The following is a 54,456-nucleotide window of genomic DNA, read 5'->3' as shown; positions in this document are numbered from 1 at the left end:
AGTATCTTCAGATGAACTATCCGTAGTATCTTCAGATGAACTATCCGTAGTATCTTCAGATGAACTATCCGTAGTATCTTCAGATGAACTATCCGTATCACTTGAAGGAACGTATCGTGATTCAAGTATTTGTGATTTTGAAGACGTTTTTTTCAGAGGGGCATATGCTTTAACTTCAAAAGTTTTATACTCCTCATTATTTTTAAAAAAGCTGTTTAATTCTAAGAATAGATTTTGGTTGTTATCAAATAAATTATGGTAATTTTCGTTAAAATTTTGGTAAGTTAGGTTTGAAAAAGTTTGTTCACATCCATCGAAGCTAGAATTTGCACAGGTAGCTGTCAATAAGGATAGTGTAATTATCGTTAATGTAAAAACTTTAAACGGCCAATCCATTGTTCAGTCTCCATTATGTATTTTTAAATATTGGGGGATTACCCATTATTTAGTATACTGGATCTATTTATATTGTTTTCTATAATTTTGACTTAATATCGGCCGATTTTAGCGTAATAAAATAAAAATATTTTTAGGATATGATTTTTGATCCCAGATTTCCGAGATACAATCAACGTATTTATTTAAAATTATGGAAGCCATGTTTTTTGATCTTCAATTTTTGCTGGCAAGTATTCCTCAACAACATATTTCAAACCGTATTTTGCCAAAGACTGCTGTTCTGCCCTTACCTTACCATCAGCCATCTGATTTAGTGCTTTTTGCCATTCAGGGAATGATCTAACGAAATCATCGTTTTTAAGACCATCTTTTAACCTTTTAACGTCATGATCTTTTAATGGGTGAGTTGGAAGTTCATAATCAACAATATCTTGAGGAGTTACACCGATAAGTCTAGCCTCAGGAACTGCCAATTTGTCTGCTAAGTGAACTGCTTTACCACTTCCTACCTTTAAAGTCCTGTAGATGTTTAAATATCCGTAAGGGTCACCATCCGTAAATACTAAAATTGGTAATTTGTGTTCTTCATTTAATCTTTTGATAAATCTTCTAGTCGCCCTTGCAGGAACCCCTTTTAAAGAGATTAATATACAGTTGTGTTTAGACCAAAATTCTTCAGCATTTAACCTTGCAAACATACCTGCGGTCTCTATTGCTAAAATGAAATCTGCTTTTGTATTAAATTCTAATTTTGTAACATCGTTTGGAATGTTGTATGCACCGCTTCCAAGTTTTGTACAGTCAATTTTAATTTCTGAACCATCTGCAGCTCTATCAACGATTTGTAACGGCCCGATAACCGCTGCACCATCTTCTTCAGGGATAAATCCTAAATCTTCCCTTAAATATTCTGAAGCAGCTTCGATATCTTCAATAACTCCGTTTGATGGTTGCTGGTCATCAAATCTTGCTTCACCCCAGTTTTTGGAGACATAATAAGCTTCTCTTAGAGTTGAGAAATCGTTTGTATCGAGTAGTTCTTTTGAAAATTCCATCATTTTGATAGTCTGGGCAAATATTTTTGCCTGATTTACTGTTAACATCCTATCTTTTTCTTTTCCAAGTATCGCAAAAGTTCCTTTTTCAGCATCAAATTTTGCATTTGCGAGACTTCTTATTGGGAAGGTGATTTTAGGTCTTTTTCCTCGTATGATGTCTTCATACATATCGTTAGCAAGTTTCAGTAATTTTTTGGCCGCTAAATTTCTCTCTTCTGAGGTTATCACAGTTTCACCGCATTTTAATAGAAAATAATATAAATATGAATCAGATAAATGAAAGCTATAATCGGCTTTATATTCCGAATATTAGTAATTTTATTTATAACTATATTTTTGGTATTGGTCCTAATCAAAAGATATAAATCTTGTAACTTATATATTTCCAATGATTATTTAAAACCCACACAATCAGGGCTTTGAGGGCATGCACCATTTTAATGAGGAGGTAATAATCTTGAAATTCTTAAAAAACATAGCACAAACAGATTTTTTGGAACCTGCTCCAGAACAGCTTTCCGAAGTAGATAGAGAATTGCTTGAATTGATAGAACAGTCAAAAGCAAGAATTACGGTTGTAGGTTGCGGTGGCGCAGGAAACAATGCAATAAATAGATTGATCGCAGAAAGCATCGAAGGTGCAAGAATCATTGCAGTAAACACAGATGCACAGCAGCTCGTAAAAACTCACGCAGATCAGAAAGTTTTGATTGGTAAAAACCTCACAAAAGGACTAGGTGCTGGTGGAAACCCTGTTAAAGGTGAAGAATCTGCAAAAGAAAATTCAGAAGAAGTTAAAAAAGCAATTCAGGATTCAGACCTCGTATTTGTAACTTGTGGACTTGGTGGAGGAACTGGAACAGGTTCAGCCCCGGTAGTTGCAGAAATTTCCAAAAAAATTGGTGCTTTAACAGTTGCAGTTGTTACATTACCATTCTCAATGGAAGGAAAAGTTAGAATGTCAAATGCAATTGCAGGTCTTAATAAATTAAAAGAAGTTGCAGATACTATTGTTATCATTCCTAACGATAAATTGTTAGAAATTGTTCAAAATGTTCCATTAAGAACTGCTTTCAAAGTTGCAGACGAAGTTTTAATGAACTCAGTTAGGGGAATGGTTGAACTCGTAAACAACGCAGGAGACATTCACGTGGACTTTGCTGACGTTAGGGCAGTAATGAACAACGGCGGAATTGCAATGATGGGTATTGGTGAGAGTGACTCTGAGAAGAGAGCAAGAGAAGCAATACAAATCGCATTAAACAGCCCGCTCCTCTGTGTTGATGTTGATGGCGCAACCGGTGCATTAATCCACATAACGGGTCCTGAAGACATGAGCCTTGAAGAAGCAAAGGAAATCGTTTCAACTGTTTCAGACAGACTAGATGAAAAAGCAACGATTATTTGGGGAACTACAATCGATGAAACACTCGAAAACTCATTAAGGGTATTACTTATCGTTACAGGTACAAAATCAACTGGTGACTACACCATCGATGTAACGAAAAAGAGATACTTAATAGATATCCCAAAAATCTAAATTTAATTTTTAACACTTGGCGGGGGATATTATGGCAAAAGAAAAAACTACAAATTCTGAAATGCCCAACTCAAAGTTACATGCGACATTAAATAATTTAAAAGACTTTTTACATCAATGCAGAAGAGTATTAATGATTTCAAGAAAGCCAACAAGACAGGAATACTTAACCATTTCTAAAGTGACGGGTCTTGGAATATGCCTTCTTGGTTTTGTCGGGTTTATAATACATGTACCAATCACGTATTTGAAAGGATTAATAAAGCCATAAACACGAAATATACTTTTATATTTTTCAATTTATGAATAGATATATATAGTATAAATTGATAATAATTTTCAATTATTTTGAGATCTATTTTTAAAATTATTTATTTTCAAATTTTATTCCATTTTGGTGATATTATGATTTTTGCAGTAAGGACCACTACGGGTCAGGAAAAAAACGTTGCAGAATCTCTTGCTTCAAAAGCTGAAAAAGAGAACTTGGAAGTATTTTCAATTTTAGCAACTGAGGATTTAAAAGGATACATCCTGATCGAAGCTGCTAACAAAGGGGCATTAGATGACCTCGTTAGAAAAAGTTTCAAGGTAAAAGGAATTGTTCCTGGAGAAACCAGCGTAAGCGAACTCGATCACTTGTTAACACCAACAAAAATTATCGAACATATCGACAAAGGAGATATCGTTGAATTGGTTGGAGGTCCGTTCAAAGGTGAAAGGGCAAGAGTTACAAGAGTGGACAAACACAAAGAAGAAGTTACGCTTGAATTAATTGATGCAGCAGTACCTATTCCGATAACTGTTGGCGTTGAACAGGTTAAAATTGTATCCAAACAGGATTAATTTGTATTTGATAAAGTCATGGTAAATTTTAAATAGGATACACATAAATAAGAATAAGGAACTTATGATAGTATTATTGCGATACTAAACACGATTCATTTAGAGGTGAATATATGGCAGAACAAGTAGTAGAGATACTCGTATCTGGTGGAAAAGCAACAGCAGGTCCTCCTTTAGGTCCAGCAATCGGTCCTTTGGGCGTAAACATCATGCAAGTTGTTCAAAAAATCAACGAAATGACAAAAGACTATGACGGAATGAGTGTTCCAGTTAAAGTTATTGTTAATACTGATAAAAGAACATTCGAAGTTGAAGTTGGTATTCCTCCAGCATCCGCGTTAGTTAAAAAAGAACTAGGAATTACAACAGGATCACAAGAACCAAAACACCAAGTTGCAGGAAACTTGACAATGGAACAAGTTGTTAAAATTGCAAAAATGAAACAAGATGCAATGTTAGCATACAACTTGAAAAACGCTTCAAAAGAAGTTATTGGAACCTGTGTATCAGTTGGAGTAAACGTTGAAGGAATGACTCCAAAAGAAGCACAAAAAGCAGTCGATGCAGGACAATTTGACAGCTACTTTAACTAAATGAATTTCACTTTCTTTTTTTCTGGAAATTCGTATTTATTAATTCAAATATTTATTGGATATGAACTCCTCCGAGTATGCTTGAGGATTTGAATGGAGGTTCTGTAAATGACATGTACCATAGTAGTTGGTGGCCAATGGGGCGACGAAGGAAAGGGAAAAATAATAAGTTACCTCTGTAAAAAAGACAATCCGTCAATTATTGCAAGAGGCGGTGTAGGCCCTAATGCAGGACACACAGTTGAAGTGGACGGAGAAAAATACGGAATAAGAATGGTTCCAACTGGTTTTCCAAATGTTAACGCAAAACTCGCCGTTGGTGCTGGAGTTTTAACTGATCCTGAAGTTTTACTCAAAGAGATCCAAATGCTCGAAAAGTTCAATGTTGGAGAAAGAATGATAATTGATTTCAGGTGTGGTATCATTGAAGAAATCCACAAGGAACTTGATAAATCAAACGAACACCTTTCAAAAGAAATTGGATCAACAGGAACAGGATGTGGTCCTGCAAATGTTGACCGGGCAATGAGGACATTGAAACAAGGAAAAGACGTAGAATCAATTTCCAAATATCTTGGAGATGTTTCAGAAGCAGTGAATGAAGCATTGGAAGCTGGATACAATGTATTGATTGAAGGTACCCAAGGATCCCTCTTATCATTATTCTACGGAAGCTACCCTTACGTTACTTCAAAAGATACAAATGCAGCATCTTTTGCAGCAGATGTTGGTGTAGGCCCTACAAAAATTGACGAAGTCGTTGCAGTATTCAAATCATATCCTACTAGAGTTGGTGAAGGGCCTTTCCCAACAGAAATGTCCGTGGAAGAAGCTGAAAGTCTCGGAGTTGTTGAATACGGAACCGTTACTGGAAGGAGAAGAAGAGTTGGTTACTTCGATCATGAACTTGCTAAAAAAGTATGCAGATTAAACGGAGCAACCCAAATAGCAATAACATGTCTTGACAAATACGACAATGAATGTTACGGCATAACAGAATACGAGAAATTATCTGAAAAAGGAAAGGCATTCATAAAAGAAGTTGAAGAAAAAGTTGGTGTTAAGGTAACTCTTATTTCAACAGGTCCAGAACTTACTCAGACAATTGATGTTAGAAATAAATAATTATAAAAATTTTAATTAACTACTTTTTTATGGTTGTAATTAGTATTCATTTTTTATTTTAGATTGGTAGGGATATGATGACGTTTGATGAAAATATTAGTAGAATTTTAGTAACAGATAAGGAATATGATATGCCCTTTTCAAAGGGTCTTTTAGCGAGATCCCTATCCGCTGCGGGAATGAAACCTAGTGAGTCCTATACTTTAGCACGTGAGATTGAGCGAGATTTAACTGAACAAAATGTATTAAAGATTTCTAAAGATGAATTAAGACGAAGAGTATACTACACACTTATTAATCGAGATTACGAAGGAATTGGCGAAAAATATTTATTATGGCGAAGAGTTTTAAAGAAACATTCAATAATTATTCTTGTAGGTGGATCTAGTGGGGTCGGAACATCTACAATTGCATTTGAGCTTGCATCAAGGCTAGGTATTCCAAGTGTTATTGGAACCGATTCAATAAGGGAAGTAATGAGACGAAGTATCTCAAAAGATCTGGTCCCAATGCTTTATGAATCCTCATATACTGCATGGACTGCACTTAGGCGCTCCCAATGGGAAGAACAGGATACAAAAGGAATGCACTTACTCGGATTTGAAAGACACGTCGAACCTGTTCTTTTGGGTATTGAAAGTATTATAGATAGGAGTTTAACTGAAGGAACGAGTGTTATAATTGAAGGAACCCACATAGTTCCGGGGCTTATGGGTGAAAAATATCAGTCAATGCCAAACGTGATATTTTTGAATTTAACACTTAGTTCAGAAGAAATCCATAAAAAACGATTTACTGCAAGGGCCAAAGTAAGTGACAGGCCACTTGAGCGATATTTAGAGAATTTTGAAATAATAAAAGAGATTAATCAATATATTGTTGAAAAATCAAAAGAAAACAACGTTCCAGTCATTGAAAATGTTTCAATCAGTGAAACCGTTCAAAAATGCTTGGAAATTGTTACTGAACGGTTTAGCAACCTGACTGATGAACCAATCGATTCAGATTTCTACTAATTCTTTTAATTTTGGGGTATTATGAAAATTTTCAAAAAAAGCGATATTTCCGGGATATTACATGAATTGGGGATATTGATATCGACAATTGGTCTCATAATGATGGTACCTTCTTTTATCGGAATTTATTTTCATGAACCATTTTTTTACTTTTTATACCCGTCACTTTTTTTCATGATAATTGGACTTTTGATAAATAAGCTTACTAAACCAGTTTCAGTAAAATTAAAGCATGCAATGGTTATTTCAGCATTAGCATGGCTCATGGCATCATTAATTGGGGCGATCCCCTTTTATTTTGGAATTGAATATTTTGGATATCTTGATGGTGTTTTTGAAAGCATGTCTGCATGGACTACAACAGGATTTAGTATTGTTAGAGATGTAGAATCCCTCCCAAGAACCCTTCAATTCTGGAGAAGTTTTGAACAGTGGATTGGTGGAGTTGGCGTGCTTGCAATGGTTATTTCGATTTTATCAAAAGCAGGAGCATCAGCATACTACCGTGCAGAAGCAAGAGAAGAAAAAATTATGCCAAGTACGATTGGAACAATTAAAAAAATTTGGCATATCTATTTGTTATACACAACGATTGGGATATGTTTACTTTATTTAAGTGGTTTAAATTTGTGGGGTGCATTAAATATCTGTATGTGTGGTATTTCAACAGGGGGTATGAGTATAAGTAATCAAAGTTTTCCATTTAATAATTTCGCAAAGATTATAATGACTTTAATTATGTATATTGGCGGTGTTGTATCATTCTCAGTACACCACAATGTATTAACTGGAAGGCGAGTTGATGATATCCAAACAAAAACTTCGATTCCAATACTTTTCTTTGCAGCATTTGTAATTACGTTAACTTCGGGAATAGATCCGCTTGATTCGATATTTACAGTAGTTTCTGCAATGACAAGCACGGGATTTTCAAGTGTAAAGATATCTGCTTTAACAAACATTTCAATTGCAGTTTTAATATTTGTAATGGCAATTGGCGGGGCTACTGGAACGACAACTGGCGGTATTAAACTTATACGGCTTGTAATAATGTCAAAAGGGTTTTATTATAGGTTAAAAGAAGTAGTATCCCCTGGAAATGCGATAATAAATAAAAAAATAGGTAAAAATCCACTATCTGATTTTTTAATTCTTGATGCATTTATAATTACATTTGCATACATCATTCACTACCTCTTTGGAACTTTTGTTTTAATAAGCCTCGGATATGATCCCTTTTTATCTATATTTGAATCAGTGTCTCTTGTTGCGAATATGGGTCTTTCAGTTGATATTGTAAACCACTCATTACATCCTGCAGCAAAACTTATGGGGATATTTTCAATGTGGGTTGGAAGGCTTGAAATTCTTCCGATATACGTTTTAATAATCCTCCCGCTTTACTTAAAACTAAAAGATGTGGGCAAAAACAAAATAGTTAAAAAAATCGAAAGTTATAAATAGTAATTTAACCTCTTTAAGTTGAATTATGAAGATATTTTCCTTTTATAACCGAATTATAAGGTGGGATTTATGGTCGAATTTTGTCCAAAATGTAATAATATCATGCTCCCAAAAGCAGGAGTTTTAAAATGTGTAGTTTGCAAACACGAAGAAGAACTTGGTGATGCAAACCAGGAATACGCTTTAAAAGAAAAAATAGAATCTAAAAAACAAGATGTTACAGTCATTGAAAATGTAGACACCCTTCCAACAACAAGAATCGAGTGCCCTGCTTGTGGAAACATGGAGGCATTCTGGTGGTTACAGCAAACAAGATGTGCCGATGAGCCTGAAACTAGATTTTACAAATGTAAAAAATGCAGTCATACGTGGAGAGAATACGACTAATTTAAGATTTTAAAATCAAAAATTCAAAAAAAAAACTTTTTTTAATTTTAATTAAATCAAAATTCCGTAGTTTATAACAGCTTCAATGATTATAATTGATACGGTTAATCCTAAAACTTTTTCTGGAGATATTTTTATTTTTGAAACATCTTCATCCATATATCTTACAAGTCCTGCACTTGTACTGAGTCCTGCATCCTGATTTTTAGCCATTTTATCACCTTATTTAAAAATCATATGTTTTTGAAAGTTTATAAAACTTTCCTTATAATTTTATTTAATTGGTAAGTGACTGTATTGGTGCAGGTATCCTTCCGCCCCGTTCGATAAATTCTTCGGAAGAAAATTCGCTAACAGGCATAATTGGTGCAGTTCCAAGGAGTCCACCATATTCTACTGAGTCACCAACATCTTTTCCAGGAACTGGGATAATTCTAACTGCCGTAGTTTTTTTGTTTATCATTCCAATTGCCATTTCATCAGCCATAATTGCAGATAATGTTGAAGCAGGTGTTTTTCCAGGTACTGCAATCATATCAAGACCAACTGAACAAACACAAGTCATTGCTTCAAGTTTTTCTAATCTCAAAGCCCCAACTTCAACTGCTTCAATCATTCCTGCATCTTCGCTTACTGGAATGAACGCACCACTAAGTCCACCAACATTGCTTGAAGCCATTGCTCCTCCTTTTTTAACTGCATCGTTTAACATTGCAAGTGCTGCAGTAGTTCCATGGGTTCCGCATCTTTCAAGACCGACAGCTTCCAAAATGTTTGCGATACTGTCTCCAATTGCAGGGGTTGGTGCTAAGGATAAATCAACAATACCGAAGTCTATACCTAATTCGCTTGCAACTTCTTTTCCAACGAGTTCTCCCATTCTGGTGATTTTAAACGCAGTCTTTTTAATTTCGTCACTTACAGTTCCGATATCTTTTCCTTTCAACTGTTCAACAACAGCTCTAACAACACCAGGTCCAGAAACTCCTGCATTGATTACAGCATCTCCTTCACCAGGTCCGTGGAATGCACCTGCCATGAATGGGTTATCTTCTGGAGCATTACAGAATACAACAATTTTTGCACATCCAATTGCATCTTTTGTGATTTCTGCAGTTTCTTTAACTATTTCTCCCATTTTTTTAACTGCATACATGTTAATGCCTGCTTTCGTTGTAGCAACATTAACTGATGCACATACCCTGTCAGTTTTAGTCATTAATTTCGGGATCGATCGAATAAGCATTTTTTCTTCAGGAGTCGCTCTTTTTTGAACTAATGCAGAATATCCTCCAATAAAATCTACTCCAACTTCTTTTGCAATGTTATCGAGTGTAATTCCAACTTCAACGCATGCATCGATTGCTTCTTCATTACTTAATCCTTTCAAAGTACTTCCCATAATAAGTCCGATTGGGGTTACCGAAATTCTCTTATTTACTATTGGAATACCATACTTTTGGGAAACTTTGTTTGCAGTTTCAACTAAATTTCCGCCAAATGACGTTATTTTGTTGTAAATATTTTCTTTTAACAAGTCTAAATCCTTATCAGCACAGTCTTTTAGGTTGACACCGAGTGTTGTTGTTCTAATATCCAAATTTTGGTATTCAATCATTTTTATTGTTTCAATAATTTCCTCTGGTACATACATGTTTTATTCCTCCTCATCGATTTCAAAGTCTTTTTTAATAAGTGAAGCCATTACTGATTTCTGTCCGGCGTATTTTGAGTATTTCCTGTCAGAATAACCTACATCTGCAGGCGAAAGTGATTTACTAAATATCAGCTGCCCAACTCTCTGGTTTTTATAAAGTATTACGGGTTTATCGTATGCTACAATTTCTAAAGTTATTTTTCCTCTAAATCCTGAATCAATCCAGCCCGCAGTCTGGTGTGTCTGTAAAAATACTCTTCCAAAACTGCTTCTACCCTGATATTGCGCACAAACGTCATTTGGAAGTTCCACGTATTCATTGGTGGTCCCTAAAAGCCCGCCACTCACAATGCAGTCGACATTATATTTTTCTTTATAATTTTCAATTATTGTTTCATCCAAGTGATGATTCAAAGGACATACCATAATCGAGTTTTCAATTTCAAATTTGTTGTGACTTAAACTTTTTTTAAGGTCGTAAACATCTTCCTTGTACTTTATAAATTCGCTTCCAAGTGTGACATCGTATGAACAAGGCCCAACGAATTTCGAATTAAAGGGCTCAATTAGAACTCTTTTTGAATTAACATAGTCAAAAATGTCTTTATCACTTAATATCATCCTATTTCACCAGGGAGAGTTAGATTAGTCCTTTTCAACGAAAACACACTTTTCAGATTTTGAAGGAGTTACTTTTATTTTGGCATCGTCATATTCCGAATAAAGAGTTTTTCCTTCGGTAAGCCGGTCTAAAAATATTGCAAGTGCTGCAACTTCAGAATGTGGCTGGTTTCCAACTGAGAGATTATAATCTGCAAGATCATATGCTTCTCTAGGAACCTTTTCAGCACCAATTATCAAAAGCAAGTTTTTGTTCGTTTTTGATATATCTTCTCTAATCTCTGTCATAATTTTATTAATATTTTCCCCATACATTGTAAGGTGGACTACTATGCCGTTATCCTTAAATCTTCTTGTATAGGTTCTCCAGGATTTTACAACTTCAAATTTAAATTCTCCACCCCAGCTTTCAACGATTCTTTCAACGCTTTCTTTAACGTGTTTATCATCTTCAGTAAATATTATTTTTTCAGCTCCAAGGGCCCTTGAAGTCAATGCAACGTGGGTAGATATTCGTTTGTCTCTCTCGCCTCGATGGCCCAACCTCAATATCTCAATAGCCATAAAATCACCAGATTAATCAAATAAAATTTGAGTTAATTTAAAAGTTTTCAAAAAATATTAAAAAAGTTAATATTTAAAATTAATTGAAATAATCAAAAAATTAAATTTCTCAAAATTAATTGAGATAGCCTGTTCCGTAATTTACGCTGTAAACTTTAAATCCTGGCTGTAATCCTGATGAAGTTGGGTCTACAGATTCTTTTTCAAGGCTGATTTTTTCAAGCCCATATCCATCTAGGAAGTGTAATTTTGTGTATACGCTATTTTCAAGGTTTTTACTTGAAATCCATGCATATACTTGATAAGTGCCATCAGATAATTTTTCGAGCCTTATGATTTCTGAATAATCCCCATTTGCATTTATTTCTTCTTCGTAAACATTTTCATCGATTTTTAAAATCAATTTATGGAAATTTGGAGTTTGCATTTCAGCCTGACCGTCACTGTCGATCACTGCATTTGCCATTCTTATTTCAGAATCTATTTCGATAATATTTACAATACTGTATGTGTCGGTGCTTTGTAATGGGATGTATATTACGGTAGTACCATTGATCTCTTGTGCACTACCACTCAATTGTTGGTAATATCCCATTTCTCTATCACTATTTTCAGTACTTGCGGGTAAACTAAAGTTCCAGTTTCCAAACATACTCCAAACAGATGCAATACTTGTCATTCTGTTGTAAGTAATTAAATAATCAGGATTTGTATCTTCAGGATGCGTTGAATCAAGTATTTCTTCCGATTCTGCATCTGTTAATCCATATTCATTTACCAGTATAGTTTTAGCTTCAGTTCGGGTTAACGGAAGTATTTTATTTAAAATATCCACAGTTTCCTTTATGGATTCTGTTTTTTCAATTAAAATACTGTCATCAGAATAAGCATTATCTCCACTGGTTGCAAGCATTCTCAAAATTCCAACGGATAAATCTTCATCAGATGTTGAAAATGCGCGTCCAACCCAGTAAGCTCTAGGGGTGTTTTGTGAACCTCCGTCAAATGTTACCATTTTTCTTGTAGCCCATGTGTAGATGTGTCCATTATCCCACCAGCATGTAACAACGGAATTTTCGGGAGTTTCTGTTTTTATCCAGTTTAAGCTATTCATCCAGCCGTCATTCATTGTAGGTGCAGTATAAAATGGAACTGCTGCGGCCATTGATGGAAGTACCATCATAACTGCAAGAAGTATTCCAAAACACTTTTTAACAGCATTTCCCTTTTCTGAAATTATGTCTACTATTTTGTATACTGCTAAGCAAATTAATGCAATTACTGATAGATAAAGTGCAATTGGAACGTAAGTGGTTGGAATTAATATGTTTAAGATTTCTCCACCGTATTTATACAAACTAATTAGTGAAAGAATTCCAATTACTGGGTATAATATATATTCCACTTTTTTTTCGTATCTTTTGATGATATTTTCAATCTGACCTGTAAATATTCCAATACCAATCGCAAGTGCAGGGGCCATCAATGCAACGAATCTTATACCTTTTGTTGCAGCATAAACTGTAGCTATAAGCCAGAGTGTTAAGTAAAGTGCATATTTTATGTCAATTTCACGTTTTTCATGTCTAAACGACACAAATGAAAGTAGTATTCCAGAAATTCCAGCAATTAATAACCAAATGCTTCCAACTGAATTTTCAATTATTTCATCCATCGTTGGAATTGCGAGTTCCGATACTGTTGTATATACATTTGGCCAACCGGTTATTCTTGTAGCTTCATTAATTACCGTAAATCCTACTGGGGATAATATTCCACTAATAAATCCGCTTAACCCCGTTGAAATTGAAACAAGGACTGCCCCACCAAATAATGTAATTAATGAAGTTTTAATCACATTTTTTAAATTTTTTGACTTTGTAATGTATTCATATATTGAATATAAAACTAAAAATCCGGCCGTAATGTCAAATGCATACCACCAACCACTCCACATCATCGGGTATAATCCAATCAAAATGGCCGCAATTCCACCAAATATTCCAGATTTTTTGGCATTATCTTGTGCATGTATCGCTTCCATTATCATCCACACGATGAACAATAACGGCAATATTTCAAATATCGGTGTATCTGCAAATCCTGCGGATGTTTTATAAATTAAACTTGGACTCGAAATCAAAATCAACGATCCAACAAGCCCGCCAATATTTGAAGACGTATTTCTTCTTATGATGAAAAACACTGGAATTCCAAGTAATGTACTCATAATTGCGGGAACCCAGAATGCTGCATTTAATATTGTAACTGTTGAATCAAATGAGTTCCAAATTGAATATACTAAAACTGTTACAATGGATAGCGCAGAAACTGATCCTGCTTCACGTCCTGGAGGCGCATATTGTATCGTATCGTAAGGTACATTTTCCCCATCTATTTCAACAGTAGTTTCTCCAACATTGGAATAACCACTATTTACATAATTTTCAGTCATTCTAAGGTAGTAGTAAGGGTCAAGTGCAGTTAAATACATTCTACCGTTTTCATCTGAAAACATTTCTTGTAGGTATGAATTATCTGTAAACGCCATATCCGCAGTTTGGGCCCGGATTTGAAAGCTCATCATTCCTATAAACAATATTATTAGAATAATTTTTATTTTTTCGTTTTTTCTGAAAAAATCTGAGACTTTATTTAGTAACTCTCCCATAATCCTCCTCCAAAAACTTTTATCAAAAATAATCGATAATGTATATATAAATAGTTTATTAATTGAATTATGTTTTAAATATTATAAATGGTGATGCTATGGATTTATATTTTGTTTTATCTGCTTTATTTTCTTTTGTAATTTCTTTGATATTTACAAAGTTTATAATTAAAAAAATGGCCAACAACAAGTATGGTTATGATTTACACAAGGAAAATAAAATCAAAGTAGCTGAAATGGGCGGGATTTCTCCCGTAATTATAACGTCCATAACAATGCTTTTTTTTAATCCTGCACTTTCACTTAGTATATTCCTGTCAGGATTTGTTGGGATAATTGATGATATTTCACGATTAAATTCGAAAGAAAAAATAGTTTTAACGTTTTTAATTGGGATTCCAGTTGCACTTCTTTTAAAACTGGATGTTTTACTTTCCGTTCTATTAATCCTTGGAATTTTTGTTTCATCAAACCTTACAAACATGCTTGCAGGGTTCAATGGTCTTGAAATTGGAATGGGAATACTTCTTTGCTTATTTATGGCACTAGTATGTTTGATAAATGGAGATATCTTTGGATTTAATGTTTTGATTTTATTCTCCGCAGCATACTTTGGACTTTTATGCTACAACAAATATCCTGCAAAAGTGTTCCCGGGAGATACCGGAACCCTCCCAATCGGCGCATTTTTGGCAACTGTTGCAGTTTGGAGGGGTTATATTCCTGAATTTTTTATACTTATGATTCCATATATACTTGATGCACTTTTAAAGCAGTTTACAGCAGGAGTTACAAAAAAGGACAGTGTATTTACACCAACAAAATTAAAAAATGGAAAATTGTATGTCGAAGGGGGGTATCTGTCATTACCAAGAATGATTTTAATGAAAAAATCAATGGAAGAATACAAAATAGTACTTGTAGTATGGTCTATTGAATCCTTTTTTGGAATTTTGAGTATTTTATATACAAAATACATCGGATTTAATATTTTTTAAAAAAGTAAAAAATTTTTATTTTTAGTTATTTTATTTTCTGATGAATTTCGCAATTGATGGGTGAAGTTCGGAAAGCTGTTCTTGAACGAGCTGTTCGTACAATCTATATACAATAGATACTGTAAGCAATACTCCAGTACCTCCACCAAGTGCCCCGGTAAAATCAGCAGCAGCGGCTAAAAATCCAACGAATGCTGAGCCCATTACCGTAATTGGTGTAATGTATCTTTTTAATCTCTGTTCAATTGATTTTTGGCTTTTTCTAAATCCTTTAATTGCCATGTCTAAGTTTCCAAGTTTTTTGGCCATTGATTTTGCATCGAGTCCAGATGTTTCAACCCAGAAAAGACCAAACAATATACAGAATATTATCATCATTATTGTGTAAAATACCGCATGAAGTGGGTCTGCAATTAAGCTTGAGATTCCATATGGTGTTGAGAAGTAGTATGCAAGCCCATCAGTTGCCCTACCGCTCGTATAATGTCCAAGAATTGGGAAACCCATTTTTTCTAAAAACATCCCCCAGAGCTGGATGTTTGCAAACAATGCTGCAGCAAGGATAACTGGCAAGTTTGAAACATAAATGAATTTTATCGGGTATTTTCCAACTGCACCTTTTACTCTTCCATGTGCGAGAGGAATTTCAACTCTGATACTTTCAACGTAAACTACAACCAGGAATACAAGTATTGTACCGAGTATTGGTAAAATATATTCCAATGCAGTCCATAAACTTCCAACAGTCATTGCACTGAAGAATTTCCATAAGTACCCTTCTGCACCAAAAGTTCCTACAAATATTGTTTGTGAAACTCCTGCCGCAATGAAAAGACCGATACCTGAACCGATACCGTATCTTGAAACAATTTCATCAAGATAAATAATTAATATAGCACCAAGTGCAAGTTGCAGTACCAATATAACCATTAAAAGTGGAGTTAGTGTACCAAACGCACCTGCTCCAACAAACATTAAAGCTTCGAGGAAACATAGTGCTATACCAAATAACTTTTGTAAACCTTGGAACAATGCTCTATTCATCGGTTTTGATAGGTCCAGACTTATAATTTCAGATCCAACCAAAAGCTGCATGATAATCCCTGCAGTTACAATTGGCCCGATACCAAGGGTGATCAAAGTACCCATTTTTGAAGCAGTAACTGTTTGCCAGAAATCAAATATTGCAGGCATTTCTGAACCGCCAGTGTAAATATCAATTGTACCCAAAATAAAGTAGAGTACAAGCACAAGTGCAGTCCATTGTAATTTTTCTTTAAATGAAATTTCTTTTAACGGTCTTTTTACTTCAGGAATTAACTCAAGTATAGGTTTTATTTTTAATAGAAAACTTTCCAAATTCTCACCTTGGAATAAACATTATAAATTTCAATAAATGATAAAAACACGAAATTTTTTATCAAATATAATCATTAAGATAATTTTTGGAAAAAGTATTGGATATAGTTTTCGCATCTACAAAATATTCTAAAAAATGAGTAGTTATTTGATTTGGATTTTCATAGTATCCACTATCAAAAATAAGAAAAAGCAGGATTAAATGAAGTAAGTGGTTCTTAATTGAATTATAATTCAACAAATTCTCCACCGGCAGCCTCAATTTTTTCTTTAGCTCCTTCAGAGAATTCAACTGCTTTTACAACCATTGCGGTTGAGATTCTTCCTTTTCCGAGAACTTTTTCGTATCCGATTTCGGTAGCATCAACTACAACTTTTCCATCTTCTACTTGGAATGCATCTTTGTATTTTAAGATGTATTCTTCCAATTCTCCAATGTTAATAGTTTCTAACTGTTTTATAAGGCCGGGGTTTCTGTTGAATCCGTATTTACCGAAGTAATCAGGATTGAATTTACAGACTGACAACCATTTATGTTTCTGGTGACCAGCGTTACCCCTACCACCTCTGTGGCCAGCGCCTCTATGTTTTTTAGCTTCTCCATATCCGCAGGTTCTGGAGCCTCTCATTTTCGTGATTTTTTTGCTTTTTCTAATCATTAAATCACCTTAAATTACATCATTTTATTCAATAAATCGTTGATTTTACCAGATCTGTAACCTAAGGCACCGCCAATTGAGAATCCTTTTTTGACTCCTGCTCTATCGTATCCTTTTCTTGGAGGGTGTAATCTGAATACTGGTTTGATTGGCGTATCTTTTATTTTGATTTCGCCAGCAATTATTTTTTCAGCTAACTCTTCAACTGGAAGTTCTGTTAACTCTTTTACGAGTTCTTCAGTTAATCTTTTGTTTCCAGGAAGTCTTCCTCTTTTTAGAATTAAAGCTACGAGTGTATCTTTATCGATTTCACCGTAGGTTACATAATCTTTAACTTTTTTTATCATTCCAGTGTAGTGTTCATTGTCTGGAATTACAACACAGTGGTTTACTCGGTGTAATCTCAACATCTTCATGGTATCTGCGATGTTTCCTCTAACACCTACGCTTCCTCTGACTCTTACAACTGCGTAAGCCATGTTTTAATCACCTTTTTTCTTAAAAAGTAATAAATTAGAGTACTCTTCCTTCTGTAAGACCTAATTTTTCCTTTTGTGCAGGTAAGCATCTTACGAAGTTTAAGTTGTTTAATGCATCGAATGTAGCTTCAGCAAAGTTGTATGTGGTTCTTGTGTCACCAAATGTTTTAGTCCATGCATCTTTTATTCCTGCAAGACCTAAAACAGCTTTTGCAACGTTACCAGCAACTAAACCAACACCCCTAGGTGCAGGAAGTAATTCTACCTTAACGCTACCACAAGCTCCTTTAGCTGTGAATGGGATTGAGTGAGGGTATCCGCAACCGCATTCCCATGAACCGCAGCCAATTCTAACTTTGATTAATGATAATTTTGCGTGAGCAATTGCTTTTCTGATAGCAGGGCCAACTTCTTTTGATTTACCCATGCCTACTCCAACGTATCCGTTTTTGTTACCTACAACAACAGTTGCTCTGTATCTTGCTCTTCTTCCAGATTTGTGCATTCTTTGAACCAATTTAACGTCCAAAACTTGCTCTTCTAGATCGGGTAAGAGTGCATCAACAATTTCAGGTTCTAATAAGGGAAGACCTTTATCCATAATGTAGTTAATGTCTGAAATTGTTCCTTCCTTAACCATTCTACCGATTTGGGTTTTTGGTTCCCAAGCTTCGGTATTGAATTTTCTTTTTTCAGCTCTTTTTTCAGCCTTTTTTTCAGCCATTTATATCACCTTATAAGTTAAGGATTTTTTCTTTCAGTTCTTCAACGTGTTCTGGCAAGTCTTCTGGGTTTAATCCTTTTTCTAAGTATTTTGAGAACTGTTTTTTGTACGCATCAGCATCTTCTTTTAAAGATTCTGCGTAATTTTTAACGTGAGTTCCGTTTAATCTTTCTTCATCTGCGATGATTTCATCACCGTGAGGTATATCCATACCTGCATCGAGTGCGCCTTTTAAAACAGCGAAAATTGCAGCTCCTTTGGTAGCTCTGTGAAGACCTTTGTCTAATATAGCTTCTTCTGCTCCTTCTTTAACAGCCTTTTTACCTAACAATAAACCTGTTAAGTATGCTGCAGGTAAATTTCCGCAGTGGCCTTTGTAACCCATTTTAACGAGTTCTCTGGAGTGTGCTGAAACTAAAACAACGTCCCCTTTTTCATCGTATGCCATAAGCTGAGCGATCACATTGTTTAAGGATTTTCTCGCAACTAATCTAGGTTTGCCAGACAATAATAATCCTAACCTTTGTCTGAAATCAGTTTTTCCTTCTCTTCTTCTTCTAAAAGGAACTCTGAATTTGGCGTTCTTTGCCATAGTCATTCCTCCTTAAATTTGAGTTATTCAGCTAAAATTCCGTGTTCTTTCATGTATAACTTCATGTGATTTCTACTTCTGAATGCGCCACCTTTAGCCATTCTGTAGAGTTTTCTGTATGCTGATCTTTCGATTTTTTCATTTTCTCTTAAGTCTTTCAGCATTTTTCTAAGTGGCCTGATGGTGTTCATCCATTTTTCTTTTTTAGGAGTTCTTGCACCTTTAGCCCCTTTTCTTGAACCAGGACCTTTTCTCTTTCCTTTTCTCTTCTGTTCTTGAACTTCTTTTTTCCTAGCGCTACTGATTCCTTTTTCCTGTTTCTTAACAATGACTCCATCGTTAATTAAAAGTCTAATGTCATCTTTTGTGATGGCCATTTTGACTTTTTCCAGGTTTTCAGGATCAATCCATACCCTATCGATACCGCAATCCAAAACAGCTGCAGCAATTCTTCTTTGGGTTGATACATCCATAATATCACCTTATATCTTAAGCGAGATTATAAACTTAAGAATTCTTCCTGTTTTTGTTTGGATACGTTAAATACTCTAATTCCTAATTCATTAGCTTTTTTAACGATTTCTATTCTTTTTCTTTTACCAACGGTAGCTGCAATTCTTGCACCTTGAATTTCAGGGTTTATTGCAACTAATTCTTTTACGTTGTTAACAAGAATATCTTGTAAGCCTGATGGGTGTAAACCTCTAACAAGAGCAGGTCCTCTGTAACCTACTGTAGCAACAGCAGCCCTATGTGTCAATCCTATTCTCATACCGCTGTGTTTACCAAAAGGTCTTCTCCAGCTAGTTCCAATTCTTGAACACTTGAACCAGTCCTGTCTTTTAAATTCAGGTCTTTTCTGTTTCATTTTGAGTTTTAATCTCATTAATCTTTTGAATTCACTCATGAGACCACCTTATAATACCTTGCCTGCTTTTTCTACAATGTAGATGCCATCTTGGAATATTCTTGTGTCTCTTCCTTTAACTTTAGTAGCTTGTTCGATGTTTGCAGCGGTTTGACCAACAAATTCTTTGTTAGCTCCACTTACAATCACTTCTTCACCACTAACTTTTACAGTGACTCCATCCATGATTTTAGCAGTTCTGGTGTATTTTTCTCCTAAGAAGTTGTCAATGGTTACAGTGTTTCCTTTAGCACTAACTTTCATTGGGAAGTGAGCGTATCTGATTACTAATTTGTATTCAAATCCGTCAGTAACACCTGTGATCATGTTTTGAATGTGTGATCTGTAGGTTCCAACAATTGCAGTTTGTGCTTTTCTTGGGAATGTACACTCAATAACAACTTTTCCGTCTTCTGTGCTTATTTCGATTCCAGGGTACAACAAATCTCTTTTAAGTTCTTTTGCACCTGATTTAACAGCAACTGTGCTGCCGTTAACTTCAACGTTGACGTTTTCAGGAATTTCGATTTCTTCCCTTATTAAAGCTGCAACTGGCATAAGAATACCTCCATAATGTCCTTAGTATATGTAGGAAATTAATCTTCCACCTACTCCAGCGTTTCTAGCTTCGTCATGTGTCATTAATCCTTTTGGGGTACTTACGATTAACAATCCGAAACCTTTAGCTGGTAAGTATCTCTTTTCGAATTTTTCGAAGTCATGGTTTTTAACTGCGAATCTAGGCTTTACAGCTCCACACTTGTTGATTTGTCCGATTAAATCAACTTTGTAGACACCCGCTTTTCCGTCTTCAATGTATTCGAAGTTTCCAATGTATCCTTGATCCTGCATAACATTTAGAACTCTTCCAATTAATTTTGAAGCAGGTTTCAAGTAAGCTACGTTTTTACCCACACTTTCGCAGTTGGATACGTGGTTTAATGCGTTTGCAAGAGGGTCCATTAAACTCATATTGTTACCTCCTTGTCCTTAATCGTACTTTTTAAATCCTAATTTTGGTGCTAATTCTCTGAAGCATTGTCTGCATAAATTTAATCCGTATTTTCTGATAATTCCTGGCCCTTTTCTTCCGCATCTTTTGCAAACTTTAGAACCTTGGCCGAATTTTGTCTTAAATGGTGTTTTTGTCATTCTTTCACCTTATTCCCTGACTACTTCAGTATCGAATTTAGCTTGGATGTATTCGATAGCTTCGTCTTTGGTAACTAAGTGTTTCTTTGGAATGTGGCTTCTTTTAACTTTTCTGGATTTTACTCTGTATCCTGATTTTTCAAAGGTTACACAGATATCCATACCATAGATTCCAATTGATGGGTCGTACTTTTGACCTGGGAAGTCAATATGTTCAGGAACACCAAATGAGAAGTTTCCAACCTGATCAAATGATGACGCATAGAGTACTTTACCACATGTTTTAAATGCACTGAATGCATTTCCGAGGAATTCTTCAGCGTTCTTTCCTCTTAATGTTACTTTTAATCCAATTGGTAACTTTTTTCTGATACCAAATGCAGGGTTTGTCTGTTTAGCTAAAGTCCTTACTGGTGATTGGCCAGTGAGTTCTTCAATAACTTTTGCACCTATTGTTAACCTATCTCCAGCTTCACCTACACCGAAGTTTACTGTGACTTTTTGGATTCTTGGTTTTTTCATAGGTTCTTTTTCCCAAACTTCTTGGAATGACATGTTTCGTCCTCCTCTAATTTTATGGGCATTACATCGAAATTACTGGCTCGTCTTGACCTACGATAAATACGTAAGGCTTAACGGTTTTAAATTTCTCGCCATCTTTGTTTTCTAAAGTTACAATATCTGAGTACAATGCTCTGTTTTCCACTTCAACGATTTTAGCAAATTCTCCAACGTGTTTACCGCCAGTTACGTATGCTAATTTTCCTTCGCCGAATGCAACATGTCCAACAATTGACTGTTCTGGAATTGAAACTAAAACGCTGTCTCCTGTTTTGTAAACATCTTCTTCAGCTTTTGTAGCGTCTGAAACTTTTACAATCTGGTTTCTACCATCGTGAAGGTTTAATTGAATGTGACCGCCTTTTATAACAGTTTTGTTCACGATTTTGCATAATTTTGCATCGGTTTTGTCAGTTTTTTTCAAGCTGATTCTTCCGCTTTCGTCAAATAATACAAGGTAGTTTTCATCCATTTCAGGGATTGATAAAACATCCATTAATCCAGCAGGGTGTTTGTATTCCTTTCTTTTTAATCCATCGATTAAGATTTTTCCCGTTTGGATAATTTTTTTAGCTTCTCTTGCGTTGTCAGCGTATTTTAATACGTCTCTTACAACTAACAATAAAGGTAAAGATTTATCCATTGAGTGTGGTCCAGGTGATGGTCTTACAGTAAATGCTTTTACTTTTCTAGGAAGTTGCCAATTTGCTGGAGCAGCCAATCTTTTAAGATGTTTTCTAGGTCCTTTAATTGCCATGCTCACACCTCTTAGTTACTTGAATTTTTAAATCTCTTTTCGTCTGATTCGTCCAATTTGGTAATCATAACATTTGATGGATGAATTGGATATGCTGTTTCAGTTCCATCTTGTTTTTTGTTAACTACCCCTTCAACAATGATTTTGTATCCTGCGTAGTCAACTTTTGAAACTTCTCCTTCAATTCCTTTGAAATTTCCTCTGAGTACTTTTACAGTATCTCCTTTTTTCACAGGAAGGGAGTTTTTATTGAATTTTTCTTTTAATTCTTTTGATAACATTGCAGCCATAACGCTATTTCTTAAATGTAAAGGTGCGTTATAGAGTGCTTTTCTTTGTTTTCTTGGCTGTTTTGAGTTTGTCAAAACCATGATTTCACCACATGCCTAATTAGTGAATAATTTTAGCTAATCTTGAAACACCAGGCCATCTTTCAGCAGCTTCTTTTGAAACTGGACCTTTGATTTCTGAACCTTTTGGTGTTCCTTCTGGAGTAACAATAACAGCTGCGTTATCTTCGAATTTTACTCTTGTACCGTCAGCTCTTTTGTATTCCTTTTTCTGTCTGATGATAATTGCAGGTAAAACCTGTTTTCTCATTTCAGGAGTACCTTTTTTCACTGAAACGAAAACCATATGGCCTACACCACCAGCAGGTAATCTTCTTACAGTACCTGTGTAGTTTTTAACTGCAATTATTTCGAGCTCTTTTGCACCTGTGTTATCTGCACAGACGAGTCTTGCTCCGTTCGGTAATGATCTTACGATTGTTGAACCTAGTCCTTTCATAATATTCACCTTTTAAAGGATTATTCCAGGTTTTCAGTTTTTTCAATTACAACAAATGACTTTGTTTTACTGATAGGCCTGCATTCCATAACTTTCACAGTGTCGCCAACTTTTGCTTTGATGCATGCAGGGTTGTGTGCAACCAATGAAGTTGTTCTTTTTTCGTATCTTTCGTACTTGGATATGTATCCAGTAACTTCTCTTTTGAGCACGATTGTGTCGTGTCCTTTGTCACTTGTAACGGTTCCTTCGAATATTTGTCCTCTTACGGATAAAGTACCGTGGAACGGACAGTTAGGATCTTCACAAACGTGTTCAGGAGCTTTTACATCGATTCCAATGTTTGACATAAATGATACCTCCTATATTTAGAGTGTTTAATGTCGATTTTAAAGTTCCAGATTTAATACGGGCTACAGGTATATAATGTTTTCATAAATACCACTAACGCCTGTTTAGAACTTAAATTTCAATTCTTATTTTCAATTTGGGACATTTAAAATAGCTGAGAAGCTTAGTACGAGTAGAGTTGTTTTATTTTTCTTTTCAACCTATCTTCAGGTCGTCCAACAAGTAGTCTTCCGTCAATGTCTACTTTTACAACATCATCAAACTCAAACTGAATTCGAAATGTCGAAATTTCTTTCACAACGGTAATTTCCTTGCCGTTTTCTTTTTCAAGAACTAGCGTGTTTCTAGTCTCATTAATTACTCTACCTTTTGTTGAAATTAAACTGAAATCAGTAGATTTTACAACTTCAAGGTTTAATCCAATTAATTCATGTCTCAATATATTTTGTGACAATTTCATGGGTGTCCCTACCCTTGAGCATGGGGGTGTACATTTTCAGTATCCACATACTCGTGTGAATAGTTAATTATCTTACATCAATCATATCTTTTGAGAATCCCATTTTAATAAGGGTTTCTTCAGCTTTTCTCCTGTGGTCTCCCTGTAACTCGATAGAATCTTTCTTTACAGTTCCGCCACAAGCACATATATCTTTTAACTTTTTAGCCAAATCTTTTACATCAATCAAGTCCGCATCAAAGCCGTCGACGACTGTCATCAGCTTACCAAACCTTCTTTTAGTTACGTAAACTTTAATTTTCTGTTCTTCCTTTGCAATCTCTTCACAGACACACAAATCTTTTGGTAAACCACATATAGGACAAATCTCTGGCATCAATGCACCTCTCATCTTGATAGACTAATTTTGTTATAAGTATACGGGATATACTTACTGATTGATGGTATTTAAAATTATGCTTAAGCATTTTTTGCTTGAGCTTCTTTTTCATTCATGATTGTTAAGATTCTTGCGATTGTTCTTTTGATTTCGCTGATCTTACCTGGGTTTGAAGGTGCACCGCCTGTTGACTTGTTTACACCTTCTTTCATTAATTCTCTTTTTAATTCTGCGATTTTTCCTTTCATTTCTTCAGCTGAAAGTTCCCTTATCTCGCTAGCTTTTAAGATCGCCATTCAAATCACCTTATTCTTGGGATGCTTCACTATATTCAGTAACTTCTTTGATTTCGCCGGATAAAATTGTGATTTCATCAGGTAATGATACATCAGGTTTCATGATTTTTACAGTAACTCCTACAACACCGAGTTTTAATTTTGCTAACTGGTGTGATTTGTTTACGAGTGCTTCAGCAGGTTCACCACAGTGTTTCATGTATCCATCCATGAATTTTTCAGTTCTTGATCTTTCTCCGGATAATTTTCCAGAAACGATAATAGAAACACCTTTTGCACCGGAGCCCATAACTCTTCTTATTGCTGAGTGAGCTGTTTTTCTAAAGTGCATTCCTCTTTCTAATGAAGATGCGATTTTGTGACCTACGATTGCAGGATCTAAATCTGGGCTTTCAACCTGTTTAACTTCAATTTGAGGGTTGTTAACAGCGTATTCCGTTGAAAGAGTTTCTGTTAATTCTTTAACCATTTTTCCTTTTCTTCCGATAACGAAACCTGGTTTTTCAGCGAATACAGTTATTCTAGTCCCAATCGGTGTTTTTTTAAGGTCGATGTGGCTGTATCCTGCTCTAACTAATTTAGTTTTAAAGTATTCGTCGATTAATGTTTCGGAAACATTTTCTCCAACAAATGTTCTTTCAATCATTGTTTCACCATTAGTAGAATTCTTCAAGGATTACTTGGATGTGTATTGTTTCTTGGTTTTTAGGGCTTGCTCTACCAAATGCTCTTGGCATATATCTTTTAATTGTGAAGCCTCTGTTTGATGATATGTGTTTGATTCTTAATTTTTCTGTGTTTAATCCTTTTTGCTCAGCGTTTTTCTTAGCGTTGTCTAAAACTTGTAAGATTTCTAGCGAAGCTTTCTGTGGGAATCTACCTGAGTGTGTTCCAATTTTTCCTTTTCTGTGTGGTAAGTCTTTGTTGTGAACTTTGAATGGAACTGGTGTTTCTAATGCGATTACTCTGTTTAAGTATGCAACAGCAGCATCTAATTTCATTCCAGATAATTCTCTGCAAAGTTCAATAGCATGTTTTCTTGATATTCTTAAAGTTCTGCCCATAGCTCTCGCAGTGTTTTTTGGGTCAGCTTCAACTTTGTATTTTAGTTTAGCCATCGTCTTCACCTCAATCGGGTTAGTCTCTCATCTTTAACAGGAGTTTAGCTGTATTGATGTAGTGTACTTTCACGTTTCCAATCGTGTTTTTTATTATTGAATTGGTTTTTTTATTTCCAATCTCTATAACAGGATTATTTTCATGTGTAACATTGATAGAGTATCCCCTATCATCCATATAGTCAATAGCCTTTTTTATTTGCTTAAACTTATTTATATAGTTTATCATAACAATCCCATATCTCGAATTAAAGCTTAAAATGAGTGTTGTTTTAAGTTCGGGCTATTTTTCGTTAATTAAAAAATTAGTAATGGTGAAATTAAACGAGTGAAAGTTCAACTACTTCAGCGCTTTCTACATTTTCTAAAGCGTTCATAGCTTCTTCGATAGGGTCCATTCCGCCTTCTTTTTCTTCCATTTCAACCATTACAAATACTGTGTAAAGTCCAAATGCAAGTGGTTCGTCGGAAACTCCTCTACATTTTGCATCGTTGTTTTCAACGAGTTCTTTCAATGTTGCTTTCAAGGATTCTTTGTCTACTTCTGGGCTTGTAGGCATTACTTTTACTTTTGCGATAACTGTAGCCATATTTTCACCTAATTTTTAGTTTTAGATTAATTTAAGGACCTTCGTATCCACATACTGGGCAGTTGTACGTGTTGCTCAATTTTCTGCATTTTTCGCATCTTACAAGTTCTGCTTTTCCACAGTTAGGGCACAAGAATTTTGTAGCATTTTCTCTAGGTGCAATTTCTGCATTGCAGGAAGTACATTTTTGTTTCATGTTCTCACCATAGTGTTTTATTTCAAGGTTATTTTCGTATACGTATCAGATACGCCTTTAAAAATGTTATTTATTCTCTCAGGATGATTTCCGTTAACAACAAAGCACTTAATGCCGTATTCGGATATAAGTTTTGGTAGGTGTTTATCCACAGACGTAAAACCTTTAATCGTTTTTGTATTTATTGTATTTAATAGTTTTCCCTCAGGATATTTATCATAAATTCCGTCGACGTCGGTGGCTATAATTAGTGTTTTAGATTTTAATAATTTTGCAATATATCCGGCAAAAGAATCAGAAGTAACTTCCCAAGAACAGGGCAGTTCATCAGTACTAAGTATAATTTTTGATGGAAGTATTATAACTATACTTTCATTTTGGAGGATTTTTTTTGCATCAAAAAGATTATCTGCTGTTTTTATCCCCGAAATTTCGGAAAAATAGGTTCCTGTTATATCTGTGCACATTGTTGCGAGTTTGTGTGCAGAAATTTCGTTAATTTTTTCATTTTCATGAAGATTTCGAATAGAATTTGCGAAACTTCCGCCACCAGGGATAATTACAATTTTTTCGCAAGACTGTTTAAGGCTTTCAAGAAGTTTTTCCGCGTTATATGTTAAACTTCCGCCAATTTTTACAACGTACACAATTACCACTTATTTTAATATATCGAGATAAATTTCAGCCATTTTTATTAAATGTTCTATTTTAATATGTTCGTTTGGTTGGTGGGCAGTCTCATCTCCAAGCCCCCAAACAGCTACATTGTATTCTTTTTCTCTTAAAAATGCAGCAACAGTTCCTCCACCCATTCCGCATAAAACTGGTTCTTTATTCAGCACATTTTTAATTGCAGAGCCCAATTTTTTTACTACTTCTGAATCTTCTTTAGTTTTTTCGGTTTTTTCAAGTTTTAAAATTTCATACTCTATTGAAATATTCTCTTTTTCAGAAATATCATAATGGACGATATGTTTTTCAATTTCATTTTTAAAAATTTCAATATACATTTCAATATCGTTTAATACTTCTTTTGGATCATATTCTGGGATAATTCTGCAATCAAAGTTTAATTCAACATATCCTGGAATTGTATTTGTGTTTTCAACGTTATTTCTTAAAATTGTAGGTTCAAATGTTGAAAATGGCGGATTGAATATCAAATCAAGATTACTGTATTTATTATATAATGTATCATAGAGCCCCTTTCCAAAGGCAAATGCCATAATATCTGCATTAAATCCGTTTTCAGGCGTACTTCCGTGGCACTGTTTTCCTTTAATTTTAAACTTTAGCCAAAGTATATTTTTTTCAGCAATTTCTATAAATTCGCCTTCAGGCATTCCAAAATCAGGAACGAGTATCAAATCTTTTGAATCGAAAAGTTCATTTTCGAAGTTATTTACAATGTAAGATAGACCATATTTACTTCCATCTTCCTCATCTGACACAAAAATCAAATTTAAATTGTATTTTGGATCGATTTTTTCTTCAAAAATCATTTTTAAAAGTAAAAACGATGAAACTATTCCTTTATGATTGTCTTCACTACCCCTTCCGTAAATTACTCCGTCTTTTATTTCTGCTTTAAACGGATTGGAATTCCAAAGACCAAGGTCACCTTCTGGAACGATGTCCATGTGTGAAATTATCGTTAAAGTATTAGTTTTTCCAAAATTGTATTTTGAAACAATATTTGGTCTTTCAATTCCGTTTGAATCAACAGTGTTGAACTCTAATATTTCGCAGTTTTTTACAGAATACTTTTCACTGTATTCCATTAGCTTGTTTTTTATGTAAATCGACTTTTCTTTTTCTCCAACTCCACCAAAAGTTGGATTTACTGAATTTATTGATATTAATTCAGAAGAAAGTTTGATAGTTTCATCCAAAATACTTTTCATGAGATTCACCGAAAATATTTTATTTTAAATTTATTAAATTTTTAATCCAACTAATTTGCTGAGCCCATTTTCCATACAAACCCCATACATTACATCAGATTTACTTATCATCTGTTCACGGTGAGATATTACAATGAACTGTGAATCTTTTGATGCATTTTTGATCATTTCACCAATCAACCCTGCATTTTTTGTATCGAGTGCAGCATCGACCTCATCAAGCACATAAAATGGGGCAGGATTCAGGTGCTGTATTGCAAACAAAAAGGCAAGTGCGGTAAGTGACTTTTCACCACCACTCATGACATCTAAACTCTGCAATTTTTTATTCATCGGTGATGCATCGATTAATAAACCGCCTGAAAATGGATCGTCCGGATTTTCGAGACTCAACTGTCCACTTCCCCCAATTTCAGTATATATCTTTTCGTAGTTTTCAGCAACTTTTACGTAAACATCCATGAATACTTCTTTTTTCCTTTTACTGACTTCTTCTATTAAATGAAGGTATTTTTTCTCTTCATTTTCGTAATCTGTTCTTTTTTCGAAGAGTTCGTCGTACCTGTCAACGATATACTGGTAGTCTTCAATTGCACGCATGTTTATTGGTTCTAATTTTTTGATATTTCCTTCAAGGTCGATCTGGTGACTTTCAAGGGCATCTACGTCAAATTCTTTTATTTTGGACGTAATATCCTCAGAAATATGTTCGATATTTTCACAAACGTACAATTTTCTATCTTCTTCTTCAAGTCTAGTTTCATACTTTGCCAGGTCGATCGAAAGGCTGTTGATCTGGCTTTCATTCTGGTTAATTCTTCCATAAACTCTTCTTTTCTCGCCATTTAACATTTCCAGTTCTTTTTCAAAAGCTTCTTTCTTTTCAGTAAGTTCTCTTAAATCTTTGGTGAGATCTTCATAGCGTTCTTTTTTGTTTTTTAAGATTTCGAAGTTCTTTTCAACATTGTTTTTATAGAATTGAATGTTCTGTTCGAGAATTACCCTTTTTTCGCTTAATTCCTTGATGTTGCTATTCAATTCGCTTATTTTTGGAATTAAAACCTCTTTAATGAGTACTGCATCTCTTTTTATTTCATTTTCAAATTCATTCTTTTTCTTTTCAAAATTAAGAATAGTTTCATCAATTACTTTGATTCTTTTGGAATGTTCTGAATTTTCAAAAGATGCTATTTCTTCGGAAATCCTATCTCTCTGGGTTGTAAATCCACTAATTTTTTTAGTGTATTCATCAATTTTTCTTTCAAGTTCTTCTTTTGAGCCTTCCAAATAGTCGAGTTCTTCGTCCAACTTTTTGGACTCTAATTCAAGTTCTTTAATTTTTATTCCATTATTTGTAAGAATTCCTTCTTTCCTATGTTCAATATCTTTAATAATTTTCAATCTACTTTCGAGTTCCATTTTTCTAGTTGAATATGTTGCATTTTTATTTTGAAGGCGTTCAATTTCATCTTTAGTTTCAGATAATGTACTATCGAGTTCTGAAATCTGTTCCGCAAGTTTTTCAATCCTTGAAGTATCAATATCTACTTTTATAACCGATTTTTTTCTTGAATTTCCACCGATCATTGCACCGGATGGTTCGATAACTTCCCCTTCAAGAGTTACAAACCTTGCTCTGTGGTTTTTTGATAAGATTTTCGCATAATCTAAATTTTCAACGACTATTGTATTTCCGAAAACGTATCTGAATAGATCTTCGTATTCTGGTTTAAATTCAACTAGATCAATCGCTCTTCCAACTACTCCTTCATCATCAAGATAAAGTGCTTCTGGCCCATTGATTCTATCGAGTGGTAAGAATGTGGTTCTACCAAGATTATTCTTTTTCAAATACTGAATAGCTCTTGCACCGTCATCCATTCTTTTTACAACGATGTAATTTAGCCTGTTTCCACCTGCATTTTCAATTGCAGTTTTGTATTCAGCATCTGTCTTTCCAAGGTTTCCCGCAATATCTACTACGCCAGGCAATTTTGCTTCAAGAACACTTTTTACGGCCCTATCCAGACTAAAATCTTCCATATCTTTCATTGCCTTGATTTTAGCATTTTCTTTGATGTATTCAGCATGGCCTTTATCCAATTTTTCTTGATACTCTTTTTTATTTTCCAAAAGTGTGATAACTTTCTTTTTAGAGTATTCGAGTTCAACAGCAACGTCTTCAAGTTCTTTATATAGTACCTTTGTATCTTCGCTTTCTGACTTTATGTCATCGAGTTCTTTTTGAAGGGTTTCAATGATTTCTTGATTTTTTGTTAAATTAAATGATTTTTTATTGATTTCATTTTCAAGAGCATTAAATTCATTTTTTAAATTGTAGAGTTCATTCTGACTTTCATTTATTCTTTCAGATAGTTTTCGCTCTTGCTGTTTTAAAATTTCAGTTTGAGTTTCACTTTCTTCGACTTTTGATTTCAATTTCTTCTTTTCAGTTTCAAGATTTTCCATTTCGGTCTTCAATGCGTTAATTTCTGCTTCTTTTTGAAGTGTTTCAGTCCGTATTGTTTCTATTTTTTGCCTGGTTTCCACTAAATCCTGTCCTTTTTTTTCGGACTGCGAATTTACATTTTTCAGGTCGTCAAGGGCCCCGTTTAGGGATTTTTTGTCATTATCAACGGTAACTTCCATTTCTTTAATGGACTTGTGAAGTTCCATTATCTCTTCGTTTCCCTTTTCATTCAGTTCATTTATCAAATTTTGAAGTCTGTTTCTAATATCATTTGATTTTGCATCGTATTCAGAAATTTCTTTCAAAAAACAAACTTTCATTTCCTTAAGTGCTTCAATTTCTTCTTTGGTTTTTTCCAAAACTCCGTTTAAAAACTCAATTTTTTTAGCAGTTAAAATATACTTTGTAGCTTTCAATTCTTCCATTAATTTAACGTATATTTCTGCATCTTCTTTTTCTTTTCTAAGTTTTTCAAGGTTGTTTTTCACTTCATTTATCCTGATATCTATTTTTTCAATAAATTCCCTTGCTTTATCAAGTTCCTTTTCCGCTTTTTCCCCTTTTTCATCGAATTCTGCAACACCGCTTATTTCATCGATAATCTTTCTCCTTTCATTTGGGGTAGTATCTATAATTTTTATGAGGTCGCCTTGAAGAATAATATTAAATCCATCCGCACTAAGCGATATTTTTCCAATAACGTCTAAAATTTCAGATTTTTTTACTTTTTTCCGTTTTTCTTCCATTACCTTTTTTACTTCCCCATTTTCTTTAACTTCTTTTTCTTCGTCCCATATAAGGTAATAGTTGTTATCTCCGTTTATTTTAACTTTCCTCGATATTCCTACTTTATCCGAATCCAGGGGCATTTTCCTATCTTTATTATCAAAAAAAAGTGTAACTTCTGCGAAACTTTCCCTTTTTCCATTATGGTAAGTAATAAGCTGGTTGAATTTACCTGCACGGAGCGATTTTGCTGAAGTTTTCCCAAGAACAAAACAGATGCCATCAATAGTGTTCGATTTTCCTGATCCATTCGGCCCCAGTATCGCAGTGAAGCCATCGGGAATTTTTAGTTTTGAATTTTTAAATGATTTGAAGTTTTTCATGTGGATTTCTGATAATGAAGCCATCGTATTCACCAAGAACCTGCGGAAAAATTTATAAAATACTATTTGGATAATAATTGCTTATATTTCTTAATTAACTGATATATTATGTTGTTGATTTTACTTTGGTTTTTATTTCTGAACTTTTAGTTTTGAATTTTTTAAAATCAGGTATTATGTTTTCTGTTTGGTATTTTCAAAATATTTTTTTATTTTTATTTATATACTTTATAAATAATTGGGCTCTATTAAAAAATCAGTCAATAGTTACCTTTATATATTAAAAAATAAAAAGGGAACATTTAGACGTTATCACAAAATGATAACAACTATAATAGAACCCTATTAAAAAGCTTTCAAGAATAAAATTTTAAATTTAAAATAAATTAAAACTTAAAACATGATGGAGGTGGAAGCAATGAGAACCGATATTGTCAGTTCAGGAGTAGGGGAATTGTCCTACGAGATTAGGGAAATTGTTAAGGTGGCTAACGAAGCCAAAAAATCGGGATTAGAAATTGTATGGGAAAATATTGGTGATCCTATTGCCAAAGGAGAAAAGCTTCCCCTCTGGATAAAAGAAATAGTTTCAGAAACCACAATGGATGATAGTTCTTATGGGTACTGTCCTACAAGAGGTCTTTTAGAAACTAGGGAGTTTTTAACCGATTTAAACAATAGCAGAAATGGAGCACAGATCACACCCGAAGAAATCGTGTTTTTTAACGGTCTAGGGGATGCTATCACGAATATTTACGGATTGATGAGAAAAGAATGCAGAGTAATTGGTCCAACACCTGCATACTCCACGCATTCTTCTGCAGAAGGGCTTTATTCAAACTGTAGGCCTGTAATGTATGAATTGGATAAAGATGACGGATGGAATCCGGATATTGATGATTTGAGAAATAAGGTAAAATACAATCCTTCAATAGCATCAATTTTACTGATAAATCCTGGAAACCCGACCGGTGCAGTTTATTCAAAAAAAGTACTGAGTGAAGTTGTAGATATTGCAAATGAATACGATCTTTTCATTTTAGCTGATGAAATATATTCAAACCTCGTTTACAATGGAAAAAAACATAACTACTTATCGGAAGTTTTAGACGACGTTCCAGGAATTTCTTTAAAGGGAATTTCTAAGGATTTACCATGGCCAGGTTCAAGGTGTGGTTGGACAGAGTTTTACAATACTGAAAGCGATGAATTATTCAAGAAATACACTGAAAACATCTGCAAGTTCAAAATGATTGAGGTATGTTCAACGACTCTTCCTCAAAAGGTAATCCCAAAGATAATGTCTGATAAACGATACAAATCATACCTCGAAGAAAGGAAAAGCTACTACGAAAAAGCTTCAAATTACGCATACGATAAAATGAAAAATATTGATGGATTAAATGTAAACAGAACAGATGGTGCATTTTACAACACCATAGTTTTGGAAAAAGAATATTTAAATGAAAACCAATCTTTGAAAATCCAAGATAGTGGACTTAAAAACTATGTCGAATCAATTTCAAAAGGAATTCCCGAAGATAAAAGATTTGTATACTACTTACTTGCATCTACGGGAATTTGTGGCGTTCCTTTAACGTCATTCTGTTCGGAACACAATGGGATGAGATTCACGCTTCTTGAACGAGACGAAGAAAAGAGAAATTGGGTCTTTGAAACAATCGCAGAAAAAGTTGAAGAATACTTTAATAGCACCAACTAATTTAAACTCTTTTTTCATATTATTTTTAAAATCAGATTTAGTTTTAATTTAATTTCGATTTTCAAGTAATTAGTTATATATTTTATAAAACATGTAAATTTAAATAAACTTTAGAAATTTCCACCTAAACTTTTACATATTGGTGTTTTAAATGCATGTGAACCATCCTTTGATAAAACCCGAAACTATTGAAGCTAGAATTTACCAGCAACTCGTTGTAGCAAGTGCGCTAAAACAAAATACGTTGTGTGTTCTTGGAACCGGGCTTGGTAAAACTGCAATTGCGGCCCTTACGATAGCAGGAATTTTATCAAAACAGAATGGGAAAGTTTTAATCATTGCACCATCAAGACCCCTGGTTGACCAACACTTTAAAAGCATGAATCAATTTTTAAACATCGATTCAGAAAAGATTGTTATTTTAAATGGAAAAATTTCTCCAAAAAAACGAGAAGCAATGTGGGAATCAGGTAAAATCTTTATAGCAACACCCCAGGTTGCAGAAAACGATATTATCTCTAAAATGTTAAAACCTTCTCAATTTTCACTTTTAATCGCTGATGAAGCACACCACACAACTGGAAACCATTCTTACACGTTTGTAGCAAACAAATTTAAGAAAAAATCTCACGTTTTAGGTTTAACCGCATCTCCTGGTTCAAATATTGAGAGAATTATTGAAATTTGCGGAAATCTTGGAATAGAACATGTTGAAATAAAAACAGAAGAGGATCCTGATGTTGCACCATACGTTGCAAAAGTCAAAATGCGACCAAAACGTGTTGAACTTCCAGAAGAGTTTGAAATAAATTTAACTCTTTTAAAAAATGCATTAAAGGATCGTTTAAGGGATTTAAAAGAGAATCGAGTAATTCATTCTATAAATGTAAATAAATCTGAGTTACTTGGATTAAATAAAAGGATAATGACAATGGATGATAATATAAAATATGAAATGCTTCGAATTTCTTCAGAAGCTGTAAAATTAGAGCACGCAATTGAAATGCTCGAAACTCAAGGCAGAAGCACTTTTTTAAGTTATTACCAGAAACTTTTAACTCAAAATACGAAGTCTGCAAAGGAAATTACAAACGATCCTAGATTTATTCAGGTTGTTAAAAATTTAAATGAACTCGATATCGAGCACCCGAAATACGAAAAGATGCTCGAAATTGTAAAGGAAATTTTAACAGAAAACGAAAAAATAATTATTTTTGCACAATATAGGGATACAGTTCAAAAAATTGTGGATTTACTTTCTGAAAATAATATTGAAGCGATAATGTTTGTTGGCCAGTCTAATAAGGATGGAAAAGGTATGAGCCAGAAAGAACAGGCAAAAGCAATTGAACGGTTCAAGTCTGATGCAAATGTACTCGTTTCAACAAGTGTTTCTGAAGAGGGAATTGATATTTCAAGTGTAAATTATGTTTTATTTTACGAACCAGTTCCTTCAGAAATTAGGATGATTCAAAGAAGGGGTCGTGCTGCAAGGGGCGAAGGTGGACAGGTAATCGTGTTAATTGCGGAAAAAACGCGAGATGAAGGATACTATCAAGCAGGGCTTGCAAAAGAAAAAAACATGAAAAATATATTAAAAAACATGCAGAATTCTTTAAATAAAAAATTAAAAGAATTAAATGAAGAAAAATCTGAAAAAACTGAAAATAAAGACCATTACATGGATTTAAGATCCGTCGTAAGTTCTAAAACAACCGCCTCTTCAGAAGAAAAGAAACCGACAAAACTCGACAAGAAAAATAAAAATGCAATGCCAAACAAAGCAACTATAATTGTGGATTCCCGAGAGCGCCATATTGGAAGATACCTTTCAGAAAAAGCAGAAGTCGAATTTAAAACCCTTGAAATAGGGGATTATATTTTAAGTGACAGGGTTGCGGTAGAGAGAAAAACTGCAGAGGACTTTGAAAATTCGATCATTGATAAAAGACTATTTAATCAGGTAATGGACTTAAAAAAATATGAACGACCTTTAATGATTATCGAAGGAAATGAATTTGTTAGAATCCATGAAAACGCGATACGTGGCATGATGTTTTCAATAATGATTGATTATCAGATTCCAATAATGTTTTCAAGGGATATCGAAGATACCGCGGATATTCTGGTAAAACTTGCAGAACGAGAGCAGATAAAAGAAAAACGAGAAATATCGATAAGATATGGAAAAAGGCCGATGTCTTTAAAAGAGCGTCAGAAATTTTTGGTAGAGGGACTTCCTGATGTGGGGCCAGTAATGGCTGAAAACCTATTAGATAACTTTAATTCGGTTGAAGATATATTTACTGCATCAGAAGCGGAATTGAAGGCTGTTGAAGGGGTTGGGCCGATAACTGCTAAAAAGATTAGGGAAGTTGTAACTAAAAAATATAGAGAATAGGTGTTAATCATGATCTGTATTCCAGTAATTGATGAGAATGTTTGCGATGCAATTAATTCTGCAAAAGAAGCTTTAAAATACGGAGATATCGTTGAATTTAGGGTAGATTTATTAAAAGATGTAACTTTTGAAGATATTGAAGAATTTTCAAAAGTTCCTTCCATAATTACAATAAGGGCAGAATGGGAAGGCGGAAATTGGAAAAAGTCAGACAATGAAAGAATTGAACTTTTGAAACACGCGATAAAAAACAATGCGAAATTTGTAGATATTGAATTAAAAGAAGAAAGAAATTTGGAACTTGTAAAATACAGAAATGAAAGTAATTCAAATACCAAAATTATTATTTCATACCACGATTTTGAAAAAACTCCTGAAATCGATGAATTAATTGAAGTAGTTGAAAAAGAGTTAAAAATTGGAGATATTGCAAAATTTGCAACATTCGCACATTCAAAAGAAGACACTCTAAAAATATTAAATTTAATGAACAAATATGCTGGAAAAATAATTGCAATTGGTATGGGTGAATCTGGAAAACTTACAAGGATTTTGGGTTTAGATTTCGGATCAATACTCACTTTCGCATCAATGGAAGGAAAAGCATCAGCTCCGGGCCAGGTTGACGTCAAAAAACTAAAAGAAATCTTAAAATTGATAGGATAAATTTATTCAACAATTATTTTAAATTTTAAATCTGCTCCTTTTTTTAATTTATTGATTATTTCACGGTTTATGTCTTTTGAAGCTTTATCTGCGTTTACCATTAATGTTCTACTGCATGAAAAATCACTCGTTCTAATTACGATATCCGTTTTGTGGGTAAAAGTTAATTTTGGATTTCCTTTTCCAGTAATTACTTCTTTTAACCCTTCAACTTCAATTTCAACAGTGATTTTATCCGAATTTCTTAAATTTTCTTTAAAACTTTCCGAAAAATCGAGCATTGATTTATCCGCAGAAATTCCAACAATACAGTCACCAGTACATGTCACATGGTTTTCTTTTGTAATTTCAAGTGTACTTTTGTGATTTGCACTGATATTTTTGTGCCCTTTTGCGTAAATTGTAAATTCAAAAGCCATTATTTTCACCCAAATACAAAAAACGGTAAAGATTAATACTTTGGAGTAATAAAGTTTTTAATTAAATAGAATTATTCTTTTATTTAAATATAAAATACGAATTATCGATTTTAAAATTATTTCTTTATCGGTGAAATCATGAAATCTACGGTCACTAAAATAGCTGAAAAAACGTACCAGCTTCCCGTAAGCTATAAAGATTGTATGAGAGTTCCTGGAAACGTCTATTTAGACGAAGTATTGTTTGAACATCTCGAACCTGATGTATTTGAGCAGATTGCAAACGTTGCGTGTCTTCCTGGAATTCAAAAGTACTCCCTTGCAATGCCCGACTGCCACTACGGATATGGTTTTTGTATTGGGGGAGTTGCTGCATTTGATGAACTTACCGGAGTAATTAGCCCTGGCGGGGTTGGTTTTGATATTAATTGTGGTGTGAGACTCGTAAAAACAAATCTAACGAGAAATGATGTAACTCCAAAGTTAAAGGAATTATTGGCGGAAATTTTTAAAAATGTTCCTTCAGGACTTGGAAGTAAGGGCAAAATAAGAATTACAAAAGACGAAATCGACAATGTACTCGAAGAAGGAGTTTCGTGGGCTGTTGAAGAAGGATATGGCTGGGATAGGGATATAAACCATATCGAAGAACATGGAAAAATGAAAGAAGCAGATCCAACACTCGTTTCAGACAATGCTAAAAAAAGAGGACTTCCACAACTTGGATCACTTGGTAGTGGGAACCACTTTTTAGAAATACAGTATGTAGATGAAATTTTTGATGAAGTTGCTGCAAAAACATTCGGGGTTTCTCCTGAGCAGGTAGTTTTAATGATCCACACCGGTTCAAGAGGTCTTGGACACCAGATATGTGCAGATTACTTAAGATACATGGAAAACGCTGCAAAAAAATACAATATTAAATTACCTGACAGACAGCTTGCATGTGCTCCGATCAATTCGGAAGAAGGTCAGAAATACTTTAAAGCAATGTCTTGTGGTGCAAACTACGCTTGGACAAACAGGCAGTTAATCACACACTGGATAAGGGAAAGTTTTGAAAGTGTGTTTAAAACGAGTGCGGAAGATTTAGAAATGGATATAATATATGACGTAGCACATAACATTGCTAAAAAAGAGCAGCATTTGGTTGATGGAGTATTGAAAAATGTCGTAGTACACAGGAAAGGTGCTACAAGGGCATTTGGGCCAGGTCATGCTGAGATTCCATCTGATTACGCTAATATTGGACAGCCAGTAATAATTCCAGGTGATATGGGCACTGCGTCTTATTTAATGCACGGAACTCAAAAAGCAATGGAAGAAACGTTTGGATCAACTGCACACGGTGCTGGAAGGGCATTAAGTAGGGTAAAAGCACTTAAACTCTACACCGGGGCTGAAGTTCAGGAAGCACTCCAAAAAAGAGGAATTTTGGTGATGGCAGATTCAAAAGGGGTCATTGCAGAAGAATGTCCTGAAGCTTACAAGGATATCGAAAATGTTGCAGAAATATGCCACGATTCAGGAATATCTTTGAAAGTTGCAAAAATGAAACCGATGGGAGTTGTAAAAGGATAATTCCTATTAATTTATTTACTAAAAAACAGCGTTCTTAATCATTATTTCAATAATTTTTATCCAAAAGGTGAGAGAATGAACATAAAAGTAGGTATTTTGGGAGCTACTGGAAACGTTGGACAGAGATTTATCCAGATGCTAGAAAATCACCCAATATTTGAACTCGAAGCGCTTGGTGCATCACAAAGGAGCGCAGGAAAAACTTACAAAGATGCATGCTACTGGTACCAGACTGAAGCAATCCCTGAAGACGTTGCAAACGCAACCGTTGTTTCAACCGATCCAAACGACAAGGCTTATGATGAAGTTGATATTGTTTTTTCAGCACTACCTGCTGACCTTGCTAAAACACTCGAACCAGAATTCGCTAAAAAAGGAAAATACGTATTTTCAAACGCTTCAGCAATGAGAATGGAAGCAGATGTTCCATTAATTGTTCCAGAAGTAAACCACGAACACTTTGGAATGCTCGAAGTACAAAAAAGCAACAGGTGTTCAGATGGTGCGATAATTACAAATCCAAACTGTTCAACAATTGCAGCGGTAATTTCATTAAAACCCATTCAGGATAAATTTGGAATTGATTTAGTAAATATCACCACAATGCAAGCAGTAAGTGGTGCAGGTTACGACGGAGTTCCTTCAATGGCAATTTTGGACAATATGGTGCCATACATTGGTGGTGAAGAAGAAAAAATGCAAACAGAATCATTAAAAATTCTTGGAAGCATGGACGGAAACAATTTTAAAAACGGAAACTTTAAAATTGGGGTATCTTGTAATAGGGTTCCAGTAATCGATGGTCACACTGAGAGCATATTTGTAAAAACCACTGAAGAAGCAACTCCTGAAGAAATTGCAAAAGTAATGAATGAGTTTGATCCTTTAAAAGGTTTAAATTTACCAAGCTACGCAAAACCAATTGTTTTAAGGGGCGAAAATGACAGACCTCAACCAAGACTCGACAGAAATACTGGAAATGGAATGTCAATTGTTGTTGGAAGAGTTAGAAAAGACCCGATCTTCAATGTAAAATACACCGCACTCGAACACAACACCATAAGGGGAGCTGCAGGAGCAAGTGTATTAAATGCTGAATTATTCGTTCAGAAATACCTTTAAAACACTTTTTTATTTTTATTTTCCAAAGTTTAATCCATATATTCAAATGTTTTTTAAATATATTAAGATTAATCGATATATTGATAGTTATAAATATTCCCTGTTTTGAATTATATTATTAATAAGGTGGTAGTATGCTCACGTGGAATTTACAGTGCCCAAAATGCAATAAAAGAAGGACTTACCAAGTGGATGTTTGTATTTGCAAAGCTTCAGAAGTTGAACTTCCAAATTGCGATGTTTGTGATACAAAAATGGAAATAGATGTTTCAGGACTTAAAGGAAGGCGCAGAGTAAGAAAATAACTGGTAATACATTATATCCGAAAACCCGAATTAATGATTTAGTATAAATATTAAAATCCCGAAAATAACTTTTAAAATATAATTTATTCTTAAACAATCGGTGTATCGATGATAGAAATCAAAAAAAATCCAATGTATGAGTACCTTTTTTTCCTGATAATTGCCGCAGCAATTTCTCATCAAGTCTGGGGGACACTTTTTAACAATTTTGCCGTAGACGTTGTAGGGATAAACGGTTTTCAAATGGGTTTAATCCAGTCAATTAGGGAAATACCTGGATTTTTAACGTTTCTTGTAATTTATGTATTATTAGTAATAAAAGAACACAGACTTTCAGCTCTTTCAACAATATTGATGGGTTTTGGTGTTGCAATAACAGGATTATTTCCAACGGTTCAAGGCCTTATAATTACGACGTTTTTAATGTCGATTGGATTTCACTATTTCGAAACAACCAACAAATCACTCACGTTACAGCATTTTAATAAATCAGAAGCTCCGGTAGTTTTTGGAAGATTTAGTAGCTACGGTGCAATTGCAAGTATTATTGCAGGATTTTTCATATGGATGAGTGTTAAATTATTACCAATATGGTCAAATTATCTAATTTATGGAATAATTATAATGGTAATTGGGGTTTATTCACTTTTTAAAAATCCAATATTCAAAAAAACGGTTCCTCAGAGAAAGGGAATGGTTGTAAAGAAAAAATACTGGTTATATTACGTTTTAAACTTCTTAAGTGGTGCAAGAAGGCAGATCTTCATTGCATTTGCAGTATTTTTGTTGGTTCAAAACTATGGATTCAGTGTTTCAGAAGTTGCAGTTTTATTTGTTTTGAATAATTTACTGATTTATTTCACGGCTCCAAAGGTTGCAGAGGGAATAAATAAATTAGGGGAGCGGAAAATGCTCACGATAGAATATTTAACATTGACATTCGTGTTCTTAGGGTATGCCTTTATCGAAAATAGAAATATCGCAGTTTTACTCTACATAATCGACCACATCGTATTCAGTTTTGCAATCGGGATCAATACATACTTTCAAAAAACTGCGGATTCAGAAGATATCGCACCCTCAATGGGCGTTGGATTCGCAATAAATCATATTTCAGCAGTTATAATTCCCGTAGTTGGCGGAATTATGTGGATGACGAACTGGAAGACCCCATTTGTTATGGGTGCAGTATTTAGTGTAATTTCATTATTATTTGTTCAAAAAATTCCAAAACATATAAAAATTTTACAAAATTAATTTTATTTAAAGAATAATTTGACTTATCAAAAATTTTTAAGGTGGTTTTGTGAAAATAAGAGTGTTTGGCATGGGATGTTCAAAATGCAATGAAACGTACGAAAACGTTAAAAAAGCAGTTCATGAATTGAAAATCGATGCAGAAATTGTGAAAATAACCGATATAAAAGAAATTTCTGAATGGGTATTGATGGCTCCAGCAGTTGCATTTGATGAAGATATCATATTTGAAGGAACGGTACCTTCTGTAAACGATTTAAAAAAGGAACTTGAAGATTATTTAAAATCTAACTAATTTTATTAGTTTATTATGATACTATCTCTTTTAAAACTTATTTTACCAGTATCGAAGCATATCCAACAACTTCAGAATAGTCTTTCGTAACATCTCCAGAAGTTGAATAATAAAGTAAATTTGAGTTCGTCGCACCCAAATCTTTCATTGCTTTAACCATTGCAATAACTGGCCCGTATCCGCACATGCTTATATTGTGTGTTACAACATCGGTAAATATCTCTTCATCATTTAATTCCAAAATGTCTTTTATAACGAGTGCATCTTTTTTTGAAGCAGATTCCTGTGGTTCATAGTGTGAAAAGTCCGTAGATGCAATTATTATAATTTTTCTATTCATTTCTTTGGCAACTTTTGCAATAAAGTATCCTACATCCATGGAAGTTTCATAATCCTGCATCATCATGCATATCGGAACAAACTTGAATTTTGCAATGTTTAATTCTTCAAGATGCTTTAAAAATGGAAGTTGAACTTCAATTGAATGCTCTCTCAAATGCGAATTTTCATCTAAATCTAAAACATCGCATTCTTTCCACAGCTTATCAGCAAATTCATTATCGATTTCCATATCTCCAAAAGGTGTTTTCCAGATTCCTTTCATTGTGGAAATTCCAGAACCAAGTCCTGTATGGTTTGGACCAAGAATTATTGCAGTAACTTCCCCGCTTACATTTTCAGATATTTTTTTGTAGCCGTGTGCTGCAACAGGCCCGGAATAAATATATCCTGCATGTGGTGATACGATTCCAAGCGGTTTTGTGTAGTTTCCCCGTTTTGAAGGAAGTTCTTTAGGGCCTCTCGGACTTAAATAGCAGTATTCAATCATCTCAAGTAATTCGTGGTAGTCAGCAGGATAAAACATCCCTGCAACCACAGGATTTCTCTTCATAATGCCCCCCCAAATTTATTTACATTAATTTATTTTATTTTTCTACGGATTTATATTATTTTCAAATTTCCATTTCCAAAAGTTAGGATAATACTTGTAAGAATTACGAGATTTAAAAACCAAAATATGATACTAAAAATTGCTAATTTTCTTGCTTTTTCAATTTCCCACCATTTGTAGGGGGTTATTCCATAAAGGTAGAATAAAAATGCAGATGCAAAATTAACAGAGATTATATTTACGATAAATAATATCAAAATTGGGATTGATTCTATGTAATATCCTGAGCCAAGCATCAATCCAAACGCAACCAGTGGCGGCATCAGTGCAACTGCAATCATAACTCCAACAACAGTTGAGGAAATTTCAGGAATTAACATTGAAAGAGTACCAACAAAACCTGCTGAAAGTGCAATTGCGATATTTTGTAATCCTAAATTCATTCTGGATGCAATTTGTGGGCTTTCAGGGCTTACGTGCAGGAAAGTTCCTATAACAAATGAAAATATAAGTACAGTCAGAATTCCTAAAAGAAGGTTTTTCAATGATTTTTTTGCAAAAGCTAAATCCATAACAGCAACTGAAAATGTGAATGAAATCATCGGGCTTAAAAAAGGTGCAATTATCATTGAACCAATTATCAACGCAACATCATCCAACCATATCCCAATTGAGGCAACAACTGCTGCTAAAAATAATAATGAATAGTATTCTTTTGAAAGGTGAGATACATCCCCTATTTTTCCAATTATTTCATGTCTTGAAACTCTTTTTGGAGTTTTATCTTCAACTTCCACTTTTTCTTCTTTTTTAATTTCTGGAATTGTTGCTGTTGGTTCAGTTACAATAATTCTGAAGTTTGATCCGCCATATTTTGATGAAAGGACATCGATTACTTTTTCAACATGTTCTGTTTCAGTAATTAATCTGATTACAGTATGATTTGATTCTTCGCAAACGCTATGCCAGATGATATTTTCAAGATTATTTTCAAGCGATTCTTCATATCCAGAATATATTTTTTTTGGAACATAGCATTCGATGAGTCTCACGTTCACGTAGATCCCCCAGAACAAGTTAAAATGATAAAAATACTTATGAAAAAACTAGATGATATAATTGTCGAAAATTTATCTAAAAATAATAAAAAAAGTTTAAGAAGTTAGTATGGAACTGGTAAACCAATTTCTTTCCTGTGTTCTACTTCTTTTGCATTTTTCTCTTTTTTGGAGAGAGCGAGTTTTTGTACTAAGTCTAAACCTGGTTTTACAGCGTCTATGTCTTTTGTTTCAATAGCGCCTGCTTCAACCATTTTGTTTAGGTACTCTTCTCCTTTTGCAGTTCTAACAAAGATTGTGCTCCATCCATCTGGGCTTCCTACTGATCCTGTTGAGATATCTGCAAGTTCTGCTGTATAGTCCATACATACGTGGCATGACATTTGCTCGTATGGGTGGGTGTCTTTTAATGGAACTGTTTTTACGTCTCCCCATTTTGAGTAAACCCAGAATTTACCTTTTCCGATGTCGGTTTTTACAACATCGTCCATTTTGATACCACAGTGTTCTTCAACAATTGCTTTCATACCGTTGTATGGGAAGTTTTCCATACAGAAGATACCCATAATTAATGCAATCTTGTCTGGAACGTGTCTGTATCCAACAGGGTATTTTATTGCTTTTCTGATTGATCGGACTTGGCAAGGAGTTCCAACAAATCCGACTTTTTCACATCCGTATTCTCTTACAGCACTTTTTACTACTGAAAGGTTAGAACATACGGTATATTTAGTTCCTGCAGCGCTTAAGATTTCTTCTCTTGTTGTAGCAACTTTTGGAGCTGCTGCGAATCCATCTTCTTTGTCTGCAATAATTACACCATCGAGGAGTCCGCTTTCTAAACCGTAAATGTATGCGGCAGAAACGATACCTCCATCTTGTGCTTTCTTAAGGATTTCTTTGTCTGCAGCTCTTGCGGAGACTGCTTTTATATATGTTCCAAAGGGATCCATCTAATCACCTTTTTTTATTTTCCATAATTGCAATTATTCTATTTTTTCAATTAATTCAGGGAATCTAATTCTTGGGCACTGAACTGAACATGAGCCACATTTTATACAGATTTCCTTGTCAACTAATGGTCTTCCTGCATCCATAGATACTGCTCTTGTAGGGCAAGCTGCTGCACATGAACCGCATCCCATACAGAGTGATTTATTAATTACTTTTGTAATTAAATCGCATCCACAAGCTTCTGATCCATATTTTGCAAGTTCTGCATATGGTTCTAAGTATTCCATATCTCCGTTTAATGCCGCCAAAACTACTGCAACTATAGATTCTGGTGATGGTGGACATCCTGGGATTGCCAAGTCACATTTTACAACTTCTGTTAATGGTGCAAATGCATCGTGAACTGGTTTTGAAGGCTGATTTCCTTTTGAAAATCTTGTAACATTTCCAGTAGCAGCACAAGCTCCTAAAGCAACTAATATTTTTGCTTTTTTCCTAGAATCAAGTGCAACTTCCATTGCGTGGTGGTCGCTTAAACAAACGCTACCTTCGAGTAAGATTATGTCTACATCGTCAGGAACTTCTCTCACATCAGCAAGAGTCTGGGAGTAAACTAAATCTATAGCTCCTAAAACATCTAAAAGCTTTTCATAGGTGTCTGCAAGGGAAACTAGACACCCACAGCAGCTACTTAATTGCACGTGAGCAACTTTTACCATGATATTCTCCTCCCTTAGTTGATTGGTTTTCCCCTTAATTCGGAAAGTACTATGTCTACGGCTACATCTACTGCATTTTGGACTTCTTCTGACAGTTCAAGTACTACATCAGGTTCTGAAACGTACTTTTTCTGACAACCAACAACTTTAAAGTCTATTTCATGAGGTGCATCTCTAAATACCCTATACATCGTAGTAGAGAGCGGCCAGTCATGACTATCAACTTTTGTGTGTTCTGGTTTTGGAAGGTCATCCATAGTAAGTATTTTAATTTCTCCCGGTTCTAGTCCGTAATCTATAATATCTACGACTATAATTCGTTTAGTCTTAGATTCACCGTCGATTAAAGTGAGCACCTGTTGTGGAGCACCTGCTCCGGCATCTACCAGTGCAATATTTTCCTTTTCTTCTTCAGTTAATAATTCCTGTAATTTTTCGATTACATGGACACTGAATCCATCGTCTGCAAATAGGATATTTCCGCATGCAAGAACCATATTTTCCTTTAAAAGGTAAGAAGGGGTTAGTTTATATTCCATATCAATAACCGTTGAAATGATTTTTTTGATTACCGTGAGTTAAATTTTGTCTCTTGAGGTCCATTAAGGTTCCCTTTCTGAGACTTTCCTTTTCAGGAATTTAGAATTCTCTTATTTCAACAACGTTTTTAGTCTGTTCATCTTTTACGATGACGTGCGTAGCACATGAAGCTCATATGTCGTAAGCTCTCATAATTACTTCCGCATATTGGTGGTGGTAACCTTCAATAGCTTTTTCAACAGCTGGGAAGTTCCATGTTGAAGCAGCAATGATGTTGTATTTTTCGATTTTACCATCTTTACCCATTTTAGCCATGTGGGTATTGATAGCTCTTGGTGCTTCGTGAACACCTATTCCGTATTCTTCCTTAGCATTATAGAAGTTAGGTACTTCTCTTGTAGTTCCGTTAATGTTTAATTCATCAAGAAGTTCCAATGATCGTTTAACAGCTTCAAAGTTTTCCATCGCTCTCGCAAGGTTAATATCCATTGCTCCACCGGCAGATTTAAAGTTTCCGTATTTAATCATTCTTGCCCTAGGTCCACCTTCTGCAGGGTTTCCTCTGTAGAATGGGATCTGGTTTGTTGCGGTTTGTGCAATATCTGGGAAGTCTGCATAGTATCTTTGTGCAGTAACTTCTGTTATATCTTTAAAGTTGATAGCATCTCTGTTACCAAATGTTGTGTCTGAAGCAATATATGGGAGATCATGTTTACCTAGATCAGGAATTCCGATTTCTTCCAAGTATCTTTCCATTAACATTTCTAATACTTCTAGCATTGCATTACAGTCTTTTTCGTATTCTCTGCAAGCATAGTAGAGTTTAGCTTTTGCTCTTTCGGTGATGTTTGTTCTCATACCGCCTACCATTAAGTTTGGAGGGTGAATACCTTCCCCACCGGCAACATCTACAAGCATCTGTCCAGCTTTTCTCATTCTCTGGATTAATTTAATTCCTTCTACTCTTAAAGTTCCAGCTTCTTCAGGTTTTAAGAGGTCATCTACAATTAACAAGTGGTGTAGTGGGTGCGAATGCATCCTATTTCCTAAACCTACTAATTCTCTTAATATCATACCGTCTTTAGGTATTTCCATATCAATAGCATGTTCGATTGCCTCACATGAAGCAATACCGTGGGTTGCCTGACATATACCACAAATTCTCATAACTGCAATAGGTCCGAATGCTGCTGCTTTTCCTTGCAACATTGTTTCGAAACCTCTTACAGGGGTCGTATTTGGATAAAATGCCTTAGTTACAATCCCTTCATCGTCTACGTTCAAAACTAGCTTAGCGTGCCCTTCATGTCTAGTTGTAGGGCTGATAGTTACAGGTTCTGCCACTTTAGTCACCTCCAAGGGTAATATGCATACATTAAACTTTCTTTCTTGGGGATAATATAAAGGGATACCTCTTTAAAAATGCAAATACGGGTAAATACATTACTAAATACTTAAAAACCTATTTAGATTATTTATTTTTAAAATAGCTATTAAAAAAATGGATATAACTAATACTATTGAATTTTAAAATATTAAAAAAAGAAATTAATCAAATAATGGCAAAACACTGCCTATGGATGGTGCAAGTGCAGGAATTTTTAAGGTTTTCCAGATTGTCATTGCAAGTGAAAGTGCCTGGTACCTTTCCCCGTGCATTACGATCGCTTTGCTTGGTTGTGGTATCTTTTTCATAAACCTCAGAAGCGAATTGTAGTCAGCGTGGGCAGAAAACTCGATTTTTACAACTTTTCCATTTACGGGAATTGCTCTTTTGAAAGGTTTTACTTCTGTAGCACCTTCTTCAAGACTTCTTCCAATAGTTCCTTCAGCCTGGTATCCTGTTAATATTATCTTATTTCTTGGATTTTTTAATAGTGAAAGGTATTGGAGTACTGGGCCCCCCTGAACCATTCCTGATGTTGAAATAATAATGCAAGGTTCTTTACTGAAAGCTTCGTCCCCGCCTTTTATGAGATTTCCAAACGGATTGATCCTGTTTTCAATTGCATTTTTTATTTTTGGATTTAACCAGTCAGAATATCCCATGTACATTCCCGTAGTGTGTGTTAAAGATCCATTAATGTATATTGGAACTTCTTTTAAAGCACCGCTTTTCATGTAGTTGTTGATCACAACAATGATTTCTTGGGACCTTCCAACTGCAAAAACAGGAATAATTACCTTTCCACCGTTTTCGATAGTTTCAGAGATTTCATCGATTAACTGTTTTTCTAAAACTTTTCTTGCAGGTTTTATATCCAACGGAGAACCGTAAGTAGATTCAATAATTATTGTATCGATTTCATCAAAGTCAGTATCTGCTGCACGGAGCGTTCTTGTTTCAATTTCGTTAATATCTCCGGTATAGAGTAATTTTTTTCCATCGATATCCAAATAGAGGGAAGAACTTCCTAAAATGTGTCCAGCATCGTACATTTTCATTTTAATGTCTGGAGTAACCTGTTTTTCTTCCCGGTAATTTACAGTTTTGATTACATCCATTGATTTTTTGATATCTTCTTCCCTGTACGTTTTTGAAAGGCTTACCGTGTCTTTCCAGACGTTGTACATCAAATCCGCAGTTGGGGGGTTACAGTATATTTTTTTGAAGTTAAAATATGGGATTGCACCGCAGTGGTCCAAGTGAGCGTGTGAAACCAAAACTGCGTCAACATCAGAATCAGTAATGTCTGGAAGCCCGTTATCTGAAGGGTCCATTCCACAGTCAATTAATATTTTTGATTTTTTAGTGTTTATCTCTACGCAAGATTTTCCAATTTGGTGGCATCCACCGTGAAATTTAGCAATTGTCATTATATCACATAAATTTAGTATATTGCAGTTTTTTAAATTAAATATCAATTACATATTGAATCAACAAACTAAAAACTTTGAATCAACGTCTCCATTTTCCAATCGAGTTACAACTGATGCAACAACGTTTTTAGATGTTTTTAAAATGTTTACATTTTTTATAAATGTAAATATTGGATTATATCCTTCTTTTATCAATCCAGTATTTTGAAGTCCGAGTATTTCAGCACCGTTTATGGTCGCCATCTTAAGAATTTCTTTTGGGTCTACATGGTATGTTTTGTAGATAAAGTCCATTTCTTTAAATATTGACGGAGAATTTGTCATGAAGTTATCAGTTCCAATTCCAAGTTTTAAATTGTATTCTAACATTTTTGGAATGTCCGGAATTCCAACATTAAACGAGGCATTTGCTCTTGGGCATACTACAACATGTATTTTATTTTCATTTAACAGGGATAGGTCATCAAAACTAGAGTGTGTCGCATGGATAATGAAATTAGGCTTTATTTTTAGATTTATCAATCTTTCAATTTCGGAAATTCCATATTTTTCTATTGAATACTGGACTGAGCCCTTATGTTCATTTGCATGAATTGAAAGTATTTTTTTATTCACCAATTTACAAATAAACTTAAGTTCTTGGTCCGAATACTCATTTGAACCGCTTAATCCTAAACCATCACAATTATCCAAGATAGTGGCTATCTCATTTTTTAAAAGGTTTTTTTCCCTTTCAGTGGGCCTTCCAAGAATTATGGGTTTAATAGATACATCTGAATTTTCAAATGCTGATTTAAGTAAATTTATTCCATTAATTCCATTTTCACGAAAGTCACAAAAAGCTTTAATGCCATTATTTTCCAAATCATAAAGCCCTTCTGACATCCCCTGCACCAACTCTTTCTCGCTACAACTATTTAAAAACTTGTGTTTAATGCCATTTGGGGGTTTGACAAGTTCATCAAGTGACATTCCAATACCAATATCTTTAATACTATTGTCTCCAATATGAGTATGGGAATTAATAAGGGGAGGAATGACTAACCCCTTGTAATTTAAAACATTTGAATGGTGTTCACTCGTAAATCCTTTTATAATTTCGTCTTCGATAACCAAAACTCCTTTTTTTGGTTCGAAGTCGTCGCCATATAAAAAATTAGAATTTAAATAAACCATAATTCGCACCTTTATTCTAACTACTTAAAGTATGGAAGTTTAACCATTAAATATTAATCTGTTGGTGAAAATCATGCTCGCAATAAAGAAAAAATCTGTTAAATCTGCATTTGAAGCACTTATACCAAAAATCATGGAAGAAGGAACCGATATGGTTACAGAAGATAGGCAGAAATGTAAAGAAATAATGAATACAATTATTGAAATCACTGATCCATCGGATAAATCAATCTCTGAAAAATATCAGCTTGGAGAGCGGGCTGTTAAATCTTATACTGAACAGTTATTGCATGGATCCGCAGCAACATTTGTTTACGATTACCATGAAAGAATTTTTGAATACCCGAATGATAAAAAAGAATTAAAAAACGACCAGATTGAATATATTGTATATAAATTAAAAGAACAGATTAATTCAAGGCGAGCAGTTGCAATTACATGGAATCCCTATATTGATCAAACTGTAAAAGATGTTCCCTGTTTACAGATTGTGCAGTTTTTGATAAGAGATAATAAATTATACCAAACAGTACTTTTCAGGTCAAACGATGCATTTTTGGCATTTCACGCAAATGCAATAGGATTAATTGCGCTTGGTGAATTAGTTGCTGAAAAATTGGGAATTGAACTTGTAAAATACACGCACCATTCAGTATCTATGCACGTTTATTATGAACGGGATATTGATGCTTTAAAAAAGTTTTAAAATAATCAAAAATAATATTATACTATATTATTTACTTCCGCTTACCTGTTTTAACTTTTTACTGAGTTCTAAAAAGTCCATGCAGTCTTCAATGCATCTGTATGAACCTCTGGATTTAAAACAGTCAATTATTTCTTGAAGTTCAGTGCTTGGTTTTCCTCTAACTCCACGCCATATGTTTTTTATTGAATTTCCAACGCCCATGGTATCTACCTTCAATAAACTTTGTTATTTGTGCCTACAAAGCCTCTTTTTAAAATTAAAAACATTGTAATACAACAAAAATAAGTATTTTTTAATTATTATATTATTGTTACTATTGTGGAAAAATCGAAATATTTTTATCATACCTCATTCAAAAATGACCAAAAATAAAAGATGGTACTATATAACGGCGAAAAAAGGTGTTAAAGTTTTAAATAATTATTTTTTAGATAGATTTATTATTATTTTGAGTTTTTCTCCATCGTAAGAACTTCTAATCCATATTGAATTATATTCTGAAATATCATATTTACTTTCAGTCATGTCATTTTCAATATAATCAAATACCCATTTTGCATACTGTTTTTCAAAAATTGGTGTGTATCCACCAAATTGAAAGAAATACTGAATTGTTACCCCTTTTTCATATGCTCTTGGAAGATACTCCATCGAATCTAGGTATTTGATATTGTAATCACTACTTATTTCATAACTGTTCTCAAAATACGTCATCAAGTATCTTGAAAGACCTGGAATATCGCTGTATTCATTTGAAACTGAATCATAAGTTTCAACAGATTCAAAACCTTTTTCAAAGTAGGTTGAATCATTTGATAGTTCAATTTTGTAAAATGTGATATTATCTATTTTATACTCTTCAATGTCTCTTTTATAGTCTAAATAATTATATAACTCCATTATTGGCGGTTGTTGGTCAATAATATAATAATCACCATTAATGTTAACTGCAGCGGCAGCATGACCTGCGTTTCCTTCTGACTCGAAGGTTAAAATGTATATCGGGGAATAATTCATTTCTAAAAGCAATGCAGAGGTTAATAGTGCATAATCTCCACAAATTCCTGATTTTAAGGCAATTGTTTCAGTGGGACTTTGTATTGTATTATTGTATGGATCAGAAACTTCTGTTTTTCCAGTTACCCAGTATGTAACTTCTGGAGTTGGAAGTTCAGCTTTCGCATGGTTGTATTCGATGTTATCTTCTTCCCAAAGTATAATGTTCCAGATGGAATCTTCAATCGTATCTCCATTTAGGGATTTGGATAGTTTAGATACTTTTGCAAGTTCGTTTGGCGATAGATAAACTTCAATTGAATCTTCAAAAATATATTTTGGGAGTTTTTCAGAAGTTTCACTAAATACACCATTTTCAAAAATGTCCGATAAATTCAACGTTTCAGAATTATTTTGAATGAAAAATAGGGTAGAAACTGCTAAAATTCCAACAATTGCGATATAAATTATGTTTTTCAGTTTTAAATTCATAAAAACACCAAAATTTAAAAAAATTTAAATTATTCTTCAGGTTTTGGTTCAATTTCAGATTCAGATTTTATTTTTTCAGGTTCTTCAGAAAAGTCATAAAAAACCCCTTCAGGTTTAATCGGAATGACTAATGCTCCGATGATATATACAACAATCATTAAAGGGTTCATGAAAAATAATAGCGCCCATAAAAGCCTTATTAATGTTGGATCTATGTTGAAGTAGATTGCAAGTCCCCCGCATACTCCTGAGAGCATTCTTTCTTTATCTGATCGATATAATCTTTTCATAATTTATTCCTCAAAAATAGCTTAATTTTTTTATTTGGTATATTTTTGTGAAAAATAGTATTTAAAAATGGTTAAATAATAAATTTAAATTATTCTTCAATTTTTTCTGCATCTTTTGGCTTTTTTGGAACGTATTTCACTACTTCTTCAGGGCAGACTCTTGCAGTTGTAATGTATCCGGTATGTCCGATCATTCTCGTTGAAGGTCTGACACCCTTTTCTGAAATTTCAATGTCTCTAACAATACACTCAACAGTCCGGATATCTAAAAATCCATGTTCTTTTAAAGCTTCAACACCTTTTTTAGCCTGTTCCACGTAAGGTACATATATTGCAATTCTTCCCTTTGCTTTTTTGAGTGATTTTTTGGCATGTTCCACAACATTCCAAGGGTCAGGCATGTCCAAAACTAAAACATCGATATTTTCTTCTTCAATTTTTTCAGTAATGTCACCGATTTTTTGGGTAACGTTGTAAAGTCCGTTTTCCACAATTTCCATTTCTTCTTCGTCTTCGTCGTCAATTCCAATGATTTTTTGGTTTTTTCGAACTGCTCCAACAATTTCAAGGTTTTTTCTCGCAATTTTTGCAAATTCAGGTCTTTTTTCGTAAGTTATTATTTTTCCCTCTTTTCCAACAGCATTTGCTAAATATATTGTAAGTGCTGCAGAACCAGTACCTGCTTCAACAACGGTTTCTCCATTTTCGATACCGCATTCAGCAATGATTAATCCAATATCTTTTGGAAGGAGTGTTGTAACACTTCTTTTCATTTTTTTGATAATGTCATGAATAGTTGGGGTTACGAAATAAAATTCTCCGCCTTTATTTGTCATTAAAATTGATCCTTCTTCTTTTCCAACTAAATCAACAACTCCAAGATCATTTCCGAAGTTATCGAGGTCTTTATTTAAAAGGTATTTTTTCCCACGATTATCTATAACCAATGTTTTGTTAACCATTATTTCACCCATTGAAATATTTTAGATTCTTCTATTTCTTTTAAAAGATTTTTTGAAGTTGCCCAGCTTTTTCTCGCAATTTTTGGCAGGCCCTTGTTTTCGTGTACGTAATTTTTCAAAAATTTTTTTGTTTTTGGATCGCTCGGATATCCGCTTCCAATTTCTCCAAAAATTTCTTTATATTCCTCAATAACATTATCACGAGTTACTTTGGCAATAATTGATGCAGCAGATACTATTTTGTAATTTTCATCAGCTTTGTGTTCAGCAATGATTTCAACGTTTTTATTAATAAGCTTTGCTTTAAATTGATTTGAAAATGACTGTTCATTGCTGCTGCACGCATCGATATAAATTGATATATTTTCGTTTTCCTTAATAAAATGATTCGCAAGTTTTGAAAAAGCGCCTAATTCAATCTTGTTTAAGTTAATAATTTCCATCTGTTCGTCAATTTTTTCAGGATCGATGACAATCTTTTTAACGTCACATATCTCGCTTATTTTTATATATAACTCTTCACGCTTTTTTTTCGTAAGTTGTTTACTGTCCTTTAATCCGAGATCATGTAATTTAGGAAGATCGTTTTCATTAATTTTTACAGAAGCAATTACCATTGGCCCAATTACAGGTCCACGCCCTGCTTCATCAAGTCCAACAATTATTTTGCCGTTAAATTCGTCTGAATTATTTAAATTATTTTTAATATCCTCATTCATTGTATCACGTAAATTACTAAACAGGAAACATATAAAAAACAGTAACACGGATATAATAATGCTTTATTTTCGGTCAAAAAACTCATTTTAAATACCCTATAAAACCATGGTGGTAAGATGATTCCAAAAGAAGAAATAATGGGGATTTTTGAAAAGTACAACAAGGACGAAGTGACTATCGTTACGGTGGGCAGTCACACGTCCTTGCACATCTTAAAAGGTGCAAAATTGGAGGGCTTTTCAACTGCAGTTATAACAACAAGGGATAGGGACATTCCGTACAAAAGATTTGGGGTTGCGGACAAATTTATCTATGTTGACAAATTTTCAGATATTTCAAAAGAAGAAATTCAACAGCAATTAAGGGATATGAATGCAATTATTGTTCCACACGGTTCGTTTATAGCTTATTGTGGTTTAGATAATGTGGAAGATACATTCAAAGTTCCAATGTTTGGAAACAGGGCTATTTTAAGATGGGAGGCTGAAAGAGATCTCGAAGGACAGCTTTTGGGCGGAAGCGGCCTTAGAATCCCTAAAAAATACGGTGGACCTGATGACATAGATGG

At 34.2% G+C, this 54,456-nt stretch carries 65 protein-coding genes and 1 pseudogene (1 of these 66 running past the window's edge); 19 read left to right on the top strand and 47 right to left on the bottom strand.

What is annotated here, in order from left to right; genetic code table 11:
- Together HNP90_RS09375 and HNP90_RS01340 are read right to left on the bottom strand one after the other, a co-directional pair.
- Positions 1-396: pseudogene (locus HNP90_RS09375) on the bottom strand (CAP domain-containing protein); the annotation flags it as partial.
- Positions 397-587: 191 nt separating this feature from the next.
- On the bottom strand, positions 588-1,685 hold the full coding sequence (locus HNP90_RS01340; protein ID WP_011977071.1) for a DNA topoisomerase IV subunit A: 1,098 nt from the start codon (positions 1,683-1,685) through the stop codon (positions 588-590).
- A 229-nt stretch (positions 1,686-1,914) separates the two neighbouring features.
- On the opposite strand from HNP90_RS01340, the gene ftsZ reads away from it, so the two are divergent.
- From ftsZ to HNP90_RS01300, 8 genes are all read left to right on the top strand, one after another.
- Positions 1,915-2,997, top strand: coding sequence for a cell division protein FtsZ (gene ftsZ / locus HNP90_RS01335; protein WP_048060417.1), 1,083 nt, complete (start codon positions 1,915-1,917; stop codon positions 2,995-2,997).
- Between the two features lie 31 nt (positions 2,998-3,028).
- Positions 3,029-3,268, top strand: coding sequence for a protein translocase SEC61 complex subunit gamma (locus tag HNP90_RS01330; RefSeq protein WP_011977069.1), 240 nt, complete (start codon positions 3,029-3,031; stop codon positions 3,266-3,268).
- Between the two features lie 134 nt (positions 3,269-3,402).
- Positions 3,403-3,843: a transcription elongation factor Spt5 gene (locus HNP90_RS01325; RefSeq protein ID WP_011977068.1), complete on the top strand. Its 441-nt coding sequence runs from the start codon at positions 3,403-3,405 to the stop codon at positions 3,841-3,843.
- Between the two features lie 113 nt (positions 3,844-3,956).
- The gene (locus HNP90_RS01320; protein WP_011977067.1) at positions 3,957-4,436 is read left to right on the top strand and encodes a 50S ribosomal protein L11; all 480 of its coding nucleotides are present in this window, start codon (positions 3,957-3,959) and stop codon (positions 4,434-4,436) included.
- A gap of 108 nt (positions 4,437-4,544) precedes the next feature.
- Positions 4,545-5,561 (top strand): adenylosuccinate synthetase, encoded by a 1,017-nt coding sequence (locus tag HNP90_RS01315; protein WP_011977066.1) that lies wholly within the window; start codon positions 4,545-4,547, stop codon positions 5,559-5,561.
- A 77-nt stretch (positions 5,562-5,638) separates the two neighbouring features.
- Positions 5,639-6,577 carry a 2-phosphoglycerate kinase gene (locus tag HNP90_RS01310; protein ID WP_011977065.1) on the top strand — a complete coding sequence of 313 codons (939 nt, stop codon included), beginning with the start codon at positions 5,639-5,641 and terminating at the stop codon, positions 6,575-6,577.
- Between the two features lie 21 nt (positions 6,578-6,598).
- Positions 6,599-8,041, top strand: coding sequence for a TrkH family potassium uptake protein (locus HNP90_RS01305; RefSeq protein WP_011977064.1), 1,443 nt, complete (start codon positions 6,599-6,601; stop codon positions 8,039-8,041).
- Positions 8,042-8,110: 69 nt separating this feature from the next.
- Positions 8,111-8,428 carry a transcription factor S gene (locus tag HNP90_RS01300; RefSeq protein WP_011977063.1) on the top strand — a complete coding sequence of 106 codons (318 nt, stop codon included), beginning with the start codon at positions 8,111-8,113 and terminating at the stop codon, positions 8,426-8,428.
- A gap of 51 nt (positions 8,429-8,479) precedes the next feature.
- Here the strand turns inward: HNP90_RS01300 and HNP90_RS01295 are convergent, their stop codons facing one another.
- The 5 genes from HNP90_RS01295 to HNP90_RS01275 all read right to left on the bottom strand — a co-directional run bounded on the left by HNP90_RS01295 (position 8,480) and on the right by HNP90_RS01275 (position 13,941).
- Positions 8,480-8,641: a preprotein translocase subunit Sec61beta gene (locus HNP90_RS01295; RefSeq protein WP_011977062.1), complete on the bottom strand. Its 162-nt coding sequence runs from the start codon at positions 8,639-8,641 to the stop codon at positions 8,480-8,482.
- Positions 8,642-8,705: 64 nt separating this feature from the next.
- On the bottom strand, positions 8,706-10,082 hold the full coding sequence (locus HNP90_RS01290; protein WP_011977061.1) for a PFL family protein: 1,377 nt from the start codon (positions 10,080-10,082) through the stop codon (positions 8,706-8,708).
- 3 nt (positions 10,083-10,085) lie between these two features.
- Positions 10,086-10,706: a dCTP deaminase gene (dcd, locus tag HNP90_RS01285; protein ID WP_011977060.1), complete on the bottom strand. Its 621-nt coding sequence runs from the start codon at positions 10,704-10,706 to the stop codon at positions 10,086-10,088.
- A 24-nt stretch (positions 10,707-10,730) separates the two neighbouring features.
- Positions 10,731-11,270, bottom strand: coding sequence for a tRNA (cytidine(56)-2'-O)-methyltransferase (locus HNP90_RS01280; protein ID WP_011977059.1), 540 nt, complete (start codon positions 11,268-11,270; stop codon positions 10,731-10,733).
- A 115-nt stretch (positions 11,271-11,385) separates the two neighbouring features.
- The gene (locus HNP90_RS01275; protein ID WP_011977058.1) at positions 11,386-13,941 is read right to left on the bottom strand and encodes an STT3 domain-containing protein; all 2,556 of its coding nucleotides are present in this window, start codon (positions 13,939-13,941) and stop codon (positions 11,386-11,388) included.
- A gap of 98 nt (positions 13,942-14,039) precedes the next feature.
- Here HNP90_RS01275 and HNP90_RS01270 point away from each other — a divergent pair, with 98 nt between their 5' ends.
- Positions 14,040-14,939, top strand: a complete 900-nt coding sequence (locus HNP90_RS01270; protein ID WP_011977057.1) for an MraY family glycosyltransferase — start codon at positions 14,040-14,042, stop codon at positions 14,937-14,939.
- A 30-nt stretch (positions 14,940-14,969) separates the two neighbouring features.
- On the opposite strand, the gene secY is transcribed toward HNP90_RS01270, so the two are convergent.
- The 26 genes from secY to smc form a co-directional block, all read right to left on the bottom strand.
- Positions 14,970-16,298 (bottom strand): preprotein translocase subunit SecY, encoded by a 1,329-nt coding sequence (gene secY / locus HNP90_RS01265; RefSeq protein WP_011977056.1) that lies wholly within the window; start codon positions 16,296-16,298, stop codon positions 14,970-14,972.
- A 227-nt stretch (positions 16,299-16,525) separates the two neighbouring features.
- Positions 16,526-16,957 (bottom strand): uL15 family ribosomal protein, encoded by a 432-nt coding sequence (locus HNP90_RS01260; RefSeq protein WP_011977055.1) that lies wholly within the window; start codon positions 16,955-16,957, stop codon positions 16,526-16,528.
- Positions 16,958-16,971: 14 nt separating this feature from the next.
- Positions 16,972-17,436, bottom strand: coding sequence for a 50S ribosomal protein L30 (locus tag HNP90_RS01255; RefSeq protein WP_011867935.1), 465 nt, complete (start codon positions 17,434-17,436; stop codon positions 16,972-16,974).
- Positions 17,437-17,470: 34 nt separating this feature from the next.
- Positions 17,471-18,160 (bottom strand): 30S ribosomal protein S5, encoded by a 690-nt coding sequence (locus HNP90_RS01250; RefSeq protein ID WP_011977054.1) that lies wholly within the window; start codon positions 18,158-18,160, stop codon positions 17,471-17,473.
- A 10-nt stretch (positions 18,161-18,170) separates the two neighbouring features.
- Positions 18,171-18,752 (bottom strand): 50S ribosomal protein L18, encoded by a 582-nt coding sequence (locus HNP90_RS01245; RefSeq protein ID WP_011977053.1) that lies wholly within the window; start codon positions 18,750-18,752, stop codon positions 18,171-18,173.
- A gap of 23 nt (positions 18,753-18,775) precedes the next feature.
- Positions 18,776-19,225 (bottom strand): 50S ribosomal protein L19e, encoded by a 450-nt coding sequence (locus HNP90_RS01240; RefSeq protein ID WP_011977052.1) that lies wholly within the window; start codon positions 19,223-19,225, stop codon positions 18,776-18,778.
- Between the two features lie 26 nt (positions 19,226-19,251).
- The gene (locus HNP90_RS01235; protein WP_011977051.1) at positions 19,252-19,659 is read right to left on the bottom strand and encodes a 50S ribosomal protein L32e; all 408 of its coding nucleotides are present in this window, start codon (positions 19,657-19,659) and stop codon (positions 19,252-19,254) included.
- A gap of 9 nt (positions 19,660-19,668) precedes the next feature.
- Positions 19,669-20,217: a 50S ribosomal protein L6 gene (locus HNP90_RS01230; RefSeq protein WP_011977050.1), complete on the bottom strand. Its 549-nt coding sequence runs from the start codon at positions 20,215-20,217 to the stop codon at positions 19,669-19,671.
- Between the two features lie 21 nt (positions 20,218-20,238).
- The gene (locus tag HNP90_RS01225) at positions 20,239-20,631 is read right to left on the bottom strand and encodes a 30S ribosomal protein S8 (RefSeq protein WP_011977049.1); all 393 of its coding nucleotides are present in this window, start codon (positions 20,629-20,631) and stop codon (positions 20,239-20,241) included.
- An 18-nt stretch (positions 20,632-20,649) separates the two neighbouring features.
- The gene (locus tag HNP90_RS01220) at positions 20,650-20,811 is read right to left on the bottom strand and encodes a 30S ribosomal protein S14 (protein WP_011977048.1); all 162 of its coding nucleotides are present in this window, start codon (positions 20,809-20,811) and stop codon (positions 20,650-20,652) included.
- Positions 20,812-20,820: 9 nt separating this feature from the next.
- Positions 20,821-21,366 carry a 50S ribosomal protein L5 gene (locus tag HNP90_RS01215; RefSeq protein WP_011977047.1) on the bottom strand — a complete coding sequence of 182 codons (546 nt, stop codon included), beginning with the start codon at positions 21,364-21,366 and terminating at the stop codon, positions 20,821-20,823.
- 28 nt (positions 21,367-21,394) lie between these two features.
- Complete coding sequence (locus tag HNP90_RS01210) at positions 21,395-22,129, bottom strand: 30S ribosomal protein S4e (protein WP_011977046.1); 735 nt, start codon at positions 22,127-22,129, stop codon at positions 21,395-21,397.
- An 11-nt stretch (positions 22,130-22,140) separates the two neighbouring features.
- Positions 22,141-22,500 carry a 50S ribosomal protein L24 gene (rplX, locus tag HNP90_RS01205; protein ID WP_011867944.1) on the bottom strand — a complete coding sequence of 120 codons (360 nt, stop codon included), beginning with the start codon at positions 22,498-22,500 and terminating at the stop codon, positions 22,141-22,143.
- 19 nt (positions 22,501-22,519) lie between these two features.
- Entirely contained in the window at positions 22,520-22,918 is a 399-nt protein-coding gene (locus HNP90_RS01200; RefSeq protein WP_011977045.1) for a 50S ribosomal protein L14, read from the bottom strand.
- A 20-nt stretch (positions 22,919-22,938) separates the two neighbouring features.
- On the bottom strand, positions 22,939-23,268 hold the full coding sequence (locus HNP90_RS01195) for a 30S ribosomal protein S17 (RefSeq protein WP_011867946.1): 330 nt from the start codon (positions 23,266-23,268) through the stop codon (positions 22,939-22,941).
- A gap of 164 nt (positions 23,269-23,432) precedes the next feature.
- On the bottom strand, positions 23,433-23,729 hold the full coding sequence (gene rnp1, locus HNP90_RS01190; protein ID WP_011977044.1) for a ribonuclease P protein component 1: 297 nt from the start codon (positions 23,727-23,729) through the stop codon (positions 23,433-23,435).
- A gap of 67 nt (positions 23,730-23,796) precedes the next feature.
- Positions 23,797-24,105 (bottom strand): stress response translation initiation inhibitor YciH, encoded by a 309-nt coding sequence (yciH, locus tag HNP90_RS01185; RefSeq protein WP_011171350.1) that lies wholly within the window; start codon positions 24,103-24,105, stop codon positions 23,797-23,799.
- A gap of 83 nt (positions 24,106-24,188) precedes the next feature.
- Complete coding sequence (gene rpmC, locus HNP90_RS01180) at positions 24,189-24,404, bottom strand: 50S ribosomal protein L29 (protein ID WP_011867948.1); 216 nt, start codon at positions 24,402-24,404, stop codon at positions 24,189-24,191.
- Between the two features lie 10 nt (positions 24,405-24,414).
- On the bottom strand, positions 24,415-25,050 hold the full coding sequence (locus HNP90_RS01175) for a 30S ribosomal protein S3 (RefSeq protein WP_011977043.1): 636 nt from the start codon (positions 25,048-25,050) through the stop codon (positions 24,415-24,417).
- 10 nt (positions 25,051-25,060) lie between these two features.
- Entirely contained in the window at positions 25,061-25,522 is a 462-nt protein-coding gene (locus HNP90_RS01170; protein ID WP_011867950.1) for a 50S ribosomal protein L22, read from the bottom strand.
- Between the two features lie 19 nt (positions 25,523-25,541).
- A complete protein-coding gene (locus HNP90_RS01165; protein WP_011977042.1) occupies positions 25,542-25,751 on the bottom strand; it encodes a hypothetical protein in 210 nt (69 codons plus the stop codon).
- Positions 25,752-25,842: 91 nt separating this feature from the next.
- Positions 25,843-26,112, bottom strand: coding sequence for an elongation factor 1-beta (locus tag HNP90_RS01160; RefSeq protein ID WP_011977041.1), 270 nt, complete (start codon positions 26,110-26,112; stop codon positions 25,843-25,845).
- Between the two features lie 31 nt (positions 26,113-26,143).
- Positions 26,144-26,308: a zinc finger domain-containing protein gene (locus tag HNP90_RS01155; RefSeq protein WP_011867953.1), complete on the bottom strand. Its 165-nt coding sequence runs from the start codon at positions 26,306-26,308 to the stop codon at positions 26,144-26,146.
- A 17-nt stretch (positions 26,309-26,325) separates the two neighbouring features.
- The gene (gene mfnE / locus HNP90_RS01150; RefSeq protein ID WP_011977040.1) at positions 26,326-26,964 is read right to left on the bottom strand and encodes a [5-(aminomethyl)furan-3-yl]methyl phosphate kinase; all 639 of its coding nucleotides are present in this window, start codon (positions 26,962-26,964) and stop codon (positions 26,326-26,328) included.
- A complete protein-coding gene (locus HNP90_RS01145) occupies positions 26,965-28,212 on the bottom strand; it encodes a M20 family metallo-hydrolase (protein WP_011977039.1) in 1,248 nt (415 codons plus the stop codon).
- A 33-nt stretch (positions 28,213-28,245) separates the two neighbouring features.
- Complete coding sequence (gene smc, locus HNP90_RS01140) at positions 28,246-31,815, bottom strand: chromosome segregation protein SMC (RefSeq protein WP_011977038.1); 3,570 nt, start codon at positions 31,813-31,815, stop codon at positions 28,246-28,248.
- A gap of 394 nt (positions 31,816-32,209) precedes the next feature.
- Between smc and HNP90_RS01135 the strand changes: the two genes are divergently transcribed.
- From HNP90_RS01135 to aroD, 3 genes are all read left to right on the top strand, one after another.
- The gene (locus tag HNP90_RS01135) at positions 32,210-33,514 is read left to right on the top strand and encodes a pyridoxal phosphate-dependent aminotransferase (RefSeq protein WP_011977037.1); all 1,305 of its coding nucleotides are present in this window, start codon (positions 32,210-32,212) and stop codon (positions 33,512-33,514) included.
- Between the two features lie 151 nt (positions 33,515-33,665).
- Positions 33,666-35,915, top strand: coding sequence for a DEAD/DEAH box helicase (locus HNP90_RS01130; protein ID WP_011977036.1), 2,250 nt, complete (start codon positions 33,666-33,668; stop codon positions 35,913-35,915).
- A 9-nt stretch (positions 35,916-35,924) separates the two neighbouring features.
- Positions 35,925-36,581, top strand: a complete 657-nt coding sequence (aroD, locus tag HNP90_RS01125) for a type I 3-dehydroquinate dehydratase (protein WP_011977035.1) — start codon at positions 35,925-35,927, stop codon at positions 36,579-36,581.
- Positions 36,582-36,583: 2 nt separating this feature from the next.
- On the opposite strand, the gene HNP90_RS01120 is transcribed toward aroD, so the two are convergent.
- Complete coding sequence (locus tag HNP90_RS01120; protein ID WP_011977034.1) at positions 36,584-37,000, bottom strand: DUF371 domain-containing protein; 417 nt, start codon at positions 36,998-37,000, stop codon at positions 36,584-36,586.
- A 138-nt stretch (positions 37,001-37,138) separates the two neighbouring features.
- On the opposite strand from HNP90_RS01120, the gene HNP90_RS01115 reads away from it, so the two are divergent.
- From HNP90_RS01115 to HNP90_RS01095, 5 genes are all read left to right on the top strand, one after another.
- On the top strand, positions 37,139-38,581 hold the full coding sequence (locus HNP90_RS01115; RefSeq protein WP_011977033.1) for an RtcB family protein: 1,443 nt from the start codon (positions 37,139-37,141) through the stop codon (positions 38,579-38,581).
- A gap of 75 nt (positions 38,582-38,656) precedes the next feature.
- The gene (asd, locus tag HNP90_RS01110) at positions 38,657-39,703 is read left to right on the top strand and encodes an aspartate-semialdehyde dehydrogenase (protein WP_011977032.1); all 1,047 of its coding nucleotides are present in this window, start codon (positions 38,657-38,659) and stop codon (positions 39,701-39,703) included.
- A gap of 134 nt (positions 39,704-39,837) precedes the next feature.
- A complete protein-coding gene (locus HNP90_RS01105; protein WP_011977031.1) occupies positions 39,838-40,008 on the top strand; it encodes a hypothetical protein in 171 nt (56 codons plus the stop codon).
- A 108-nt stretch (positions 40,009-40,116) separates the two neighbouring features.
- On the top strand, positions 40,117-41,265 hold the full coding sequence (locus HNP90_RS01100; protein ID WP_011977030.1) for an MFS transporter: 1,149 nt from the start codon (positions 40,117-40,119) through the stop codon (positions 41,263-41,265).
- Positions 41,266-41,314: 49 nt separating this feature from the next.
- On the top strand, positions 41,315-41,560 hold the full coding sequence (locus HNP90_RS01095) for an MTH895/ArsE family thioredoxin-like protein (RefSeq protein ID WP_011977029.1): 246 nt from the start codon (positions 41,315-41,317) through the stop codon (positions 41,558-41,560).
- A 37-nt stretch (positions 41,561-41,597) separates the two neighbouring features.
- Here HNP90_RS01095 and amrB read toward each other — a convergent pair whose 3' ends face one another.
- The 8 genes from amrB to HNP90_RS01055 all read right to left on the bottom strand — a co-directional run bounded on the left by amrB (position 41,598) and on the right by HNP90_RS01055 (position 49,719).
- Positions 41,598-42,452, bottom strand: coding sequence for an AmmeMemoRadiSam system protein B (gene amrB, locus HNP90_RS01090; protein ID WP_011977028.1), 855 nt, complete (start codon positions 42,450-42,452; stop codon positions 41,598-41,600).
- 50 nt (positions 42,453-42,502) lie between these two features.
- Complete coding sequence (locus HNP90_RS01085; RefSeq protein WP_011977027.1) at positions 42,503-43,510, bottom strand: TIGR00341 family protein; 1,008 nt, start codon at positions 43,508-43,510, stop codon at positions 42,503-42,505.
- Positions 43,511-43,614: 104 nt separating this feature from the next.
- Positions 43,615-44,463 (bottom strand): coenzyme F420 hydrogenase subunit beta, encoded by an 849-nt coding sequence (gene frhB, locus HNP90_RS01080; RefSeq protein ID WP_011977026.1) that lies wholly within the window; start codon positions 44,461-44,463, stop codon positions 43,615-43,617.
- 33 nt (positions 44,464-44,496) lie between these two features.
- Positions 44,497-45,183, bottom strand: a complete 687-nt coding sequence (gene frhG / locus HNP90_RS01075) for a coenzyme F420 hydrogenase subunit gamma (RefSeq protein ID WP_011977025.1) — start codon at positions 45,181-45,183, stop codon at positions 44,497-44,499.
- Positions 45,184-45,197: 14 nt separating this feature from the next.
- Positions 45,198-45,722: a coenzyme F420-reducing hydrogenase, FrhD protein gene (gene frhD, locus HNP90_RS01070; protein ID WP_011977024.1), complete on the bottom strand. Its 525-nt coding sequence runs from the start codon at positions 45,720-45,722 to the stop codon at positions 45,198-45,200.
- A gap of 100 nt (positions 45,723-45,822) precedes the next feature.
- A complete protein-coding gene (gene frhA, locus HNP90_RS01065) occupies positions 45,823-47,067 on the bottom strand; it encodes a coenzyme F420 hydrogenase subunit alpha (protein WP_081430734.1) in 1,245 nt (414 codons plus the stop codon).
- Positions 47,068-47,271: 204 nt separating this feature from the next.
- Complete coding sequence (locus HNP90_RS01060) at positions 47,272-48,540, bottom strand: MBL fold metallo-hydrolase (RefSeq protein ID WP_011977022.1); 1,269 nt, start codon at positions 48,538-48,540, stop codon at positions 47,272-47,274.
- 60 nt (positions 48,541-48,600) lie between these two features.
- Complete coding sequence (locus HNP90_RS01055) at positions 48,601-49,719, bottom strand: amidohydrolase family protein (RefSeq protein WP_011977021.1); 1,119 nt, start codon at positions 49,717-49,719, stop codon at positions 48,601-48,603.
- Between the two features lie 73 nt (positions 49,720-49,792).
- On the opposite strand from HNP90_RS01055, the gene HNP90_RS01050 reads away from it, so the two are divergent.
- Entirely contained in the window at positions 49,793-50,425 is a 633-nt protein-coding gene (locus HNP90_RS01050; protein WP_011977020.1) for a thymidylate synthase, read from the top strand.
- A gap of 27 nt (positions 50,426-50,452) precedes the next feature.
- Here the strand turns inward: HNP90_RS01050 and HNP90_RS01045 are convergent, their stop codons facing one another.
- The 5 genes from HNP90_RS01045 to rnhB form a co-directional block, all read right to left on the bottom strand.
- Positions 50,453-50,629, bottom strand: coding sequence for a hypothetical protein (locus HNP90_RS01045; RefSeq protein WP_011977019.1), 177 nt, complete (start codon positions 50,627-50,629; stop codon positions 50,453-50,455).
- A 219-nt stretch (positions 50,630-50,848) separates the two neighbouring features.
- Positions 50,849-51,916 carry a transglutaminase-like domain-containing protein gene (locus HNP90_RS01040; RefSeq protein WP_011977018.1) on the bottom strand — a complete coding sequence of 356 codons (1,068 nt, stop codon included), beginning with the start codon at positions 51,914-51,916 and terminating at the stop codon, positions 50,849-50,851.
- A 29-nt stretch (positions 51,917-51,945) separates the two neighbouring features.
- Positions 51,946-52,206 carry a PspC domain-containing protein gene (locus HNP90_RS01035; RefSeq protein ID WP_011977017.1) on the bottom strand — a complete coding sequence of 87 codons (261 nt, stop codon included), beginning with the start codon at positions 52,204-52,206 and terminating at the stop codon, positions 51,946-51,948.
- 89 nt (positions 52,207-52,295) lie between these two features.
- On the bottom strand, positions 52,296-53,168 hold the full coding sequence (locus HNP90_RS01030) for a tRNA (adenine-N1)-methyltransferase (protein ID WP_011977016.1): 873 nt from the start codon (positions 53,166-53,168) through the stop codon (positions 52,296-52,298).
- Positions 53,168-53,887 (bottom strand): ribonuclease HII, encoded by a 720-nt coding sequence (gene rnhB / locus HNP90_RS01025; protein ID WP_011977015.1) that lies wholly within the window; start codon positions 53,885-53,887, stop codon positions 53,168-53,170. The genes HNP90_RS01030 and rnhB overlap by 1 nt, the downstream gene beginning before the upstream one ends.
- Before the next feature lie 117 nt (positions 53,888-54,004).
- On the opposite strand from rnhB, the gene HNP90_RS01020 reads away from it, so the two are divergent.
- On the top strand, positions 54,005-54,456 hold the beginning of the coding sequence (locus HNP90_RS01020) for a formate--phosphoribosylaminoimidazolecarboxamide ligase (RefSeq protein WP_011977014.1). Its footprint extends 634 nt past the window's final position; 452 of the gene's 1,086 nt are visible here — the first part of the coding sequence; it begins with the start codon at positions 54,005-54,007; its stop codon lies off the right edge, out of view.

Origin of the sequence: Methanococcus maripaludis (assembly GCF_013760955.1) — an archaeon.
Classification (GTDB): domain Archaea; phylum AGJL01; class Methanococci; order Methanococcales; family Methanococcaceae; genus Methanococcus; species Methanococcus maripaludis_A.
Note: the sequence above shows the minus strand (reverse complement) of the source record. Positions and strands in the feature narration are given on the sequence as shown.

Excerpts from the sequence above, each read along its gene's own strand:
- rpmC (WP_011867948.1), bottom strand. The coding sequence starts at position 24,404 with ATGGCGATCTTAAAAGCTAGCGAGATAAGGGAACTTTCAGCTGAAGAA.
- HNP90_RS01275 (WP_011977058.1), bottom strand. The coding sequence starts at position 13,941 with ATGGGAGAGTTACTAAATAAAGTCTCAGATTTTTTCAGAAAAAACGAA.
- HNP90_RS01100 (WP_011977030.1), top strand. The coding sequence starts at position 40,117 with ATGATAGAAATCAAAAAAAATCCAATGTATGAGTACCTTTTTTTCCTG.
- HNP90_RS01210 (WP_011977046.1), bottom strand. The coding sequence starts at position 22,129 with ATGGCAATTAAAGGACCTAGAAAACATCTTAAAAGATTGGCTGCTCCA.
- HNP90_RS01060 (WP_011977022.1), bottom strand. The coding sequence starts at position 48,540 with ATGACAATTGCTAAATTTCACGGTGGATGCCACCAAATTGGAAAATCT.
- HNP90_RS01120 (WP_011977034.1), bottom strand. The coding sequence starts at position 37,000 with ATGGCTTTTGAATTTACAATTTACGCAAAAGGGCACAAAAATATCAGT.
- HNP90_RS01145 (WP_011977039.1), bottom strand. The coding sequence starts at position 28,212 with ATGAAAAGTATTTTGGATGAAACTATCAAACTTTCTTCTGAATTAATA.
- HNP90_RS01240 (WP_011977052.1), bottom strand. The coding sequence starts at position 19,225 with ATGGATGTATCAACCCAAAGAAGAATTGCTGCAGCTGTTTTGGATTGC.
- HNP90_RS01280 (WP_011977059.1), bottom strand. The coding sequence starts at position 11,270 with ATGGCTATTGAGATATTGAGGTTGGGCCATCGAGGCGAGAGAGACAAA.
- HNP90_RS01230 (WP_011977050.1), bottom strand. The coding sequence starts at position 20,217 with ATGCCAGTTGCAGCTTTAATAAGGGAAGAAATCGAAATTCCTGAAAAC.
- HNP90_RS01295 (WP_011977062.1), bottom strand. The coding sequence starts at position 8,641 with ATGGCTAAAAATCAGGATGCAGGACTCAGTACAAGTGCAGGACTTGTA.
- HNP90_RS01035 (WP_011977017.1), bottom strand. The coding sequence starts at position 52,206 with ATGAAAAGATTATATCGATCAGATAAAGAAAGAATGCTCTCAGGAGTA.
- HNP90_RS01165 (WP_011977042.1), bottom strand. The coding sequence starts at position 25,751 with ATGATAAACTATATAAATAAGTTTAAGCAAATAAAAAAGGCTATTGAC.
- HNP90_RS01050 (WP_011977020.1), top strand. The coding sequence starts at position 49,793 with ATGCTCGCAATAAAGAAAAAATCTGTTAAATCTGCATTTGAAGCACTT.
- HNP90_RS01305 (WP_011977064.1), top strand. The coding sequence starts at position 6,599 with ATGAAAATTTTCAAAAAAAGCGATATTTCCGGGATATTACATGAATTG.
- HNP90_RS01200 (WP_011977045.1), bottom strand. The coding sequence starts at position 22,918 with ATGAAAGGACTAGGTTCAACAATCGTAAGATCATTACCGAACGGAGCA.
- HNP90_RS01235 (WP_011977051.1), bottom strand. The coding sequence starts at position 19,659 with ATGAGTGAATTCAAAAGATTAATGAGATTAAAACTCAAAATGAAACAG.
- frhG (WP_011977025.1), bottom strand. The coding sequence starts at position 45,183 with ATGGTAAAAGTTGCTCACGTGCAATTAAGTAGCTGCTGTGGGTGTCTA.
- HNP90_RS01315 (WP_011977066.1), top strand. The coding sequence starts at position 4,545 with ATGACATGTACCATAGTAGTTGGTGGCCAATGGGGCGACGAAGGAAAG.
- rnp1 (WP_011977044.1), bottom strand. The coding sequence starts at position 23,729 with ATGAAATTGTCACAAAATATATTGAGACATGAATTAATTGGATTAAAC.
- HNP90_RS01105 (WP_011977031.1), top strand. The coding sequence starts at position 39,838 with ATGCTCACGTGGAATTTACAGTGCCCAAAATGCAATAAAAGAAGGACT.
- HNP90_RS01155 (WP_011867953.1), bottom strand. The coding sequence starts at position 26,308 with ATGAAACAAAAATGTACTTCCTGCAATGCAGAAATTGCACCTAGAGAA.
- HNP90_RS01310 (WP_011977065.1), top strand. The coding sequence starts at position 5,639 with ATGACGTTTGATGAAAATATTAGTAGAATTTTAGTAACAGATAAGGAA.
- HNP90_RS01195 (WP_011867946.1), bottom strand. The coding sequence starts at position 23,268 with ATGTCAAACATTGGAATCGATGTAAAAGCTCCTGAACACGTTTGTGAA.
- HNP90_RS01055 (WP_011977021.1), bottom strand. The coding sequence starts at position 49,719 with ATGGTTTATTTAAATTCTAATTTTTTATATGGCGACGACTTCGAACCA.
- HNP90_RS01045 (WP_011977019.1), bottom strand. The coding sequence starts at position 50,629 with ATGGGCGTTGGAAATTCAATAAAAAACATATGGCGTGGAGTTAGAGGA.
- rplX (WP_011867944.1), bottom strand. The coding sequence starts at position 22,500 with ATGGTTTTGACAAACTCAAAACAGCCAAGAAAACAAAGAAAAGCACTC.
- HNP90_RS01220 (WP_011977048.1), bottom strand. The coding sequence starts at position 20,811 with ATGACAAAAACACCATTTAAGACAAAATTCGGCCAAGGTTCTAAAGTT.
- HNP90_RS01170 (WP_011867950.1), bottom strand. The coding sequence starts at position 25,522 with ATGGCTAAACTAAAATACAAAGTTGAAGCTGACCCAAAAAACACTGCG.
- HNP90_RS01115 (WP_011977033.1), top strand. The coding sequence starts at position 37,139 with ATGAAATCTACGGTCACTAAAATAGCTGAAAAAACGTACCAGCTTCCC.
- HNP90_RS01290 (WP_011977061.1), bottom strand. The coding sequence starts at position 10,082 with ATGTATGTACCAGAGGAAATTATTGAAACAATAAAAATGATTGAATAC.
- HNP90_RS01215 (WP_011977047.1), bottom strand. The coding sequence starts at position 21,366 with ATGTCATTCCAAGAAGTTTGGGAAAAAGAACCTATGAAAAAACCAAGA.
- HNP90_RS01325 (WP_011977068.1), top strand. The coding sequence starts at position 3,403 with ATGATTTTTGCAGTAAGGACCACTACGGGTCAGGAAAAAAACGTTGCA.
- HNP90_RS01225 (WP_011977049.1), bottom strand. The coding sequence starts at position 20,631 with ATGAGTTTAATGGACCCTCTTGCAAACGCATTAAACCACGTATCCAAC.
- HNP90_RS01160 (WP_011977041.1), bottom strand. The coding sequence starts at position 26,112 with ATGGCTACAGTTATCGCAAAAGTAAAAGTAATGCCTACAAGCCCAGAA.
- rnhB (WP_011977015.1), bottom strand. The coding sequence starts at position 53,887 with ATGAATGAGGATATTAAAAATAATTTAAATAATTCAGACGAATTTAAC.
- frhD (WP_011977024.1), bottom strand. The coding sequence starts at position 45,722 with ATGGAATATAAACTAACCCCTTCTTACCTTTTAAAGGAAAATATGGTT.
- amrB (WP_011977028.1), bottom strand. The coding sequence starts at position 42,452 with ATGAAGAGAAATCCTGTGGTTGCAGGGATGTTTTATCCTGCTGACTAC.
- HNP90_RS01260 (WP_011977055.1), bottom strand. The coding sequence starts at position 16,957 with ATGATTAGAAAAAGCAAAAAAATCACGAAAATGAGAGGCTCCAGAACC.
- HNP90_RS01250 (WP_011977054.1), bottom strand. The coding sequence starts at position 18,160 with ATGGCTGAAAAAAAGGCTGAAAAAAGAGCTGAAAAAAGAAAATTCAAT.
- HNP90_RS01030 (WP_011977016.1), bottom strand. The coding sequence starts at position 53,168 with ATGGTTAACAAAACATTGGTTATAGATAATCGTGGGAAAAAATACCTT.
- HNP90_RS01135 (WP_011977037.1), top strand. The coding sequence starts at position 32,210 with ATGAGAACCGATATTGTCAGTTCAGGAGTAGGGGAATTGTCCTACGAG.
- HNP90_RS01040 (WP_011977018.1), bottom strand. The coding sequence starts at position 51,916 with ATGAATTTAAAACTGAAAAACATAATTTATATCGCAATTGTTGGAATT.
- HNP90_RS01175 (WP_011977043.1), bottom strand. The coding sequence starts at position 25,050 with ATGATTGAAAGAACATTTGTTGGAGAAAATGTTTCCGAAACATTAATC.
- smc (WP_011977038.1), bottom strand. The coding sequence starts at position 31,815 with ATGGCTTCATTATCAGAAATCCACATGAAAAACTTCAAATCATTTAAA.
- HNP90_RS01330 (WP_011977069.1), top strand. The coding sequence starts at position 3,029 with ATGGCAAAAGAAAAAACTACAAATTCTGAAATGCCCAACTCAAAGTTA.
- asd (WP_011977032.1), top strand. The coding sequence starts at position 38,657 with ATGAACATAAAAGTAGGTATTTTGGGAGCTACTGGAAACGTTGGACAG.
- dcd (WP_011977060.1), bottom strand. The coding sequence starts at position 10,706 with ATGATATTAAGTGATAAAGACATTTTTGACTATGTTAATTCAAAAAGA.
- aroD (WP_011977035.1), top strand. The coding sequence starts at position 35,925 with ATGATCTGTATTCCAGTAATTGATGAGAATGTTTGCGATGCAATTAAT.
- HNP90_RS01130 (WP_011977036.1), top strand. The coding sequence starts at position 33,666 with ATGCATGTGAACCATCCTTTGATAAAACCCGAAACTATTGAAGCTAGA.
- HNP90_RS01300 (WP_011977063.1), top strand. The coding sequence starts at position 8,111 with ATGGTCGAATTTTGTCCAAAATGTAATAATATCATGCTCCCAAAAGCA.
- HNP90_RS01255 (WP_011867935.1), bottom strand. The coding sequence starts at position 17,436 with ATGGCTTACGCAGTTGTAAGAGTCAGAGGAAGCGTAGGTGTTAGAGGA.
- HNP90_RS01245 (WP_011977053.1), bottom strand. The coding sequence starts at position 18,752 with ATGGCAAAGAACGCCAAATTCAGAGTTCCTTTTAGAAGAAGAAGAGAA.
- frhB (WP_011977026.1), bottom strand. The coding sequence starts at position 44,463 with ATGGATCCCTTTGGAACATATATAAAAGCAGTCTCCGCAAGAGCTGCA.
- HNP90_RS01270 (WP_011977057.1), top strand. The coding sequence starts at position 14,040 with ATGGATTTATATTTTGTTTTATCTGCTTTATTTTCTTTTGTAATTTCT.
- HNP90_RS01320 (WP_011977067.1), top strand. The coding sequence starts at position 3,957 with ATGGCAGAACAAGTAGTAGAGATACTCGTATCTGGTGGAAAAGCAACA.
- yciH (WP_011171350.1), bottom strand. The coding sequence starts at position 24,105 with ATGCCAGAGATTTGTCCTATATGTGGTTTACCAAAAGATTTGTGTGTC.